Origin of the sequence: Sphingomonas sp. AX6 (assembly GCF_902506605.1) — a bacterium.
Classification (GTDB): Bacteria; Pseudomonadota; Alphaproteobacteria; order Sphingomonadales; family Sphingomonadaceae; genus Sphingomonas.
Map to the genome: position 1 here is coordinate 1 of NZ_LR733979.1, position 55717 is coordinate 55717.

Annotated in this window: 58 protein-coding genes and 1 tRNA gene (1 of these 59 cut by a window edge); 34 read left to right on the top strand and 25 right to left on the bottom strand. The window is 64.8% G+C overall.

Annotated elements, in window-relative coordinates:
- Positions 1-1163, bottom strand: a 1163-nt coding sequence (gene hemW, locus ENHY17A_RS00005; protein WP_159709193.1) for a radical SAM family heme chaperone HemW, incomplete at its 3' end; no start/stop codon positions are given.
- A gap of 36 nt (positions 1164-1199) precedes the next feature.
- Here hemW and ENHY17A_RS00010 point away from each other — a divergent pair.
- Positions 1200-1748, top strand: a complete 549-nt coding sequence (locus ENHY17A_RS00010) for a CAP domain-containing protein (protein WP_236547661.1) — start codon at positions 1200-1202, stop codon at positions 1746-1748.
- 18 nt (positions 1749-1766) lie between these two features.
- Here the strand turns inward: ENHY17A_RS00010 and ENHY17A_RS00015 are convergent, their stop codons facing one another.
- Genes ENHY17A_RS00015 through rph form a run of 3 tightly spaced genes read right to left on the bottom strand, consistent with a single transcriptional unit; the run spans position 1767 to position 3717 of the window.
- A complete protein-coding gene (locus ENHY17A_RS00015; protein ID WP_159709195.1) occupies positions 1767-2330 on the bottom strand; it encodes a DUF1993 domain-containing protein in 564 nt (187 codons plus the stop codon).
- 29 nt (positions 2331-2359) lie between these two features.
- A complete protein-coding gene (gene rdgB, locus ENHY17A_RS00020) occupies positions 2360-3004 on the bottom strand; it encodes an RdgB/HAM1 family non-canonical purine NTP pyrophosphatase (protein ID WP_159709196.1) in 645 nt (214 codons plus the stop codon).
- The gene (gene rph / locus ENHY17A_RS00025; RefSeq protein ID WP_159709197.1) at positions 3001-3717 is read right to left on the bottom strand and encodes a ribonuclease PH; all 717 of its coding nucleotides are present in this window, start codon (positions 3715-3717) and stop codon (positions 3001-3003) included. The genes rdgB and rph overlap by 4 nt, the downstream gene beginning before the upstream one ends.
- Positions 3718-3797: 80 nt before the next feature.
- Between rph and ENHY17A_RS00030 the strand changes: the two genes are divergently transcribed.
- From ENHY17A_RS00030 to ENHY17A_RS00045, 4 genes are all read left to right on the top strand, one after another.
- Positions 3798-4304 carry a DUF6438 domain-containing protein gene (locus ENHY17A_RS00030; protein WP_159709198.1) on the top strand — a complete coding sequence of 169 codons (507 nt, stop codon included), beginning with the start codon at positions 3798-3800 and terminating at the stop codon, positions 4302-4304.
- A 32-nt stretch (positions 4305-4336) separates the two neighbouring features.
- Positions 4337-5377 carry a heat-inducible transcriptional repressor HrcA gene (hrcA, locus tag ENHY17A_RS00035; protein WP_159709199.1) on the top strand — a complete coding sequence of 347 codons (1041 nt, stop codon included), beginning with the start codon at positions 4337-4339 and terminating at the stop codon, positions 5375-5377.
- A gap of 27 nt (positions 5378-5404) precedes the next feature.
- Positions 5405-5971 carry a nucleotide exchange factor GrpE gene (grpE, locus tag ENHY17A_RS00040; protein WP_159709200.1) on the top strand — a complete coding sequence of 189 codons (567 nt, stop codon included), beginning with the start codon at positions 5405-5407 and terminating at the stop codon, positions 5969-5971.
- Positions 5972-6301: 330 nt separating this feature from the next.
- Positions 6302-9049: a [protein-PII] uridylyltransferase gene (locus tag ENHY17A_RS00045; protein ID WP_159709201.1), complete on the top strand. Its 2748-nt coding sequence runs from the start codon at positions 6302-6304 to the stop codon at positions 9047-9049.
- Positions 9050-9052: 3 nt separating this feature from the next.
- Here ENHY17A_RS00045 and ENHY17A_RS00050 read toward each other — a convergent pair whose 3' ends face one another.
- Entirely contained in the window at positions 9053-10843 is a 1791-nt protein-coding gene (locus ENHY17A_RS00050) for a cation:proton antiporter (RefSeq protein ID WP_159709202.1), read from the bottom strand.
- A gap of 63 nt (positions 10844-10906) precedes the next feature.
- Here ENHY17A_RS00050 and ENHY17A_RS00055 point away from each other — a divergent pair, with 63 nt between their 5' ends.
- The gene (locus tag ENHY17A_RS00055) at positions 10907-11290 is read left to right on the top strand and encodes a VOC family protein (RefSeq protein ID WP_159709203.1); all 384 of its coding nucleotides are present in this window, start codon (positions 10907-10909) and stop codon (positions 11288-11290) included.
- A 78-nt stretch (positions 11291-11368) separates the two neighbouring features.
- Here ENHY17A_RS00055 and infC read toward each other — a convergent pair whose 3' ends face one another.
- From infC to thrS, 3 genes are all read right to left on the bottom strand, one after another.
- The gene (gene infC, locus ENHY17A_RS00060; RefSeq protein ID WP_159709204.1) at positions 11369-11902 is read right to left on the bottom strand and encodes a translation initiation factor IF-3; all 534 of its coding nucleotides are present in this window, start codon (positions 11900-11902) and stop codon (positions 11369-11371) included.
- Between the two features lie 99 nt (positions 11903-12001).
- A complete protein-coding gene (locus ENHY17A_RS00065) occupies positions 12002-12328 on the bottom strand; it encodes a YnfA family protein (RefSeq protein ID WP_159709205.1) in 327 nt (108 codons plus the stop codon).
- On the bottom strand, positions 12325-14331 hold the full coding sequence (thrS, locus tag ENHY17A_RS00070; protein ID WP_159709206.1) for a threonine--tRNA ligase: 2007 nt from the start codon (positions 14329-14331) through the stop codon (positions 12325-12327). Before thrS ends, ENHY17A_RS00065 begins: the two co-directional genes overlap by 4 nt.
- Before the next feature lie 99 nt (positions 14332-14430).
- On the opposite strand from thrS, the gene ENHY17A_RS00075 reads away from it, so the two are divergent.
- Positions 14431-15132 carry a ZIP family metal transporter gene (locus tag ENHY17A_RS00075; protein WP_159709207.1) on the top strand — a complete coding sequence of 234 codons (702 nt, stop codon included), beginning with the start codon at positions 14431-14433 and terminating at the stop codon, positions 15130-15132.
- On the opposite strand, the gene ENHY17A_RS00080 is transcribed toward ENHY17A_RS00075, so the two are convergent.
- The gene (locus ENHY17A_RS00080) at positions 15129-15953 is read right to left on the bottom strand and encodes an LD-carboxypeptidase (RefSeq protein ID WP_159709208.1); all 825 of its coding nucleotides are present in this window, start codon (positions 15951-15953) and stop codon (positions 15129-15131) included. The two genes, ENHY17A_RS00075 and ENHY17A_RS00080, sit on opposite strands and share 4 nt — an antisense overlap.
- Positions 15954-16097: 144 nt before the next feature.
- Here ENHY17A_RS00080 and ENHY17A_RS00085 point away from each other — a divergent pair, with 144 nt between their 5' ends.
- The 5 genes from ENHY17A_RS00085 to ENHY17A_RS00105 all read left to right on the top strand — a co-directional run bounded on the left by ENHY17A_RS00085 (position 16098) and on the right by ENHY17A_RS00105 (position 19674).
- On the top strand, positions 16098-17492 hold the full coding sequence (locus ENHY17A_RS00085) for a glutamate ligase domain-containing protein (protein ID WP_159709209.1): 1395 nt from the start codon (positions 16098-16100) through the stop codon (positions 17490-17492).
- Positions 17493-17553: 61 nt separating this feature from the next.
- Positions 17554-17964, top strand: a complete 411-nt coding sequence (locus ENHY17A_RS00090) for a hypothetical protein (RefSeq protein ID WP_159709210.1) — start codon at positions 17554-17556, stop codon at positions 17962-17964.
- A complete protein-coding gene (locus ENHY17A_RS00095) occupies positions 17961-18161 on the top strand; it encodes a helix-turn-helix transcriptional regulator (protein WP_159709211.1) in 201 nt (66 codons plus the stop codon). Before ENHY17A_RS00090 ends, ENHY17A_RS00095 begins: the two co-directional genes overlap by 4 nt.
- Positions 18162-18208: 47 nt before the next feature.
- Complete coding sequence (locus tag ENHY17A_RS00100) at positions 18209-18940, top strand: alpha/beta hydrolase (RefSeq protein ID WP_159709212.1); 732 nt, start codon at positions 18209-18211, stop codon at positions 18938-18940.
- Complete coding sequence (locus tag ENHY17A_RS00105) at positions 18937-19674, top strand: tetratricopeptide repeat protein (protein ID WP_159709213.1); 738 nt, start codon at positions 18937-18939, stop codon at positions 19672-19674. Before ENHY17A_RS00100 ends, ENHY17A_RS00105 begins: the two co-directional genes overlap by 4 nt.
- 111 nt (positions 19675-19785) lie before the next feature.
- Here ENHY17A_RS00105 and ENHY17A_RS00110 read toward each other — a convergent pair whose 3' ends face one another.
- Positions 19786-20505: an SIMPL domain-containing protein gene (locus tag ENHY17A_RS00110; RefSeq protein ID WP_236547662.1), complete on the bottom strand. Its 720-nt coding sequence runs from the start codon at positions 20503-20505 to the stop codon at positions 19786-19788.
- Positions 20506-20595: 90 nt separating this feature from the next.
- On the opposite strand from ENHY17A_RS00110, the gene ENHY17A_RS00115 reads away from it, so the two are divergent.
- Genes ENHY17A_RS00115 through ENHY17A_RS00130 form a run of 4 tightly spaced genes read left to right on the top strand, consistent with a single transcriptional unit; the run spans position 20596 to position 22657 of the window.
- Positions 20596-21051: a VOC family protein gene (locus tag ENHY17A_RS00115; protein ID WP_159709215.1), complete on the top strand. Its 456-nt coding sequence runs from the start codon at positions 20596-20598 to the stop codon at positions 21049-21051.
- Between the two features lies 1 nt (position 21052).
- Positions 21053-21787: a hydroxyacylglutathione hydrolase gene (gene gloB, locus ENHY17A_RS00120; protein ID WP_159709216.1), complete on the top strand. Its 735-nt coding sequence runs from the start codon at positions 21053-21055 to the stop codon at positions 21785-21787.
- Positions 21788-21843: 56 nt separating this feature from the next.
- A complete protein-coding gene (locus ENHY17A_RS00125; protein ID WP_159709217.1) occupies positions 21844-22263 on the top strand; it encodes a hypothetical protein in 420 nt (139 codons plus the stop codon).
- Entirely contained in the window at positions 22250-22657 is a 408-nt protein-coding gene (locus ENHY17A_RS00130; protein ID WP_159709218.1) for a DUF6491 family protein, read from the top strand. Before ENHY17A_RS00125 ends, ENHY17A_RS00130 begins: the two co-directional genes overlap by 14 nt.
- A 12-nt stretch (positions 22658-22669) precedes the next feature.
- Here the strand turns inward: ENHY17A_RS00130 and hslU are convergent, their stop codons facing one another.
- From hslU to ENHY17A_RS00155, 5 genes are all read right to left on the bottom strand, one after another.
- Positions 22670-23962: an ATP-dependent protease ATPase subunit HslU gene (gene hslU, locus ENHY17A_RS00135; RefSeq protein ID WP_159709219.1), complete on the bottom strand. Its 1293-nt coding sequence runs from the start codon at positions 23960-23962 to the stop codon at positions 22670-22672.
- Between the two features lie 64 nt (positions 23963-24026).
- Positions 24027-25133, bottom strand: a complete 1107-nt coding sequence (locus ENHY17A_RS00140; protein WP_159709220.1) for an FAD-dependent oxidoreductase — start codon at positions 25131-25133, stop codon at positions 24027-24029.
- A gap of 160 nt (positions 25134-25293) precedes the next feature.
- On the bottom strand, positions 25294-25848 hold the full coding sequence (gene hslV, locus ENHY17A_RS00145) for an ATP-dependent protease subunit HslV (RefSeq protein WP_159709221.1): 555 nt from the start codon (positions 25846-25848) through the stop codon (positions 25294-25296).
- 169 nt (positions 25849-26017) lie between these two features.
- Positions 26018-26431, bottom strand: a complete 414-nt coding sequence (locus ENHY17A_RS00150; protein WP_159709222.1) for a holin family protein — start codon at positions 26429-26431, stop codon at positions 26018-26020.
- A 68-nt stretch (positions 26432-26499) separates the two neighbouring features.
- On the bottom strand, positions 26500-27042 hold the full coding sequence (locus tag ENHY17A_RS00155; protein WP_159709223.1) for a glycoside hydrolase family 108 protein: 543 nt from the start codon (positions 27040-27042) through the stop codon (positions 26500-26502).
- A gap of 289 nt (positions 27043-27331) precedes the next feature.
- Here ENHY17A_RS00155 and ENHY17A_RS00160 point away from each other — a divergent pair, with 289 nt between their 5' ends.
- Genes ENHY17A_RS00160 through ENHY17A_RS00170 form a run of 3 tightly spaced genes read left to right on the top strand, consistent with a single transcriptional unit; the run spans position 27332 to position 30368 of the window.
- Positions 27332-28429 carry an App1 family protein gene (locus ENHY17A_RS00160; protein WP_159709224.1) on the top strand — a complete coding sequence of 366 codons (1098 nt, stop codon included), beginning with the start codon at positions 27332-27334 and terminating at the stop codon, positions 28427-28429.
- On the top strand, positions 28426-29052 hold the full coding sequence (locus ENHY17A_RS00165; RefSeq protein ID WP_159709225.1) for a glutathione S-transferase: 627 nt from the start codon (positions 28426-28428) through the stop codon (positions 29050-29052). Before ENHY17A_RS00160 ends, ENHY17A_RS00165 begins: the two co-directional genes overlap by 4 nt.
- 38 nt (positions 29053-29090) lie before the next feature.
- On the top strand, positions 29091-30368 hold the full coding sequence (locus tag ENHY17A_RS00170) for an FG-GAP repeat domain-containing protein (protein WP_159709226.1): 1278 nt from the start codon (positions 29091-29093) through the stop codon (positions 30366-30368).
- Between the two features lie 65 nt (positions 30369-30433).
- Here ENHY17A_RS00170 and ENHY17A_RS00175 read toward each other — a convergent pair whose 3' ends face one another.
- Positions 30434-31930 carry a tetratricopeptide repeat protein gene (locus ENHY17A_RS00175; protein WP_236547663.1) on the bottom strand — a complete coding sequence of 499 codons (1497 nt, stop codon included), beginning with the start codon at positions 31928-31930 and terminating at the stop codon, positions 30434-30436.
- Between the two features lie 505 nt (positions 31931-32435).
- Positions 32436-32512 (bottom strand) — tRNA-Pro (locus ENHY17A_RS00180).
- A 199-nt stretch (positions 32513-32711) separates the two neighbouring features.
- Here ENHY17A_RS00180 and yajC point away from each other — a divergent pair.
- Genes yajC through ENHY17A_RS00200 form a run of 4 tightly spaced genes read left to right on the top strand, consistent with a single transcriptional unit; the run spans position 32712 to position 36018 of the window.
- Positions 32712-33053 (top strand): preprotein translocase subunit YajC, encoded by a 342-nt coding sequence (gene yajC, locus ENHY17A_RS00185; protein WP_159709227.1) that lies wholly within the window; start codon positions 32712-32714, stop codon positions 33051-33053.
- Positions 33053-34648: a protein translocase subunit SecD gene (gene secD / locus ENHY17A_RS00190; protein ID WP_159709228.1), complete on the top strand. Its 1596-nt coding sequence runs from the start codon at positions 33053-33055 to the stop codon at positions 34646-34648. The genes yajC and secD overlap by 1 nt, the downstream gene beginning before the upstream one ends.
- 10 nt (positions 34649-34658) lie before the next feature.
- Positions 34659-35630, top strand: coding sequence for a protein translocase subunit SecF (gene secF / locus ENHY17A_RS00195; protein WP_159709229.1), 972 nt, complete (start codon positions 34659-34661; stop codon positions 35628-35630).
- A gap of 13 nt (positions 35631-35643) precedes the next feature.
- Positions 35644-36018 carry an Mth938-like domain-containing protein gene (locus ENHY17A_RS00200; RefSeq protein ID WP_159709230.1) on the top strand — a complete coding sequence of 125 codons (375 nt, stop codon included), beginning with the start codon at positions 35644-35646 and terminating at the stop codon, positions 36016-36018.
- Between the two features lie 24 nt (positions 36019-36042).
- Here the strand turns inward: ENHY17A_RS00200 and ENHY17A_RS00205 are convergent, their stop codons facing one another.
- Positions 36043-37209, bottom strand: coding sequence for a glycosyltransferase (locus ENHY17A_RS00205; protein ID WP_159709231.1), 1167 nt, complete (start codon positions 37207-37209; stop codon positions 36043-36045).
- Positions 37210-37496: 287 nt separating this feature from the next.
- Positions 37497-39569 carry a malate synthase G gene (locus tag ENHY17A_RS00210; RefSeq protein WP_159709232.1) on the bottom strand — a complete coding sequence of 691 codons (2073 nt, stop codon included), beginning with the start codon at positions 39567-39569 and terminating at the stop codon, positions 37497-37499.
- A 187-nt stretch (positions 39570-39756) separates the two neighbouring features.
- Here ENHY17A_RS00210 and hppD point away from each other — a divergent pair, with 187 nt between their 5' ends.
- The 3 genes from hppD (at position 39757) to ENHY17A_RS00225 (ending at position 42658) form a co-directional block, all read left to right on the top strand.
- On the top strand, positions 39757-40815 hold the full coding sequence (hppD, locus tag ENHY17A_RS00215; protein WP_159713922.1) for a 4-hydroxyphenylpyruvate dioxygenase: 1059 nt from the start codon (positions 39757-39759) through the stop codon (positions 40813-40815).
- Positions 40816-40997: 182 nt separating this feature from the next.
- Complete coding sequence (gene hmgA, locus ENHY17A_RS00220) at positions 40998-42287, top strand: homogentisate 1,2-dioxygenase (protein ID WP_159709233.1); 1290 nt, start codon at positions 40998-41000, stop codon at positions 42285-42287.
- Complete coding sequence (locus ENHY17A_RS00225) at positions 42284-42658, top strand: Rieske (2Fe-2S) protein (RefSeq protein ID WP_201296318.1); 375 nt, start codon at positions 42284-42286, stop codon at positions 42656-42658. The genes hmgA and ENHY17A_RS00225 overlap by 4 nt, the downstream gene beginning before the upstream one ends.
- Here the strand turns inward: ENHY17A_RS00225 and ENHY17A_RS00230 are convergent.
- Positions 42648-43214 (bottom strand): MgtC/SapB family protein, encoded by a 567-nt coding sequence (locus ENHY17A_RS00230; RefSeq protein WP_236547664.1) that lies wholly within the window; start codon positions 43212-43214, stop codon positions 42648-42650. The genes ENHY17A_RS00225 and ENHY17A_RS00230 overlap by 11 nt on opposite strands.
- 71 nt (positions 43215-43285) lie before the next feature.
- Here ENHY17A_RS00230 and ENHY17A_RS00235 point away from each other — a divergent pair, with 71 nt between their 5' ends.
- Genes ENHY17A_RS00235 through ENHY17A_RS00245 form a run of 3 tightly spaced genes read left to right on the top strand, consistent with a single transcriptional unit; the run spans position 43286 to position 45931 of the window.
- Positions 43286-44380, top strand: a complete 1095-nt coding sequence (locus ENHY17A_RS00235; protein ID WP_159709234.1) for a helix-turn-helix transcriptional regulator — start codon at positions 43286-43288, stop codon at positions 44378-44380.
- A 37-nt stretch (positions 44381-44417) separates the two neighbouring features.
- Complete coding sequence (locus ENHY17A_RS00240) at positions 44418-45179, top strand: NUDIX hydrolase (RefSeq protein ID WP_159709235.1); 762 nt, start codon at positions 44418-44420, stop codon at positions 45177-45179.
- Entirely contained in the window at positions 45176-45931 is a 756-nt protein-coding gene (locus tag ENHY17A_RS00245) for an extensin-like domain-containing protein (protein WP_236547665.1), read from the top strand. Before ENHY17A_RS00240 ends, ENHY17A_RS00245 begins: the two co-directional genes overlap by 4 nt.
- Before the next feature lie 120 nt (positions 45932-46051).
- Here ENHY17A_RS00245 and ENHY17A_RS00250 read toward each other — a convergent pair whose 3' ends face one another.
- Positions 46052-46603, bottom strand: a complete 552-nt coding sequence (locus ENHY17A_RS00250; RefSeq protein WP_159709236.1) for a hypothetical protein — start codon at positions 46601-46603, stop codon at positions 46052-46054.
- Positions 46604-46927: 324 nt separating this feature from the next.
- Here ENHY17A_RS00250 and ENHY17A_RS00255 point away from each other — a divergent pair, with 324 nt between their 5' ends.
- Together ENHY17A_RS00255 and ENHY17A_RS00260 are read left to right on the top strand one after the other, a co-directional pair.
- Entirely contained in the window at positions 46928-47593 is a 666-nt protein-coding gene (locus ENHY17A_RS00255; protein WP_159709237.1) for a hypothetical protein, read from the top strand.
- Positions 47594-47604: 11 nt separating this feature from the next.
- A complete protein-coding gene (locus ENHY17A_RS00260) occupies positions 47605-48264 on the top strand; it encodes a DUF938 domain-containing protein (RefSeq protein WP_159713930.1) in 660 nt (219 codons plus the stop codon).
- A gap of 21 nt (positions 48265-48285) precedes the next feature.
- Here the strand turns inward: ENHY17A_RS00260 and ENHY17A_RS00265 are convergent, their stop codons facing one another.
- Together ENHY17A_RS00265 and ENHY17A_RS00270 are read right to left on the bottom strand one after the other, a co-directional pair.
- Positions 48286-50028, bottom strand: a complete 1743-nt coding sequence (locus ENHY17A_RS00265; protein ID WP_159709238.1) for a DUF885 domain-containing protein — start codon at positions 50026-50028, stop codon at positions 48286-48288.
- Between the two features lie 46 nt (positions 50029-50074).
- Complete coding sequence (locus ENHY17A_RS00270; RefSeq protein WP_236547667.1) at positions 50075-50968, bottom strand: DMT family transporter; 894 nt, start codon at positions 50966-50968, stop codon at positions 50075-50077.
- 106 nt (positions 50969-51074) lie between these two features.
- On the opposite strand from ENHY17A_RS00270, the gene ENHY17A_RS00275 reads away from it, so the two are divergent.
- The 3 genes from ENHY17A_RS00275 to ENHY17A_RS00285 all read left to right on the top strand — a co-directional run bounded on the left by ENHY17A_RS00275 (position 51075) and on the right by ENHY17A_RS00285 (position 53536).
- Positions 51075-52607 (top strand): aminoacyl--tRNA ligase-related protein, encoded by a 1533-nt coding sequence (locus ENHY17A_RS00275; RefSeq protein WP_159709239.1) that lies wholly within the window; start codon positions 51075-51077, stop codon positions 52605-52607.
- A 91-nt stretch (positions 52608-52698) separates the two neighbouring features.
- Positions 52699-53043: a DUF6152 family protein gene (locus tag ENHY17A_RS00280; protein ID WP_159709240.1), complete on the top strand. Its 345-nt coding sequence runs from the start codon at positions 52699-52701 to the stop codon at positions 53041-53043.
- A gap of 7 nt (positions 53044-53050) precedes the next feature.
- Entirely contained in the window at positions 53051-53536 is a 486-nt protein-coding gene (locus tag ENHY17A_RS00285) for a DUF6644 family protein (protein WP_159709241.1), read from the top strand.
- 40 nt (positions 53537-53576) lie between these two features.
- Here the strand turns inward: ENHY17A_RS00285 and ENHY17A_RS00290 are convergent, their stop codons facing one another.
- Complete coding sequence (locus ENHY17A_RS00290) at positions 53577-54641, bottom strand: NAD(P)-dependent alcohol dehydrogenase (RefSeq protein WP_159709242.1); 1065 nt, start codon at positions 54639-54641, stop codon at positions 53577-53579.
- Between the two features lie 114 nt (positions 54642-54755).
- Positions 54756-55717, bottom strand: partial view of a glycerol-3-phosphate dehydrogenase gene (gene glpD, locus ENHY17A_RS00295; RefSeq protein WP_159709243.1) — the 3' portion only. It continues 499 nt past the right edge of the window; the window shows 962 of its 1461 coding nt (coding positions 500-1461); its start codon lies beyond the right edge, outside the window — the gene reads right to left on this strand; the stop codon is at positions 54756-54758.

Sequence of the window (55717 nt, forward strand, 5' to 3'; positions counted from 1 at the left end):
TCACCCCGTACCAGCGCGCGCAATATCGCCTCCAGCACCGGCATCCCGCGTTCGGTGATCGCAAGGCGTGATCCGTCGCGCACCGCCAGGCCCTCGCGCTCCAGCATCGCTAGCTGGCCGTGGTCAATCAGCGCCTCGATCTCCGCGTCGCCCAATTCCGCCACGCGAGCGAGGTCGAGTCCCTCGTCCAGCCGCAACCCCATCACCAGCGCCTCGGTCGCGCGATTGCGCGGCGACAATGGCTGGTCGATCTGTGCGCCATGACCGTTGCGCGTCACCGCGTTCAACCAGTTTTCGGGCTTCTTGTGCCGCGCCGTCTCATGCGCCGTGCGCCGTCCGTGCGCGCCGGGTCCGATTCCGGCATAGTCCTGATACCGCCAATAGGTCAGGTTGTGGCGGCTTTCCGCGCCCGGCCGGGCGTGGTTCGACACCTCGTAAGCGGGCAATCCCGCCGACGCCGCCACCGCGCGAGTATGTTCGTAGAGTTCGGCCGCGATATTTTCATCGGGGAGCGTCAATTCGCCCTTTGCCGCCAGTGTCGCAAAGCGCGTTCCGGGCTCGATGGTGAGCTGATAGAGCGACAGATGTTCGGTCCCGAAGCGCAGCGCGCGGGCGAGCTCTGCGTCCCATTCGGCAAGGTTCTGGCCGGGACGCGCATAGATCAGGTCGAACGACACGCGCTCGAATGCGGCCTGCGCGGTGTCGAGCGCGGCCAGCCCCTCGTCCACGTCATGCGCGCGGCCCAGAAAGGCGAGCGCATCGTTATCGAGCGCCTGCAACCCCAGTGAAACGCGGTTGACGCCCGCCTTCGCGATGTCGCCGAAGCGCGCGGCCTCGACCGAGGACGGATTGGCCTCCAGCGTGATCTCGCATCCTTCGCTCAGGCCCCATCGCGCATCCGCCGCCTCGATCAGTGCTGCGACCGTCGCGGGCGGCATCAGCGACGGCGTTCCGCCACCAAAGAAGATCGAGGTGACTTCGCGCCCCGGTAGCAGATCGGCTTCGTAGTGGAGGTCGGCCAGCATCGCGCTGCGCCACGCATCCTGGTCCACGCTCTCGCGGACATGGCTGTTGAAATCGCAATAGGGGCATTTGGACACGCAGAACGGCCAGTGGATATAGAGTGCCAGCGGCGTTCGTGCGGTGTTCATCGCGCGCGCCATAGGGCAGGGGCGGTGTCCATGCAAAAGCGAGCGTCCATGTTGCTGTGTCTGTTGCTGGCGGCGTGCGGGCAGCAAAGCGCGTCGCCCCCGCCGCGCATTGTAGAGGAGCGACCCTTTGCGGGCACCGCGCCGCGCGGCGAGCCGCGGCTGAAGCGCAATATGCTGACGATGCACAATGCGACCCGGGCTGAGGTGCGCCAGCCGGTGCTGACGTGGAGCGATGCGCTTGCCACCGATGCGCTGGCCTATGCGCGCGAACTGGCGCGTACCGGGCGCTTCGAACACGCACCGCAGCCACGCGGCAACCCCAATCAAGGCGAGAATCTATGGATGGGGACGCGCGGTGCATACCGCTATCACGAGATGGCCGGGCACTGGATCGACGAGAAGCGCGTCTTCGTGAACCGCCCGATGCCCAACGCCAGCACCACCGGCGATTACCGCGATGTCGGCCATTATACCCAGATCATATGGTCGGGCACCCGCGAAGTGGGCTGCGCGATGGCGAGCAACCGGCGGGACGACTTTCTGGTGTGCCGTTACCTCCCGACTGGGAATGTCGTCGGCCAGCGGGCGTTGCCGTAACGCGGTCACTGCCGCCGATCAGGCCCCCGGCATTGTGCCCGGTCGCACATAAGGCAGCATGTGTGCGACATAATCGGTTTTGCCGAGTTCGGTGCCGCCTGCACGCAGAATCGCATAGGCGGTCATCACGTGGAAATAGAATTGGGGCAGCGCCCAATCGCGGGCAAATTGTTCGGTGGTCAGATCGAAGGTGATGCCGGCAGGTAACGCGTGCGCGATCGCGGTTTCGGGTTCGATATCGAGCGCCGTCGCCGACAGCGCGTTGAGCAGGTCGATCGTCTCGGCAATCCTCGCCTGCGCGTCTGCGATCGATCCGGGATGGTCGCCCGCGTTCCGCCCTTCTTCCAGCAAGATGTTCGACGATTCGGGAAACGCTTCTCCCTTCAGGCGGAACACCGCTTCTTGCGCCTGCCTGCACGCGAAACGGATCTGCGTCGCCAGCGGGAACATGTCGGGTGCGAGCCGCGCCGAAAGCAGGGCTTCGGCGTCATCCGGGCGTTGCGCCTGCGCCTTTTCCAGCCAGGCGGAGAGCCGCCCAAGCATCTGGATATAGGTCGGGACGAGCAGGCGCGTGAACGACATGCCATGACCCGTTTTGTCGGAAGCCGACATCACAGCACCGCGTCCACCAGCTGCGCGAACGCGTCCGCCCGGTGGCTGATCGCGTGCTTCGCCGCCGGGTTCATCTCGCCGAAGGTCGTTTCGCTGTCGAGCGGCAGGAACATCGCGTCATAGCCGAAGCCGCGGTCGCCGCGTGGGGGCCACACGAGCGTGCCGTCGACACGGCCCTCGAATGTCTCGGTATGGCCGTCGGGCCAGGCGAGCGACAGCGCGCAGACGAAGTGCGCGTCGCGCGACACGTCGGGGCCGAGCGCGGTCAGGCGATCCTCGACCAGTCGCATCGCCACCGCGAAATCCTTCGATTCGCCGGCCCAGCGCGCCGAGAAAATGCCCGGTTCGCCGTTCAGCGCCTCGACCGCCAGACCGCTATCGTCGGCAAGCGCAGGGAGGCCGGACAGGTCGGCGGCCTGCATCGCCTTTAGCTCAGCATTGGCGACGAAGGTGGTGCCGGTTTCCTCAGGCTCGGGCAGGTCGAGTTCGGCGGCCGAGACGGGTTCGATGCCGTAGGGGCCGAGCAGGTCGCGGATTTCGCGGACCTTGCCCGGATTGTGGCTGGCGATGACCAGCTTGCCCGGCACGAGCTTGCGGATCGCCTGGGGGGCGTCGCCGCCAATGCCTTCGTCGGGGCCGCTCATTTGCCTGCGGCCTTTGCCTGCGCGGCGAAGATGCGGTCGCAACCGATGCGAGCGAGGCGGAGCAGGCGGAGCAGTTCCTCCTCGTCATAGCACGCGCCCTCTGCGGTCGCCTGAAGCTCGGCGATCTTGCCGCCTTCGATCAGGACGAAATTGGCGTCGGCGTCGGCATTTGAATCCTCTGGGTAATCGAGGTCGAGGACGGGCGTGCCGTTATAGATGCCACAGGAGACGGCGGCGACCTTGCCCAGGATCGGGTCCGTCGTCAGCTTTCCCTCTGCCATCAGCTTGTCGACCGCCAGGCGCAGTGCGACCCACGCGCCGGAAATCGCGGCAGTGCGGGTGCCGCCATCGGCCTGGATCACGTCGCAATCGAGCGTGATCTGGCGCTCGCCGAGCAGTTTGAGGTCGGTGACGGCGCGCAAAGACCGCCCGATCAACCGCTGGATTTCTTGGGTGCGCCCCGACTGCTTGCCCTTAGCAGCTTCGCGGTTGCCGCGGGTATGGGTAGCGCGCGGCAACATGCCGTATTCGGCGGTAACCCAGCCTTCGCCCTTACCGCGCAACCAGGGCGGCAGGCGTTCTTCGACGCTGGCGGTGACCAGTACCTTGGTATCGCCGAATCCGATCAGCACCGATCCTTCGGCGTGGCGCGTGAAGGCGGGTTGGATCGTGATTTCACGCATTTCGTCGGGGGCGCGGCCGGATGGGCGCATATTTTCGTCTCCTGGTTCGTTGTCCCGCCGATAGACCGCCGGGCGGCTGTGCGCCAGTCCGGCCCGAGGGAAGGAATTTCATGCCGTACCGTTTTGCCGTCGCCCTGGCCGCCCTGTCGGCGACCGCGTGCACCATGACCGATGCCGCGCCGGATGGGGCGCCGATCGCGATCGAACGCGAATCGATCACCTATTCCACCGAACCGTGTTTCGGGACATGCCCGGTTTATAGCGTCACGGTTATGCCGGAAGGCGAGGGCGTGTTCGAGGGTAAGCAGCATGTCGCGACGACTGGCACCCAGTCGTTCCGCATTGCCCCCGCAACCTATCGTCGCTTCGCCGAGCATCTGGCGGCGGTGCGGCCGCGCGAGGGCGACCGCAACATCAGTCATGGTGAGCCCGATTGCGGCAATGCGCCGACCGACATGCCCAGCATCACCGTGCGCTGGGCGAGCAACACCGGCGCAGCAGACCAGAATTTGCGGCTGTATCTTGGATGCCGCAGCGCCGAGGCGGATCGGGTGGCGGGTGTGCTGAAGTCCGCGCCGGAAATGCTGCCGATCGCTGCCTACATCGGAAAGCGTTGAGCAATGAGACAGGGCTCCCTAAATTCAGCCCGATGAGCCAACCGATCACCGAGATGACCGACCGGGCACGCGACGTGTTCCGGGTGGTGGTCGAATCCTATCTGGATACCGGCGTGCCCGTGGGCTCGCGCACGATATCGAAGGTGGCGGGCGTCAACCTGTCCCCGGCCTCGATCCGCAATGTGATGCAGGATCTGGAGGAACTGGGGTTGCTCGCCGCACCCCATACCAGTGCGGGGCGGATGCCGACCGAGACGGGTCTGCGGCTGTTCGTCGATGGCATGATGCATTCGATGGAGCCGACCGCGGAGGAACGCGCGGCGATTTCCGCAGGCGCGGGCGAACATGGCCCGGTGGAGGCGGCGATTGCCAACACCACCGCGGCACTGTCCGGTCTTTCGGCCTGTGCCGGGCTGGTGCTGGTGGCGAAGCGCGAGCCGGTGTTGAAGCAGGTCGGCTTCGTCGCGCTGCCGGACGACAAGGCGATTGCGGTGCTGGTCGGGGCGGACGGATCGGTCGAGAATCGCGTCGTCGATCTGCCGCTGGGGATGACTCCGTCTGCGCTCAACGAAGCCGCCAATTATCTGTCCGCGACGCTGGCGGGTCAGACGCTGAGCACCGCGCGTGCGCGGATCGAGGCTGAAATCCGGCGCGAGCGGGCCGAACTCGATTCGGCAGCGCACACGCTGGTCGAACGCGGGTTGGCGGTGTGGTCGGCGGATGGCGACGACCGCCCGGTGTTGATCGTGCGCGGTCAGGCGCGGCTGGTCGATGCCACCGCGACCGAGGATCTCGAACGCGTGCGCCAGTTGCTCGACGAGCTGGAGGGCAAGGAGGAGATCGCCCGGCTGCTCGACAGCGCCAAGGACGGCGACGCGACGCGGATCTTCATCGGATCGGAGAACAAGTTGTTCGCGCTGTCCGGGTCTTCGGTGATCGCAAAACCGGTGCGCGCGCTCGACGGGCGAGTGGTCGGCGTAGTCGGCGTGATCGGCCCGACACGGTTGAACTATGCGCGCGTCGTGCCCATGGTTGATTTCACCGCAGCGACGCTCGCGCGTCTGCTGGTTTGACATTTTCATGCACAAGAACAGGGCAACATGACCGACGAAACGAAGAACGGCGCAGGCGAAGCGCCGCTGGATACCGACCTGCGCGAGGAAACCGCAGCCGAGGCCCCCGAACTGGCCGAGCATGACCGGCTGGCCGAGCTGGAGGCGAAGCTGGCCGAGGCCGATGCGGCCTTGCTCTATTCCAAGGCAGAGACGCAAAATGTCCGCCGTCGGGCGGAGAAGGAAGCGCAGGACGCACGCGCCTATGCCGCGACCGGGTTCGCACGCGACATCCTGTCGGTCGCCGACAATCTGAGCCGTGCATTGTCGGTGATCCCGCAGGAACTGCGCGACGACGACAAGATGAAGGGGCTGGTCACCGGTCTGGAAGCCACTGGGCGTGAGATCGAAAGCGTGTTTGCGCGCCACAATATCAAGAAGATCGAGACGGCGGGCGAGACGCTCAACCCCAATTGGCATCAGGCGATGTTCGAGGTGCCGACCAAGGATGTCGCGCCGGGGACGGTCGTTCAGGAAATTCAGGCCGGTTACATGATCGGCGACCGGTTGTTGCGGCCTGCATTGGTAGGCGTGGCAAAGGCTGCCGACGCGTAAGTCGAAATCCTCCCCCAGCGGGGAGGTGGCAGCACGAAGTGCTGACGGAGGGGGGTTGCCACGAAGCGCAACGCGTGTGGCCTACCCCTCGACCATGCTTCGCATGGTCCACCTCCTCCGGGTGGGGAGAATTTTGAAGTTTACCTCTCTCGTCACCCCGGACTTGTTCCGGGGTCCACCGCGCTGCAAGTGCAACACCTGACACCTCAACGAAGCGCAAGTGGCTTAGTGGACCCCGGAACAAGTCCGGGGTGACGGTGCGGGTGGGTTGGGACGCATCCAAAAAACGCTTGCTGGCCACCCGCGCCCCAACCCCCTATCTCTCCTCCCATGCCAGCCCGCATGGATTCCCTGCCCAACCGCCGCGCGATCATCGATCGTCGGGTGCTTGCCGATGAATTGGCAAAGCTAGAGCCCGATCCCGGCCAGCCCTTGCGTCAGGCGGGGACCAAGCTGCTGCGCGCGGCGATGGACGCCGGTCGCGCCGAAATCGAGCGGCGGTTCATGGAGCATCCGACGCGCGGGCTCGAAATGGCGGCGTCGGGCGCGTTCCTGACCGACCAGATCTTGCGACTGTTATGGGATTTTACCGTCCAGCGGCTTTACCCGAACAACAATCCGACCAGCGCGGAGCGGATGACGCTGATTGCGGTCGGTGGGTACGGGCGCGGCGAGATGGCACCGTTTTCGGACATCGACATCGGTTTCCTGACGCCGTGGAAACAGACGAGCTGGTCCGAGCAGGTCATCGAATCGATGCTCTATGCGCTGTGGGACATGGGGTTGAAGGTCGGGCATTCGTCGCGGTCGTTGGACGAGATGGTGCGCCAGGCAAAGGCCGATGGCACGATCCGCACGGCACTGGTCGAGGCGCGGTTCGTGTGGGGTGACATGGGCCTGTACGACGAGGCCGCGGCGCGCTTCAAATTGGAGGTGCAGGCCGATACCGCGCGTGCCTTCATCGCCACCAAGCTTGCCGAGCGCGACAATCGCCATCGTAAGATGGGCGACAGCCGCTATGTCGTCGAACCCAATGTGAAGGAAGGGAAGGGGGGCTTGCGCGACCTCCATACGCTCTTCTGGATCGGCAAATATGCCTATGAGGTCAGGCGCGCCGCGGAGCTGGTCGACAAGGGGGTGTTGTCCGCCCATGAATATCGCCAGTTCAACCGGGCGGAAAACTTTCTCTGGGCGGTGCGCTGTCACCTCCACCTGATCGCGGGGCGGGCGGAGGAGCGGCTGACTTTCGACTTCCAGCGCGAGATCGCCGACCGGATGCGTTATTCGGACCGGCCGGGGAAATCGGCGGTCGAGCGCTTCATGCAATTCTACTTTTTGCAGGCCAAGCGCGTCGGTGACCTGACCGGCGTGTTCCTGGCGCATCTCGACGAGAAATTCGCCGCGCGCGGGCGTCGGTTCGGTCTGCCGATGCTGCGCCGAGCGCCGCGCAAGCTCAAAGGGTTCATTCTCGACCGCGGGCGGCTGGCGCTGCCCGGCGACGATTTTTTCCAGCGCGATCCGGTGCGATTGATCGAGCTGTTCCAGTTGGCCGATCTGCATGGGCTGGAGATTCATCCGCTTGCGATGCGGGGCGCGGCGCGTGATGCCAAGCTGATCGACGAGTGGCGCGACGATGCGCGCGCCAATGCGCTGTTCCTCGACGTGCTGACGTCCCCGCGCGATCCGGAAACCGTGCTGCGCTGGATGAACGAGGCAGGGGTATTTGGCCGGTTCGTGCCCGATTTCGGCCGCGTCGTGGCGCAGATGCAGTTCGACATGTATCACCACTACACCGTCGACGAACACACGATCCGCGCGATCGGGTTGCTGAGCGAGATCGAGCGGGGCGGGCTGAAGGAGGACCATCCGCTCTCCTCCACCATCATCGGCCAGATCGCCTCCCGCCGGGTTCTCTACGTTGCGGTCCTGCTCCACGACATCGCCAAGGGACGTGGCGGGGATCATTCGGTGCTGGGCGCAGGCGTCGCCGAGCGGCTGTGCCCGCGGCTGGGGCTGAGCGCGGCGGAGACCGAGACGGTGGCGTGGCTGGTCCGCTGGCACCTGCTGATGTCGGCCACCGCGTTCAAACGCGACCTGTCGGATTTCAAGACGATCCTCGATTTCGCCAACCATGTGCAGTCGGTGCAGCGGCTGCGCCTCCTGCTGGTACTGACTGTGGTCGATATCCGCGCGGTGGGGCCGGGGGTGTGGAACGGGTGGAAACGGCAATTGCTGTCCACCCTGTTCGATTCGGCCGAGGAAGTGCTGCGGCTGGGCCACAAGCAAAAGGGCCGCAGCGAACGGATCGCTGCCAAGCAGGATATGCTCGCCGAGACCTTGGGCTGGGATGCGGACACGCGCGCGAAGTTCGTGCGGCGGCTGGCCGAACCATACTGGATTGCCGAGCCGATCGATGTGCTGGAGGCCAATGTGCGCCAGATGATCGCGGCAGGTGACGAACAATTGTCGATCAGCGCCCAGGTCTATCCCGATCAGGATGCGACGCTGGTGACGGTCTATGCCGCCGATCATCCAGGGCTTTTCTACCGGATTGCGGGCGCGATCCACGCGGCGGGCGGGAACATCATCGACGCACGCATCCACACGACGCGCGACGGACGCGCACTCGACAATTTCCTGGTGCAAGATCCCTTCGGCCAGCCCTTTGACGAACCCGCGCGGCTGGCTCGACTGGAGGGCGCGATCACAGAGGCGCTGTCCAACCGTGCCAAGATGACCGAGAAGCTGCGGCGCAAACCGCTGGCGCGCGCACGGGCCGATGCCTTCTCGATCCAGCCCGCAGCGCTGATCGACAACAAGGCGTCGAATCGCTTCACGGTGATCGAGGTGAATGCCCGCGACCGCCCGGCGCTGCTCTATGATCTGGCCAACGCACTGTTTCAGTCCAAGGTGACGATTCATTCGGCGCATGTCGCGACGTACGGCGAGCGGGCGGTCGATACGTTTTACGTCACCGACCTGCTGGGCGAGAAGATCGATAATGCCGGGCGGTTGAAAAGCGTCGAGCGGCGACTGGTCGAGGCGGCGGGTGAGGGGGAAGCGGTGCAGGCTGCCTGACGATCAAGCGGGTGTGCGTTCGGGTTCGGGTGGCAGAAAGCTGATGACCTCATCCTCTTCATTGACCATCGGTTTGCTGTCCGACCGGAAGAATTCCAGCCCGCCGCCCTTGCGTTTGACCGCGATCGGCTCGCCCCCGCGCGGCAGGCGATCGCGATAATCGCTGAACGAGAATTGCTCGGTCAGCCGGGTTCGTCCGAACGTCCAGCCTTGTGCCGCCAGTTTTTGCAGCTCGTCGACGGTACGTTCGCTTTCGAGCAGGACGTGCGCGCGGGGCCGCACCGCATCGCGGCCCTTGGTCGCGGCGGTCTGCGTTAGTTTCTCAAAGCCCATTTCAGGGCCAAGATCGGCGCAGACCAAGGCGTTGTACGCATCATTCTCACTGGTCGCGAGCAATTGCTGGAAATCGCCGAAGTCGAGCGTGTCACGTGTGACTTCGTCAAGGATGTCGCCGCGATAGACGGTCAAGTCCCGCTTGCGCGCACCGCGCAGCGCAAAAGCCGAGCTGTCGGCGACCGTCACCTGATAGCCGAGCTGGCGAAGATAGTCGCCAAAGGCGATCGACCAGTCGTTGGCGCCGACGATCAGCACGCCTTCGCCCTTGCCCAGATCGATGCCCAGCCATCGCGCGACCCAGGCGGCGGAAAATCCATGCGCAAAGATGGTCGCTGCGACGACGGCAAAGCTCAAGGGCACGAGTGCGGCTGCTTCGGGAAAGCCTTCGTCGCCCAGCCGGATCGCGAACAGGCCCAGGATCGCCACCGCGACGATGCCGCGCGGCGCAATCCAGGCGATGAACACCCGCTCGCGCCAGGGCATCGAGGAAAAGAGCAAGCTGACGAATACGGTCAGCGGGCGCACCACGAACAGCAGCAGGATCAGGAAGATCACGAAGCGCGCCTGGAACGCTTGTATCGTCTCCCAATCGAGGGTTGCCGACAAAATGACGAACACGCCCGAGACGAGCAGGACGGTCAGATCCTCTTTGAACCGGTGCAGCACCCTGCTGGTGTGAATATGGCGATTGGCCATCACCACGCCCATGATCGTCACCGTAATCAGCCCGGTTTCATGCTTGACCAGATCGGCGATCACGAACCCGGCGATCACCGTCACCAGCAGCACGGGCGCTTTTAGAAATTCGGGGACGTACCCGCGCGGGAACAGCCAGGTGATGGCAAATCCCAGTATCAGGCCGAGCAACGCCGCGATCCCCGATGCGGCGGCGACGCCCAGCGTGATCGCGCCGACATCGACCGTCTCGCCCTTGAACGAGATATAGGCGAACACCCCGATCGCGAGCAGCGCGCCGATCGGATCGTTGACGATCCCCTCCCATTTCAGCGTATCCGATACGCGTTTGGGCACGCGCAACGTGCGCAGCATCGGCCCGATCACCGTCGGCCCGGTGACCACCAGCACCCCGCCCAGCAGCAACGAAATGTCCCAGGAAAGCCCGGCGCCGTAATGCGCGGCAAGCGTGCCCAGTGCCCAGCCGATCGGCACGCCCAGCATGACCAGTCGGAACACCGGCCACCCGGCATGTTTCAAATCGCGGAAATTAAGGCTCAATCCGCCTTCGAACAGGATGACGGCGACGGCGAGTTTGATGATCGGTTCCTGAAGCACGCCCAGGTCGCGGTCGGGGACGATAATGCCGGTGACCGGCCCGGCCAATATACCCGCGACCAGCATCAGCGCGATTGCGGGACGCCCTGTGCGCCACGCCAGCCACTGCGCACCGATCCCGATGACGCCGATCAGCGCCAGCTTGACCAATAATGAATCGATCATTTCGGTGTCGGTCCCCTTCGATCCGCGTTATTCTCGCTCATCGCGCTCGATGGAGAATCCCCAATGGCAGTGCTCGGCATAGGCGGTCTGTTCTTTCGCGCCAAGGATCCCGACGGTTTGTCGGCCTGGTATCGAGAACATCTGGAAATCGGTGCGGGTTGCAACGCCGAAGGCACTGGCGATCCCAGCGAGTGGTTCTGGAAAGTTCAGGGCGGGCCGCTTGTGTTCGCACCATTCAAGGCGGACAGCGATTATTTCGCGGCGGACAAGGCATTCATGCTCAACCTGCGCGTCACCGATCTCGACGGGATGCTCGAACAGTTGAACGCATCGGGCATCGCGATCGAGACGCGCGACGAATGGGACTCGCCCGAAACCGGACGCTTCGCGCGCATCCATGATCCCGAGGGCAACGCGATCGAACTATGGGAAGAGCCGCAGCCATAATGCGGCTGATCGCCTTCGGTGTCGGCGACAATCGAAACGGGGCGGCGGCGATAAATCGCGGCACCGCCCCAGTAACCCTTATTTTGGCGACAGCACCATCAGCATCTGGCGGCCTTCCATGCGGGGATAGGCTTCGACCTTGGCGTCTTCGGTGCAATCCTCGGCAACGCGCTGAAGCAGAGCCATGCCGAGCTGGCCGTGGCTGAGTTCGCGACCGCGGAAGCGCAGGGTGATCTTCACCTTATCGCCCTCGCCGATGAATTTGTGGACGTTGCGCATCTTCACGTCGTAATCATGATCGTCGATGTTCGGACGCATCTTGATCTCTTTGATTTCCTGCGTCTTCTGCGTCTTGCGCGCGAGGTTCGCCTTTTTCTGCGCCTCGTACTTGAACTTGCCGACGTCCAGGAATTTCGCGACGGGCGGATCGGCGTTCGGCGATACCTCGACCAAGTCCAGACCGACGGCAGCAGCCTGCTCCATCGCTTCGCGCGTGAACAGCACGCCCAGATTCTCGCCTTCGTGATCGATCACGCGGACTTTGGGCGACTGGATGAATTCATTGTAGCGCGGGCCGTTCATCGGCGGCGGCGTGTTACCACGCCGGGTCATGGGAGGACGTATCTTGGAATCTCCTGTCGTCAGTTATGGTGCCTATATAGTGGCGATGCGGGGAATTTGAAAGCGGGCTGATCGACGCGGAATACTGCGTCAGCGCGGTTGTGCCAGGATGACAATGCATCCCGCGAGCGCCAGCCCGACCCCGATGACATCCCAGCGCGTCGGCGCGACCTGATCGACCAGCATCAGCCAGCCAAGCGATGCGGCGATGTAGATGCCGCCATAGGCCGCATAGGCGCGGCCTGCGGCGTCCGCCGGGCTGAGTGTCAGCAGCCAGGCGAACAGGGTTAGGGCGGCGATACCGGGGATGATCCACCAGACCGGCTTGCCCGATCGCACCACCGCCCAGAAGGCGAAACAGCCCGCAATCTCCGCCACCGCGGCGGCAGCGTAGATTGCGAGCGTTTGCGGCGTCATGCGGTCCTGAGGTCGGGCGGGGTCGCGTCGTCGCGGAGCATCGCGATCGCCGCATCGAGGGTGATGACTTCCTGGCCCTGGCTGCCCAGGCGACGGATGGCGACGGTGCCTTCGTCTGCTTCGCGCTTGCCGACCACCAGCAGATACGGGACCTTTGCCAGCGAGTGTTCGCGCACCTTGTAGTTGATCTTCTCGTTGCGCAGATCGGCCTCGACGCGGATGCCCGCCGCCTTCAGCTTTTCGACCGCTTCATTGGCATAGCCATCGGCGTCGGAAACGATCGTCGCGACCACCGCCTGTACCGGCGCGAGCCAGACGGGCAGTTTGCCGGCGAAATGTTCGATCAGGATGCCGATGAAGCGTTCGTAACTGCCGAAGATCGCACGGTGGAGCATGATCGGGCGGTGACGTTCGCCATCTTCGCCGACATAGGACGCGTCGAGCCGATCGGGCAGCACGCGGTCGGACTGGATCGTGCCGACCTGCCAAGTTCGGCCGATCGCATCGGTTAAATGCCATTCCAGCTTGGGCGCGTAGAAGGCGCCTTCGCCGGGGAGTTCTTCCCAGCCATATTGCTCGGTTGCCAGGCCCGCCGCGACCACTGCGTCGCGAAGTTCGTTTTCGGAAAGGTCCCACATCTCTTCGCTGCCAAACCGCTTTTCGGGGCGGAGCGCGAGTTTGATCGCATAGGTGAAGCCGAAATCCTTGTAGATGCGGTCGGCGAGTTCGCAGAAGGCACGGACTTCGGCGACGATCTGGTCTTCGCGGCAGAAGATGTGCGCGTCATCCTGGGTGAACTGGCGCACGCGCATCAGGCCGTGGAGCGCGCCGTGCGGTTCGTTGCGGTGGCAGCAGCCATTTTCGTAAAGGCGCAAAGGCAGGTCGCGGTACGACTTGATTCCCTGACGAAAGATCAGGACGTGCGCGGGGCAGTTCATCGGCTTCAGCGCCATCCAGTCGGCATCGTCGCTGACGATCGGGCCTTCGTCCTCGGTGTTCGGCACCTCGTCGGGGATGACGAACATGTTCTCGCGATACTTGCCCCAGTGCCCGGATTGCTCCCACTGGCGGGCGTCCATGACCTGCGGCGTCTTGACCTCGCGGTAGCCCGCGCCGTCGATTGCGCGGCGCATATAGGCCTCCAGCTCGCGCCAGATGATGTAGCCATTGGGGTGCCAGAACACCGACCCGTGCGCTTCGGCCTGAAGATGGAACAGGTCCATTTCCTGACCCAGCTTGCGGTGGTCGCGTTTGCCCGCTTCCTCCAGCTTGTGGAGATGCGCATCGAGCTGCTTCTTGTTGAGCCAGCCGGTGCCGTAGATGCGGCTGAGCATCGCGTTCTTCTGGTCGCCGCGCCAATATGCGCCGGAAACGCGCGTGAGCTTGAACGCCTGCGGGTCGAGCTTGCCCGTCGAGGCGAGGTGCGGCCCGCGGCACATGTCGAGCCATGCGTCCTCGCCGCTGCCCGAACGATAGACGGTCAGTTCCTCGCCCTCGGGCAGTTCTTCGGCCCATTCGGCCTTGAACGTCTCGCCCTGCGCGTTCCAGCGCGCGATCAGGTCGGCGCGGCTCCACACTTCGCGGACGAGGCGTTCGTCGCGGGCGATGATGGCACGCATCTCGGCCTCGATCGCGGGTAGGTCTTCCTCGGTGAACGGGCGGTCCTTCGGCGCGAAGTCGTAGTAGAAGCCGTCGTCGGTTGCGGGGCCGAAAGTGATCTGGGTGCCCGGGAACAGATTCTGCACCGCCTCTGCCAGAATATGCGCGAAATCGTGGCGCGCGAGTTCCAGCGCGTCGGCCTCGTCGCGCGACGTCACCAGCGCCAGTTGCGCGTCGCCCTCGAACGCCCGCCCGATGTCGCGCAATTCCCCGTCGACGCGCGCGGCAAGCGCCGCCTTTGCAAGTCCCGGCCCGATCGCGGCGGCGATGTCCGCGGGGGTAGTCCCCGGCGCTACTTCGCGGACGGAGCCGTCGGGTAGCGTGATGCGGAACATCTGGGACATGGGGAGTTTAGCCTTTTCGATTGGTTTGAGCGACAATCGCTTATGCCGCACCGCGCCCTATAGGCAAGGCGGGGGTGCGCGCAAAGAGGAGCCGCGCGGATGATGACGCTGGTGGTCGTGGTGCTGGTGGTCTCGGGCGCGCTGCTGATCGGTGCGCTGTGGGGGATTTACGGATCGCTGTCGAAACCGGTCGAGGGGTTCCTGATCGCGCTGGCGGGCGGGGCATTGCTGTTGTCGCTGGTCACCGAACTGATCCAGCCAGGGGTCGAGCGCACCGGCATCTGGCTTACGCTGGGCGGGGTCGCGGGTGGAGCGATCGTCTTCACGCTGATCGACCAGTGGATAGAGCGGCGGTTCGGCGACCGGTCGGGGGGCGGGTTGCTCGCCGCGGTCACGCTGGACGGTATCCCCGAGAATTTGGCGCTGGGCGTCGCGCTGATCGGGGCGGGAGCGCCCGAAGTCGCGGCGCTGGCAGGATCGATTTTCCTCTCCAACCTGCCCGAGGCGGCGGGCGGCGCAAAGGAAATGGCAAAGGGCGGGCGGTCGAAGCGTGCCGTGCTGGGCATATGGGCGGCGACCGCCGCGATCCTGTCGGCGGCGGCGATCATCGGCAATTTCGCGCTGGAGGGTGCCCCGCGGGCAACAATCGCGGTGATCCAGTGTTTCGCGGCCGGCGCCGTGGTCGCAAGCCTGGCGACCGAGGTGTTTCCCAAGGCCTATCGCGAGGAGCACAACTGGGCGGGGCTGGCGACCGCGCTGGGGCTGATGCTGGCATTGTTGCTGGGGGAACTCGCCCCTTAAGCTACGCCGAACGGCACCACGTAATTCTCGGAGATATGCCCGATCTTGGCCGGGCCGAGATAGGGCACGCCCATGTCGCCGCACCAGCGGATGATCATGCCCTCCAGCGTCTCTCCGAACGGCACGTCGTTGTCGGGAATGTCGTTGAAGGTGCCCAGGCGGACGCCTGCCACGCCCTTTAGCTGGGTGGCGTTGGCAAGTTGGAACAGCATCCGATCGATCGAATAAAGCGGTTCGGATACATCCTCGATCATCAGCACATGGTCGGTCAGGTCGGGCAGCCAGGGCGTGCCGATCATGATCGTCAGGATCGACAGGTTGAAGGCTACCGCGGGCACGCCGCCTGCGGTGGAGGGTTCGAGCGAACGGCGATCGTCGTTGATCAGCCAGTTGAGCGCGCGTGCGGCGCTGGCGCCCGCGTCCTTGCGTCCGATCTCGGTCGGCATCGGGCCGTGCGCCGGGCGTCCGATGCGGCGGGCGTAAAGCGCGCCGAGCATGAACCCCATGTCGGAATAGCCGACATATTTCTTGGCCTTGGCCGACGAGTTGAGTTGCCCCATCACTGCGTCGAGGATGCGGTTCGACCCGTAACCGCCGCGCGCGAACCAGATCGCGTCGAAGCCCGAATCATTGGCGAATTCCAGGAATGCGCCCGCGCGCACTCCGTCGTCGCCCGCGAAATGGCCGTCCTCTGCGAAACATTGCGGGTGGAACACGATCTCGACCGAAGGATCGATGACCGCGGCCAACGCCTGCACGCGCGGGGCGACGCTTTCGTCGATCGACCTGCCGGGGGCGACTACTCCGATCCGTTTTGCCATTCCGTTCCAGACTCCCCGAGACCGTTTGCTTCGAGCGAAGTCGAGTAGCGTTTCCCGGACCAAGCGTTTCTCGACTGCGCTCGAGACAAACGGGTGGGAGGCGCTCGACTTGCTTTGCCCTGCACCCGCCGATAGCGCGCTCGCATGGAAACGGGCAAATCCTTCTTCTTCGTCGGCATCGGCGGTTCCGGCATGATGCCGCTGGCGATGATCCTGGCCGGGCGCGGCGCTACCGTCGCGGGGTCGGACCGCAGCCTCGATTCGGGCCGCTTGCCTGCGAAGTTCGAGGATCTCGCCGCACGCGGCATCGCGCTACACCCGCAGGACGGCAGCGGCATCGTGTCGGCAGACCAGATCGTGGTCGCGTCCGCCGCGGTCGAGGCGACGGTGCCCGACATGTTGGCGGCGGAAACCGTCGGCGCGCAGCGGATGACGCGGGCGGAATTGCTCGCCTCGCTGTTCAATGCGTCGGTCAGCCGGATTGGGGTGGCGGGGACCAGCGGCAAATCGACCGTGACCGGCATGATTGGCTGGATTTTCCATGCGCTCGGTCGCGATCCGACGGTGATGAACGGCGCTGTGATGAAGAATTTCGCGAGCGCAGAGGCGCCGTTCGCGAGCGCGCTGGTGGGCGAAGGCGCGGCGTTCGTGTCCGAGGTGGACGAGAGCGACGGGTCGATCGCGCTCTACACGCCAGAGGTCGCGGTGCTCAACAATGTCAGCCTCGACCACAAGTCGCTGGAGGAATTGCGCGCGCTGTTCGGCGATTTCGCGGCCAAGGCGCGGGTGACGGTGGTCAATGTCGGCGATTCGGAAGCCGAAGCGCTGGCCGACACGATGGACCGCGCGAAGCTGATGACGGTGGCGATCGACGCCTCCGCCGATCTGCGTGCCGAGAATCTTACCCCGGAGCGTTACGCGATTTCTTTCGACCTTGTGTCGCGCGGCGAGCGGTTGCGGGTGCGGCTTGGCGTGCCGGGGCGGCATAATGTCGAGAATGCGCTGGCGGCGATCGGCGCGGCGATCGCGGCGGGCGTGCCGCGCGAGGAGGCGGCGACGGCGATCGAAGGGTTCAAGGGGCTAAAGCGTCGCTTCGAATGGGTGGGAGAGGCGAACGGCGTCGCGGTGATCGACGATTTCGGCCACAACCCGGAAAAGATCGCGGCCACACTCGACACGCTCCACGCCAATCCGGGGCGGTTGCTGCTGATGTTCCAGCCGCATGGTTACGGCCCGCTGAAAGTGATGCGCCGCGAACTAGTCGATATGTTCGCCGAAAAGCTGGGCGAGGACGATGTGCTGGTCCTGCCCGATCCCGTCTATCAGGGCGGCACCACGTCGCGCGAAGTGACTAGCGCGGATATCGTCGCCGACGTGCAGGCCGCGGGACGCGACGCCCGCCACATCCCGGCACGCGATGACGCAGCCGCGGCGCTGATCGCGATGGCGGGGCCTGGCGACCGCATCGTCCTGATGGGTGCCCGCGACGACACGCTGTCGCTGCTGGCGCAAGAGATGGTGACAGACTTGTCAGGGTAGCTTGACATGGAAAGCGACCTTGACGTAAAGCTACCTTTACTGATTCGAAAGGGAGCCTGTCATGAATCGAACGCCCGCCGCACAGCGTTACCTGCGCCGCTTCACTGTCGTTACCGCCGCCTATGTCCTGCTGATCGCCGCCAATGTCGGGGTCAGTTGGGCCTTCGATCCCTCCCAGACGATACTCGGGCTGATGGCGATCGTGGCCGCTCTGCCGATCGTCGGGATGCTGATCGTGCTTGGCATCTATTTGCGCGAGGAAAGCGACGAATTCGTTCGCGACCGTATCGTGTTGTCGATGCTGATCGGCCTTGGCGTGCTGTTGTCGCTGTCGAGCATTCTCGGGATGTTGCAGTTCGAAGGGCTGGTTGGCGAGTTGCCCGTTTTCCTGGCCTTTCCGATCTGGTGCGGCGCGTGGGGGATCGCCCAGTCCCTGCTAGCATTGCGCGACAAGCGTGCGGATGCGGCATGAAGAACCGGCTCAAAATACTACGTGCCGAACGCGACTGGAGCCAGCAGGATCTGGCCGAGCGGCTCGAAGTGTCGCGCCAGAGCGTCAACGCCATCGAAACGGGGCGATATGATCCGTCATTACCGCTGGCGTTCAAGATCGCCGACGTGTTCGGCCAGCCGATCGAGGCGATCTTCATCAACCCGGCGAGCGACTGAAGCCAGCGCCCTTTCAACAAGGGGCCGCCCTGCGTAGAAGCGCGGCCATGCACTATCACAAACGCGCCGACCGCCCCCGCATCGCCTATCACCTGACCGAGGGACGTGGTCCTACGGTCGTGTTCCTGCCCGGCTATGCGTCCGACATGAGTGGGTCCAAGGCGCTGGCGGTCGAGGCGTGGGCGCGGACGAACGGGCGCGCAGCGCTGCGGTTCGACTATGCCGGGTGCGGTGAGAGCGACGGCGCGTTCGAGGATCAGGGGCTGGCCGACTGGCGCGACGATGCGCTGGCGATGATCGATCTGGTTGGCGGGCCGGTGGTGCTGGTCGGATCGTCGATGGGCGGGTGGATCATGCTGCTGGCGGCGCTCGCGCGGTCAGCTCAAGTCGTCGGGATGGTCGGCATCGCGCCTGCGCCCGATTTCACCGACTGGGGGTTCAACGACGCGCAAAAGATGGCGTTGCTGTCGGACGGGCGGATCGAGGAGCATTCCGACTATTCCGACCAGCCGACGGTCACGACGCGGACCTTCTGGCAATCGGGCGAGGCCAACCGGCTGATGCATGGTCCCATCGCGCTGTCGGGGCCGACGCGGCTGGTGCAGGGGCAGCGCGATCCCGACGTGCCGTGGGAACGCACGGTTCGCCTCGCAGGAAACATCGCGGGCGATGATGTTCAGACCTGGCTCATCAAGGATGGCGATCATCGCCTGTCTCGCCCACAGGACATCGCGATGATCCTGCGTGCGATCGAGGATGTTTCCGGAGAAGTCGAATGATGGCCGCCCTGATGTTGCTCGCACAAGCCGCGCCCGCGCCTGTGCCTGCGGATCCCCAGCGTTACCGCGCGTGCGCCGCGGTTGCCGAAACGGATAGCGCGAAGGGTGTCGCGGCGGCGGATGCGTGGGCGAAGGAAGGCGGCGGGTTTCTGGCCGATCGCTGCAAGGGGTTGGCGCTGGCGACTGGCGCGCAATGGGCGCAGGCCGCGGCGATCTTCGAATTTGCGGCGCAGGGTGCGCAGGCAGCGCGGCATTCGGTGGCCTATCCGGCCTGGGCGCAGGCGGGCAATGCATGGCTGGCGGCGGGGCAACCGACGCGGGCGAAGGCGGCGCTCGACAATGCGATCGACCCCGGTTTCCTGCGGAACCTGCAACTGGGTCAGGCGCATATCGACCGCGCACGGGCCTTTGTCGGCATGGGCGAGCTGCCGTCGGCGCGTGCCGACCTCGACATTGCGGTGCGCGAGGCACCCGAAGACCCGCTCGGCTGGCTGTTATCGGCGACGCTGGCGCGGCGGATGGGCGATCTGGAGCGCGCACGCGACGATATCGTCGAGGCGGCGGAGCGCGATCCCGAAAATCCGGCGGTGCAGTTGGAGGTTGGCAACATCGCTGCCGGATTGGGCGAGGATGTTGGTGCGCGGGGGGCTTGGGCTCGGGTGATCGAGCTTGCACCGGAGAGCCCGCAGGCGGCTTCGGCGAAGGCGGCGCTGGCGGCGAATCCCGCCCAGTAATCAATCGTCATCCCTGCGAAAGCAGGGATATCAGGCCGCGTGCCAACCGCTGGATATCCCTGCTTTCGCAGGGATGACGGGTCGTCGTGAAGGTATTGGAGCGGACGCGGCCTACTTCAGATAAAAATCGACCGTCGTCACCACCCGCACTTTCTTGAACGGCGTGTCTGCAACGCCATAACCACCCTGTTCGCCATCGCGCGCTTCGATCGAGAAATAGCCCTGAGTCGCGCTCTTGATGCCGCCGACGCCCGCCCCGCTGTCGCTGGCGAATTGCTCGGCGGCTGCGCGCGCATCCTTGGTGGCGGCGGCGACCATTGCCGGTTTGATGTCGTTCAATTTGGTGAAGCTGTAGACGATCCCCGACCCTTCTTGCAGGACCACGCCCTGACGCACGAGGTCGAATTGCCGAGCCACCGCCTGGCGCGCGCGCGCAATGTCGGTGGTGCGCAGTTGCAGCCGCTGGTTAATCGTCACGGTCTGGACGCCGTTGTTGTAGAATTGATTGACGCTGGCACCCGCCGGGCTGAGCGCGTCCTCGGGGAAGCCGACCGATTGGAAGAAAGTACGGATCGCCTGGGTGTCGCGGTCGATGTCGGCCTGCACCGCGGCGAGATCGAGGCCTTGCGACGAATAGTTGAGCGTCCACACTGCGAGGTCGGCGGTTACATTCTGCTCCGCCAGCCCGCGCACCGTCACTGACCGGTCAGCATGTTTCGCGCGGACCAGGCCGTTGCCGAGAAGATAGCCGCCAACGATCAGCCCCAAAGCGACGATCGCCGCCGCGATTCCCAACCCCAGCGTCGATTTGTCGGAAATTCGGCTTTCCACGCGCGTCCCCCTTCCCAATATAGACACCGACTCATCTGCCATGCGCTCGATGAACCGTTGCTTGCATACGACGAAACGAAAGGCTTTGCCATGAAATATCTCCACACCATGATCCGCGTCGCCGACCCGGAAGCGACCGTCGCATTCTTCGAATTGCTGGGGCTCAAGGAAGTACGCCGGATGGACAGCGAGGCGGGGCGTTTCACGCTGATCTTCCTGGCGACGCCGAGCGAGTTGAAGGGCGAAGGAGCGCGCGCGGATGCCGAGGTCGAACTGACCTACAACTGGCCCGCAGAGGATGGAAGCGCGGCGGAAGTCTATACCGGCGGGCGCAATTTTGGGCATCTCGCCTACCGCGTCGACAATATCTACGACACCTGCCAGCGGCTGATGGACGCCGGGGTGACGATCAATCGCCCGCCTCGCGACGGGCATATGGCGTTCGTGAAGACGCCCGACGATATCTCGATCGAACTGCTCCAGCTGGACGGCGCCCTGGTGCCTGCCGAGCCGTGGAAGTCGATGCCCAACACGGGGACATGGTGAGGTGAGCGCGCTCCAGATCGTCCGCATCCCGGCGCTTAGCGACAATTATATCTGGCTGGTCCATGATCCCGACAGCGGAGAGACGATGGTGGTCGATCCTGCGGAGGCCGCGCCCGTGCTGGCCGAGGCCGACAAGCGCGGATGGCGGATCGGGGCGATCTGGAACACCCACTGGCATCCCGATCACACCGGAGGGAACGCGGCGATCAAGGAAGCGCACGGTGCAACCGTGATCGCGCCTGCGGCCGAAGCGGCGCGTATTCCGACCGCCGATCGACTGGTGGCCGAGGGTGACATGGTGTCGCTGGGTTCGCATGAAGCGGTGGTGATGGAAGTACCTGCGCATACCGCCGGGCACATTGCCTATCACTTCGCCGACGATGCCCTCGCGTTCGTCGGCGACACGCTGTTTGCGATGGGTTGCGGGCGGCTATTCGAAGGAACGGCGGATCAGATGTTCGCGAACATGCAGCGGTTCGCGGCGATGCCGGACGAAACCGTCATCTACTGCGCGCACGAATATACCCAGTCGAACGGGCGGTTCGCACGCGTTGCCGAGCCCGATAATACGGCGATCCGCGACCGGATGGCAAAGGTGGATGCGGCGCGCGCAGGCGGCGAGGCGACAGTGCCGACCACGATTGCGCTGGAGCGCGCCACCAACCCGTTCCTGCGCATTGAAAGCGCTGAAAAGCTGGCCGAACTTCGCGCGGCGAAGGATGGTTTTTCCGGGTAAGGCAGTGTAGCATCGTCTTTCATTCGCAGGGGGCGAGCCATCCGAAGGAGGTCGCCATGATACGTTCGATTGTTGCCGTTGCCGCCACTGCCATGCTCTCGGCATGCGCTATGTCGCCCGCCGACCAGGCACGACAGGACGCGGCTGCCTCGCGTGAAGAAGCGCGATTGGCAGAGGCGCTGGAGGGGTTCGAGCCGACGGGCCGCACCAGTAGCTGCGTGCCGCGGTTCGACGTACGCCAGACCAAACTGTATGACGGCGCGATCCTGTTCGAACGGTCGCGCAACCATGTCTATCGCAGCGATGTCGGGCCGGGTTGCGGCCGGAGTCAGGATGATATTCTGGTGTTCAAGAGCGTCAATGGTTCCGCTTATTGCTCAGGCGATATCGTTCAGTTGCGGGCGCGGACGGGTGGATTTTTCTCGGGGACATGCAGTCTGGGCGAGTTTACCGAGCTGAAGCGTGACCCGCGCTAGGGGAGTTTCGCTCGGCGCAGCGATGCTGCTCACCGCGTGCGCTACGACACCTGAACGAAGGGCCGAAGCCGAGGCTGCGCAGGCTGCCGAACTGGCTGAGGCGCTCGACGGATATTCGCCGGGCGCGCCCCAGGACTGTATGCCGATCGATCGAACCAACGGCCCGCAGATCATCGGCGGCGGGGTGGTCTTGTACCGCGAAAGCGGGCGGCGGACTTGGCTTGCGCGGACCGAAGACGAATGTCCGTGGCTGCGCCGCGACGGCATCCTGGTGACCGAACGGTTCGGCAACCAGATGTGCCGCACCGACCGGTTTCGGTTGATCGATCGCGGCAGCAGCATCCCGTCGGGCCATTGCCGCTTTGGCAGCTTCACGCCCTATGACAAAAACTGAGCCGCTGCGCCCTTACAGCACGTAGCGGCTAAGGTCTGTGTTCCGCGCGATTTCGCTGAGCTGGCTTTCGACATAAGCAGCGTCCACCGTCAGCGTTTCTCCACTGCGATCCTCGGCGTCGAAGCTGACTTCCTCGAGCAACTTTTCCATCACCGTCTGAAGGCGCCGTGCGCCAATATTCTCGACTTCCGCATTCACTTCGGCGGCAATGCGGGCGATCGCCTTGATCCCGTCGTCGGTGAAATTGATGGTCACGCCTTCGGTCTCGATCAGCGCCTTGTACTGTTGCGGCAGTGACGCCTTGGTGTCCGACAGGATGGCGATGAAGTCCTCCTCGGTCAGCGCTTTCAGCTCGACGCGGATCGGCAGGCGACCCTGGAGTTCGGGGAGCAGGTCGCTGGGCTTGGCGACGTGGAACGCGCCGCTGGCGATGAACAGGATGTGGTCGGTCTTCATCGGCCCGTATTTGGTCGAAACCGTGGTGCCCTCGATCAGCGGCAGCAGGTCGCGCTGGACGCCTTCGCGGCTGACCGATCCGCCGCGCACATCGCTGACCGCGATCTTGTCGATCTCGTCTAGGAAGACGATGCCGTTGGCCTCTGCATCCGCAAGCGCCGAGCGGCTGACCTCGTCCTGGTCGAGGCGCTTGTCGGCTTCCTCCTCGACCAATTTCGCCCAGGCGGCATGGACGTTGAGCTTACGGCGCTGGAGGCGGGGGCCGCCCAGACCTTTCATCATCTCGCTCAGATTGATCATCTGCGCGCCCGCACCGGGCAGTTCGAATGGCATCGAGGGTGCGGCCTCCAGCTCGATTTCGATTTCGGTATTGTCGAGATGACCGTCGTTCAGGCGCTGGCGGAATGCCTCGCGCGTCGCCTGGCTGGCGTCCTTGCCGGTCAGCGCGTCGAGCAGGCGCGTCATCGCCGCGGCCTCGGCCTTGTCCTTTACCGCGACGCGGCGGCGTTCCTTCTCCAGCCGCACCGCTTCCTCGACCAGGTCGCGGGCGATCTGTTCGACGTCGCGGCCGACATAGCCGACTTCGGTGAACTTGGTCGCCTCGATCTTGATGAAGGGCGCGTCGGCCAGCTTCGCCAAACGGCGGCTGATCTCTGTCTTGCCGCACCCCGTGGGGCCGATCATCAGGATGTTCTTCGGAGAAACCTCATCACGCAAGTCGGGTGAGAGTTTCTGGCGGCGCCAGCGGTTGCGCATCGCGACCGCGACGGCGCGCTTGGCTTCCTTCTGACCGATGATATGCGCGTCGAGAGCGGCGACGATCGCCTTGGGCGTGAGGGCTTCGTTCATGATGGGAGATGAGGTCCGTCTGTTCTGATTCGTTGCGCACAAGATGGCCCCGCAATGGCGCGGTTCAAGCCGGGCAGGTCCAGTTCGCGGCGACGCGGGCATGGCTGCGGACGATGCCGTCGATGTCGGATGCTTGCGGGGTCGCGTCCCACTCGCCGCGTTCCCAGGTGCCGCCGAGGACGATGCCATCGGCGCGCGGGAACATATAGCCTTCGCTGACGCCGTACGCGTAATCGATTTCGGGCTGGGGAAGCAGCACGGCAAGCTGGCCACGGACGGGCGTAAGTTCGGTGTCGCCGAACAGGTGATGGCTGCCCAGGCCGGTGCAATTGAAGATCGTCGTCTCGGGCAAGGCGACCAGATCTGTGGGACTCGCGAAATCGCGTACGACGATGCGTCCGCCTGCGCGCTGGAAATCGGCGATCATCCGGGAAAGGTAACGCCCGGTCTCCACATACATGGTGTCGAACCGGCGCATCACGCCATCGCCGAACGGATGCTGGCCCTGGGCGAATTGAGCAAGCGCGGGCTGATAGGCGAGCAGCCAGGCATCGTCGCCGTCGGTGCGAATCGGGCCGGTCTGCCACGTCGGCACCCAGTGGATGCCGTAATCGTCGCCGATCATGATCTGGAACCGCCGCCAGCTATAGTCCATCGCCGCGCGATACTGCCGCTGCCATTCGGGGGTCACCCGATCCTCGTCATAATGACCGGTCGGCACGATCTGGCCGCCCGCGATGTTCGACGTGGTGTGCGGCGGCAGCGCCTTTGCGTAGAGGGTGACCGCGAAACCCGCTTCCTGCGCTAGCCGGGCGGTGGCGAGGCCGACCGCACCCGCGCCGATGACCGCGACGGGTCCGGTCATGCCGGGCAGGCCGAGATTGGTGGCAAGGCGGCTGGTCCCCCAACTGAGCGTGATCCCAGCGCCGCCATGGCCGTAATTGTGGATCAGGCGTTTGGTGCCGAGCGCTTCGGCGCGGACGACGAAGCCCGAGGCGCGACAGGGACGCAGGCCCGCGACGGTGCGGATGACGCGATTGGCGGCGACGTTGACGCGCGGCGGGCAGGGGGTGCCGCGCGGCGGGGCGGCAAGGGTTGTGGCGCAACCGGGGAGGAGAAGGCCGGTCGCGGCGAGCGGCGCGGTGCGCAGCAGGGTGCGGCGTTCTAGCATTGGGCAGCCGCTCTCCATCCACACATCGTCACCCCGGACTTGTTCCGGGGTCCACCATGCCGCCTACGCAATGATCGAATCTGAGACCCTGCGCCTGCCGCCCGGTGGACCCCGGAACAGGTTCGGGGTGACGGATGGTAGAGCGCGGGCAGTGGTAAAGTCAGGCGGCACTCTCCAGCGTTTCGACGGTGAGATTCTCGTTCGTATAGACGCAGACGTCGGCGGCAATCTTCATCGCCTTGCGACAAATCGTCTCGGCATCGGCCTCATACTCTACCAGCGCGCGAGCCGCTGCTAGCGCATAATTGCCGCCCGATCCGATCGCGGCAATGCCGTTGTCGGGTTCCAGCACGTCGCCATTGCCGGTGACGACCAGCGTCACATTCTTGTCCGCGACGATCAGCATCGCTTCCAGATTGCGGAGATATTTGTCGGTGCGCCAGTCCTTGGCAAGTTCGACGCAGGCGCGCAGCAATTGGCCCTGATGGCGTTCCAGCTTCGATTCCAGCCGCTCGAAAAGGGTGAAGGCATCGGCGGTCGCGCCGGCGAACCCGGTAATGACTTCACCGCCGGCCAGCGGACGGACCTTCTTTGCATTGGGCTTCATCACGGTCTGGCCCATCGACACCTGGCCATCGCCTGCGATGACGACGCGGCCATTGCGGCGGACGGAAAGGATGGTGGTGCCGTGCCACACGGGAGGTTTCTCGCTCATCACGCGCATATGGGGGCTGGGCGGGGGCAGAGGCAAGGTCGGTTACAGTCTTCGCCAGCCTCTCCTCCTCGTCATCCCCGCGAAGGCGGGGATCCATATTCCTGACGCGAGCGATTCAATCGACAGCGCATGGGTTATGGATTCCCGCCTTCGCGGGAATGACGGGCGCCTATTTCTCCACACCCTTCACCTTCCCCCACGTCCGCGCGGCGGTGTAGCCGAGATAGCCGGTGCCGAAGAGCGCGTAGAGTTCTTCCGGTAACCCGCGCAGATAGGCGGTCATGGTGCGGGCGATGGCGTCGGCGAGGCCGGGCTGGACCGCGCCGATCAGGCCCATCGGGATCGACCACAGCACCAGCGCATACATGACGTAGAGGAAACTGGGCCGCGCGCGGCTGGTCCAGGGGTCGGCCGAATTGGCCTCCGCTACGATCGCGGTCAGTTGGGTGCGGGTGGCCTCCATCTCCTGGCTGCCCTCGAGTTTCAGCAGCTCGAGCTTGGCGGCGTCGCGCGCCTTGGGGTCGGGAATGATCTTGTCGATCAGACTAGCGAGCGGGCCGATCAGGCCGTTGAGGATGCTCATTGCATGATGTCCTTTCCTGAACAAGTTGACAAAGTTGACAGTCTCGCGGGTTTTTGGACGAGGCGCGTTCAGCCGATCCGGTGGGCGAGCCAGCCGTAGAGAAAGGCTTCGTTGGCGGGACGTTGTTCGGCGAGGCGGAGATAGCGTTCGCCCTGAAGCGCATCGACTGCCTTAACCAATACGGTTTCTCCGCTCGCACTGCGGGTCGCAAGGAAATCATCGAGCGCGGACAGCGTGACTGGACCGATCGCGCCATCGACAAGCATGTCGGGATAGTCGCTTGCGCCGCGGTTGAGCGCGTTCAACGCGCGCTGGAGAAAGGTCGCCGCAACCGCCGGGCCCATATTGACGCCGGTATCGAACAACTCCGCGGCAAGCGCTGGTGCGCGCTGAGCGATACGATCGAAGGCGGGCCGTAACCAATAGAGACGGCGATAGATGCCGACTGCTTCGCTGCGCGGCAGATCGCGCATGTCGCCCGCATGGCCATGTTGCCGCGCGACCGCCAGAGTGATCCCCCAGTTGGTCGGTCCGCCGCGGTCGGCGGGGTGGTTTACGTAACCGCCCTCGCGGTCGATGACCTCGTCGATGAGACGATCGATGGCTGGCATGTGCTGCTCCCCATAAAAGGACGAGCTAACCAGATGGGTTCCATGTAGGAAAGTAAAAAGAACGTACAGCGAACGAGATGATGTGAGTTCTGAATGCTTTCCCGATGTCACCCCGGCCGCAATGCCGGGGTCAACCGGGCGGCGAGCGTGAGATTATATTGGGAGGCGAACGGCAAGCGGCTTGGTGGACCCCGGCACTGCGGCCGGGGTGACGGTTTGGATGTAGCGGAAAGGTGGATACTCGAAGCCCAACATGCTTTTAGAAACATCTGCGTCCCGAGGAGCCGAATTGACCGCCACCCCTGCCCCCCGTCGCCTGCACCGCATCGTCGCCGCGCTCGATCGTTGGGGTGAGCGGGCGGTGCATCGAATCTCCGGCCCTGCGGGATATGACGGCAAGGTGCGGATGCTGGCCTATGCCGGGTATCGCAACGCCACGCGGTTGCGGGTCAAGGGGCGGATCGTGCGCTATCAGGAGCCGCTGGACGCCGCGACGAAGTGGGCGCGATTCCGGGCGATGGTCGCGATCTATAACAGCCGCGAATTGCCGGGGATCGCGGTGCGGCTGGTCGGCTATGGTCATGATGTGACGGTGCCGACCGATGACGAAGGCTATTTCGATTTCGATCTGGCCATCGACGCTGCGTTGCCACCGCATACCGAATGGGAAGCGGCGACGCTGACGACGCCCGAGCGCGAGATGCAGAGGCCGTCGATCGAGGTGCCCGTGCTCGCGCCGGGCGACGATCATCCGTTCGGTGTGATTTCCGACATCGACGATACAGTGATCGAGACGGGGGCGACCAATTTCGTCAAGAACTGGCGGCGAGTTCTGATCGAACAGCCCGGCGACCGGATGGCGGTGCCGGGGGCATCGACACTCTACCGGACTATTGCGGGCGATCACGCGGCTCCGCGGCGACCGTTCTTCTATGTCTCGTCCTCGCCATGGAATCTCTACGGCTTCCTGACCGAGTTCATGGAATTGAACCACATTCCGCACGGGCCGATGTTTCTGAAGGATTACGGGATCGACCGGACCAAGTTCATCTCGACCGGGCACGCCGCGCACAAGCTGGCAGCGATCGAGGGCGTGCTCGCATTCTATCCCGATTTCCGGTTCGTGCTGATCGGCGACAATGGGCAGGCGGATGTCGCGATTTATTCGCAGGCGGTGGCGGACTTTCCGGGGCGCGTCGCGGCGGTGTTCATTCGCGATGTGGATGGGACTTGCCGGACCGGGCCGGAAGGCGCGCTGATTGCCGGGATCGAGGCGGCGGGGGTGCCGACCTATTGCGGAACGGGGCTCGGCGACGCAGTGGCTGCATTCTCGGCGCTGGGCATGGACGATCCGCAAGAAGCAGCGGGCGCGGTGGCGGCGTCGTGAACGGCTTGCCCATCCTCTACAGCTTTCGCCGCTGCCCCTATGCGATGCGCGCGCGGATGGCGGTGCTCGCGAGCGGTGTCGCGGTCGAATTGCGCGAGGTCGTGTTGCGCGCCAAGCCTGATGCGATGCTGGCAGCCTCGCCCAAGGGAACCGTGCCAGTGCTGGTGCTGGCTGACGGTCGGGTGGTCGACGAGAGTCTGGAGATCATGCGCTGGGCGTTGGCCGTTTGCGACCCGCTCGATTGGCTGGGGGGCGACGATGCGGCGCTGATCGCTGATTGCGACGCGACGTTCAAACATCATCTCGACCGCTATAAATATCCCGAGCGGCATGGGAGCGATCCGGATGAGCACCGCGCGGCGGGCGTCGCATGGCTGAGCGGGCTGGAAGCGCGGCTGGCCCATGCGGCGAACCTGTGCGGGGATGCGGTGGGGCTGGCGGACATCGCGATCTTTCCGTTCGTTCGTCAATTCGCCGCGACCGACCGTGCATGGTTCGATACACAGGCGCTGCCGCGGGTTCGGGCATGGCTGGCCGCGCATGTCGGCTCGCCGTTGTTCGACCGTGCAATGCTGCGGGTTCCGCGATGGCAAGCGGGGGATGCGCCGGTGCGGCTGGGCTGAGCTTTGCGATTCCGGCGCTACGCGGTTACGCTTCCCCCATGATCAGACGATCGGCAGTTCGTTCCGCGACGATCGGCGCGGCATTGATGATGGGTGTCGCGGGGTGTGGCGTCGAAGCGCAGGAAACCGCGACACCGACGCTGCTGCGCGACGTGACCGCGACGCATGTGCCATCCGCGCCGATGCTCCACGCGCTCGACATCGCGCTGGCCGATGTCGAAGGCGACGGCGATCTCGATGCGGTGCTGGCGGTCGAGGGGGAGGCGAATCGGCTCTACCTCAATGACGGGCGCGGGCGGTTCAGCTGGAAGCAGGGTGCGTTCGGTACCGTCAAGCGCGACACCGAGCATGTCCGCACCGCCGATTTCAACCGCGACGGCCATGCCGATTTCGTGTTCGTGACCGAGGACGACCGCGTGCACCAACTCTATCTGGGGCGCGGCGACGGCAGCTTCATCGATGCAAGCGACCGGATCATGGTACGGGGCGAAGCGAACGGACTAGCGGTCGGCGACGTCAATGGCGACGGGCTGGCGGATATCGTCATCGGCACGTCGGGGGCGAAAGGCGATGATGGCGACGGGCAGAATTCCCTGCTGCTGAACGATCCCGCGCGTCCCGGCCATTTCATCGACGCGACGAAGACCCACCTGCTCGAATGGCGCGACGATACGCAGGGGTTGGCGCTGGCCGATGTCGATGGTGACGGCGACCCCGATCTGGTAATCGGCAACGAGGTGCCCAGGAACCGGCTGCTGCTGAACGACGGCAGCGGCAAGTTCGCCGAAGGATCGGAACGGTTGCAACTGGTCACCGATCTCCACACCCGCGAAGCGCATGTGTTCGATGCGAACGGAGACGGGCGCGCCGACATTTTGTTCTTCAACCTGACCAGCAATGCGGGCGAGTATGAGATGGACCCGCAGAACCGGTTGCTGATCCAGGATGCGGAGGGGCGCTTCGTCGACGAGACCGAACGGCAACTGCCGAAGAACGGATTTTCGAGCTGGGGCGGGACGGTGATGGACGTGAACGGTGACGGCGCGTCCGACCTGGTCGTCGGCGCGATTGAGGTGCCGGGGTTCGAGCCGCTGCAATTGCGGGCGTATCTGAACGACGGTCAGGGCGTGTTTCGCGACGCGACCGCCCAAGTCGTGCCGACGATCGCTACGGGTCGCCACTGGTCGATGGCGGTCGGCGATGTGAATGGCGACGGCATCGACGATGTGTTCGTCGGTGGATGGGGCACGCAGCTTCGGCTGTTGCTGGGGACGCGAAAGGCGGCTCGACCGGCATCCGGCGCACCGAACCAGTGACGTCTTCGACCGCACGAAAATGACCTGTTCGCGCCGTGAATCGTGCGGGCTGATCGGTATCGGGTTCAGCGCGGTGGACGGTCCTTCGGACGCAGCCTGACGAGCAGGCGCTGAATCTCTGCGTCCCGCGGCCAACGCGCCCCAATGCGCCGCGTCAGGTTCACCGAATACCAGGTCTCGCCCAGATTGACCGCTTCGCGCATCAGCGGCAGCAGTGCTTCGCGGTCCCCCATGGCGGAGGCGAAGAAGGCGGGGGTGATGCGGGTCTGGCGCGCACCGTTAGCGAATTCCTGGCGCGCATGATCGATCAGCACGCGGTGCGCGGTGGCAGGATCGCGCGCGACTGCGGCGTCGAGCCGGTCGGCAACCGCGAGCATCTGCTTCTCGCCGCGAAGCCGCGCGGTCTCACGATATTCGCGCGCATAGCTTGCGATGTCCCCGCCCGAAATATGCGCCCAGGCTAGACAATTGCGGATCGTCGCGTCGTCGGGCCGACGGGCGGCAAGATCGGTCAGTCGCTCGATCGCCAGCGCATCGCGCCCGGCCTGCCAGTCGGCGCAAGCGCGCTCCACCTCGATCGTCGGCGTTCCGGGTAGCAGCACGCGCGCGCGATCATAGGCGCTGGTCGCATCGGCATAATCGCCCAGATCGGCCAGCATATTGGCGTACCAGAAATGAGTCAGCCCATCCTGCGGATCGAGCGCGAGTGCGCGTCGGAATGCGGTTTCCGATTCCTGTGCCTTGTCATGCCACCAATAGAGGATGAACGCTTGCGCGCGGTGGGCGCTGGCCAGATCCGGGTCGAGCGATAGGGCGCGATCGATCGATTCCTGAGCGTTGCCATACGCTTGCGCCTCGGTCGCATCGCTATATTCGCGGCTGATGAGCCAAGCTTCGGCCAGCCCGACATGGGCTGGCGCGAAATCCGGCGCGCGGGCGATAACGCGCCGATACAAGGCGATCGACTGGCGCAGCGACGTCGCGGTGCGTTGCGCCCAAAAGTCGCGCGCGGCGGCGTAATCGGCAGCGGCAACCGGATCATCGGGCAGGGTTACGCGCGCCGCGACTCGTTCGGCCGCGGGCAATGCGGAGCGCGATTGGCCGATGACGATGGCACCCAATCCGACCATTGGAATTAGCGCCAGCCAGGCCAGGCGCCGCGTGCCACGCACCGGTGGCCGCGCGTCGGGCGAGGCATCGGATGGCGCTGTCGGATTGGGCGGTGCAAACGGCGCGGCTGGCGTAGAGAGGTCTGGTTCGGCGTCCGGCATTTGGCCCGATGGATCGACATCGCCGAACGGCACAGCCCAATGCGCCAGTTCATGTTCGAACGCGAACACCGATCCTTGCATGCCGCCGGGCATCCGGTGGACGGGCATGTCGCGGTCGCGCGCCCAGCGCATCACGGTGGTCCGGTCGCGTCGGAAGTAATTGGCGATCGCCTTCCACCCGTCGAGTCGCTTTTCCGGGGTGACGTCTGGCATCGACAGCGATTCTTCCGTTTCGACGGGCACGCCCCAGCCTTCCGCACCTGGTGCCGACGCCGGCTTTGAAAAGCTCACGCCCCCGGTGATGAACGATTGAGCGTTCCGAACCGATCATATGCAACATTATGCAACAATTTGCGACATCGCCTTTTGCCCCGAGCCAGCGCACATAAGCGCCATCGCGGATGCCCCGGCAACGGGGACAGCCGACACAGAAACAATGCTTCGACGGGGGGCTGCAAAGGAGGGGGTGATCGGATCGCCCAGGTCGGGAAGCGGCGGCGTTCGCCCGACCATCCGCCCGAACGCAACCCGCTGTCGCCACGGTCCCAACCCCGTGTGCGCCGATGAAGCTCGATCTTGTCGGATGGCGAAAGCCGCTGACAACCCGGTGCCCGATCAAACCCTTATGCGACCCGGGGGGATGCGGGCACCGGGAACCTTGCTTCAGCGCACGGCTCGCGTTCGGGCACGATGCCATCCCAAACCATAATCCTTAAGAGCAACGTCGTCGTCTCATCGCACGGCGTCGATCGCGCATCGGCTCGGCCGATCGCTTGGGTCGATGCGTTGATGAAATTGGTCGGGACGACAGGATTCGAACCTGCGACCCCCACACCCCCAGTGTGATGCGCTACCAGGCTGCGCTACGTCCCGACCGAGCGCGTGCCTCTAGGCGGTCGGGGGCGTTCTGGCAAGACGGTGTTCGCAGGCCTGCGCAACGCCGATGCGTCGGCGATGCGTGCGGGGTTCGCGTCATATCCTTGCTCGCGGGTCGCGTGCGTGATAGCGCGCGGCGCTTGTGCGGCGGCTCCTGTCTCCGCGAGACCCTTTCACGAAACGCAAACGGGACATCATGTTCATCAGCCCTGCATTCGCACAGACCGCCGACGGCGCGGCCCAGGGGGGCGCTGCCGGCGCTTTCCTATCCTTCGCGCCGTTGCTGCTGATCTTCGTCGCATTCTACTTTCTGCTGATTCGCCCGCAGCAGCGCCGGATGAAGACGCTGCAAAAGTCGATCGAAGCCGTGAAAAAGGGCGATCAAGTCGTCACCGCGGGCGGCCTGCTGGGCAAGGTGACCAAGGTCGAGGACAAGTTCGTCGAGCTGGAACTGGGCCAGGGCGTCAAGGTCCGCGCGGTCAAGGCGACGCTGGCCGAAATCGTGCCGCTCGGCTCCGGTAAGCCGGCGAACGACTGATGCTCGATTTTCCGCGCTGGAAAGTGTGGGCGACGTGGATCACGATCGTGGTCCTGTGCCTGTGCGCTGTCCCGAGCTTCCTGCCCGGTAACCTCCGCGACCAGCTTCCTGGCTGGGCGAAGCCGACGGTCAATCTCGGCCTCGACCTGGCGGGGGGCAGCTATATCCTGCTCGAAGCGCAGCCCGAGGATGTCCGCACCACCCGGCTGGAAGCGATGCGCGACAGCGTCGAACAGGCGATGCGCACGGGTCCGCGTATCCAGATCGGCGACATTTCGACGCGTGACGGCCGCCTGACCTTCATGGTGCGCGACGCGAGCCAGGTCGATGCGGTGCGCGAGCGGCTGTTGCCGATGACGCAAGGGGCGGGGCTGACCGGCCAGCGCGACTGGAACATCGAGGTTGTCGATTCGTCGCGCTTCGTGGTCACGCAAACCGAAGCGGGGCTGACCCAGGCGCTCGATCAGGCGATGGTCGATGCGACTGAAGTCGTCCGCCGGCGTATCGACGAACTGGGCACGCGCGAGCCGACGATCATCCGTCAGGGATCGAACCGCATCGTCGTGCAGGTGCCGGGTCTGGCCGATCCCGAACAGTTGAAGGATCTGCTCGGCCGGACCGCGGTGCTCGAATTCAAGCTGGTCGATTTCGACGCCGATCCGGCCGAGATCGCCGCGGGGCGCGCGCCGATCGGCAGCGAAATCCTGCCCTATCCGGGCAATCCCGGCGGCGTGCCGGTGATCGCTGTCACCCGATCGACGATCATTTCGGGCGACCAATTGTCCGACGCGCGTCAGGAATATGACCAGCAGACCGGGCTTCCGGTTGTCACGATTCAGTTCGATGCCGAAGGTGGTCGCCGCTTCGCGCGGGTGACGCAGGAAAATGCCGGCCGTCCGTTTGCGATCATCGTCGACGATCAGGTGATTTCCGCGCCCAACATCAACGAACCGATCCTGGGCGGCAGCGCGCAGATTTCGGGCGGCTTCACGGTCGAAAGCGCCAACGAACTGGCGATCGCGCTGCGGTCGGGCAAGCTGCCCGTCGCGCTGACCGTGATCGAGGAATCGACGATCAGCCCCGAACTGGGTGCCGATTCGATCGAAAGCGGCGTGATCGCAGGGATCGTCGGCACGCTGGCGGTGCTGATCCTGATGCTCTTCGCCTATCTGCGCTTTGGCGTTTATGCGAATCTGGCGCTGGTCATCAACGTCATCATGATCATCGGCGTCATGGCGATCTTCAACGCGACGTTGACGCTACCCGGTATTGCGGGCTTCGTGCTGACGATCGGTGCGGCGGTCGACGCCAACGTGCTGATCAACGAGCGTATTCGCGAGGAACAGCGAAAGGGCCGAACGATCAACACTGCGATCGAATTCGGTTACAAGGAAGCGAGCCGCGCGATTTTCGATGCGAACATCACCAACGTCATTGCGGCGGCGATCATGTTCATCTTTGGCGCGGGGCCGGTGCGCGGCTTTGCCGTGGTTCTGACCATCGGCATCGTCACGTCCGTGTTCACCGCGGTTACCTTTACCCGCCTGATGGTGGCGGGTTGGCTCAAGACCCGGCCCAAAGAGCTGGTGATCTGAGGATATAGACATGCGTCCCATGAAGCTCGTTCCCGACAACACCAACATCGACTGGATGGCGTGGCGTCGCATTGCCACGGTGGTATCGGTCCTGATGGTGATCGCGTCGATCGTCCTGCTGGGCGTTCGCGGCCTGAACTTCGGCATCGATTTCGTCGGTGGCCAGGTGGTGCGCGTGACGTTCGACCAGCCGGTTCAAATCGACGAATTGCGCGACCGGGTGGACACGCTGGGCATCGGCGAATCGACGATCCAGCAGTTCGGCAGCCCGCAGGACATCGCCATCCGCCTGCCCGTGCCGGACGGTGGCGAATCGGCGGCCAGTGAAAGCGCGAGCGCGGTGCGCGCGTTGATCGAAACCAACTATCCCGGCGCTCAGGTCGGGTCGGTCGAGGCGGTATCCGGCAAGGTGTCGGGCGAGCTGTTCCAGAAGGGCGCGCTGGCGCTGTTCTTCGCGATGATCGCGATCTCGATCTATATCTGGTTCCGCTTCGAATGGCAGTTCGGGGTCGGCGCGTTGCTGGCGCTGGCACAGGATATCCTGGTCACGCTGGGCTTCTTTGCCGCGACGCAGCTCGAGTTCAACCTGAACACCATCGCGGCTTTGCTGACGATCATCGGCTATTCGCTGAACGACAAGATCGTCATCTTCGACCGGGTGCGGGAGAATTTGCGCAAATATCGCAAGATGGAGATTATTCCGCTCCTCAACCTGTCGATCAACGAGACGCTGGCGCGCACCGTGATGACGTCTCTGACGCTGGTGCTGGCGCTGACCGCGCTGGTGATTTTGGGGCCGGACGTGATCTTCGGTTTCTCGCTCGCCATGCTGCTGGGCATCGCGATCGGCACCTATTCGTCGATGTTCGTCGGCAACGGCATTCTGATCCAGTTTAAGGTCGGGCCGGGCACGTTCGCCAAGACCGAAGGTGCGGCAGCCGCGGGTGCCGAACGGGTGCGGCCGCGCGACGCCGAAGTCTGAGGAAGCGGGCGGCGTGAAGATCGAACGCGACGGGCGCGCCGAGGGACCGGTAATTTCCGGAATCATCGCGCGCGGGTTTCGCGTCGATGACGGCGTGTATGAAGGGCTGTTGATCTCGCCAAGCCGGGCCGATGCGTGGAGTCCGCCGCCGATCGAGGCGCTGGGCGCGGACGACGTCGCGCCGTTGCTGGCGGAGGTGCCCTTGCCCGAGTTTATCCTGCTCGGCACCGGATCGCGCCTGGTGCGCCCGCCGCAATCCTTCATCACGGCGCTGGAAGCCAAAGGCGTCGGTGTAGAGGTGATGGACAGCCGCGCGGCGGCGCGCGCATGGGGTGTGCTGCGGGCAGAGTTGCGGGCGATTGCCGGGGCGCTTTACCCACTCAATTGACGGCGCGGTACCAGCCCGCGTCGTTTACGTCCCCGCCAGTCGCAAAAGATGCGCATAGAGCTGATCGCAATTGGCCTCCCATGAATAGGCAGCGACCGTGGCAGCGGTATCCGCCGGGGCCGGGGGATGGGCGAGCAGATCGCTGAGCGCGTGCGCGAACGCGTCGGCATCCCGCGCGACGATCCGGCCGGCGGCTGGGGTAGTGACGAGTTCGCGCGCGCCGCCTGCATCGGGGATCACGACTGGCGTCCCGCTGGCGAGTGCCTCGACCCAGGCATTGGCAAGGCCTTCGCTGGAAGAAGCGAGCGCCATGGCGTCGGCGGCGTTCATGAGTTGAGGGAGCTCGCGGTGCGGCACGCTGCCGAGCAGGCGGATGCGATCGGTAGCACCGCTGGCGGCGACGCGCGCATCAAGCGCGGCGCGTTCCGGGCCATCGCCCGCGATCATGAGCGATACGCCGGGCAGGCGTGCGACAGCGTCGATGACGATGGCGTGGCCCTTTCGGGGGATCAGCGCGCCGGTGGAGACTACCAGCGGTCCGGCGATCCCGAGCGCTTCCTTGGCCGATGCCCGGTCGCGGACGGCAAACAGCGTGCGGTCGATTCCGGTACGGTGGACGGCGATCTTGCCGCGGTCCACGCCCAGCGCAGCAATGTCGTCGGCCAGTGCTTCCGAGACCGCGAGGATGCCGTCGGCGCTGTTGGCGGCGTTGCGCACCTGCGCTTTAGTCGCGGGACTGCGGCCCCAATGATGGATGTCGGCACCGCGCGCCTTGATCGATACAGGGATGCCATAGCGCCTGCCGAGCGCGATTGCGGCGGGGCCGTCGGGGAAGAAGAATTCGGCGTCGATCACGTCGAAAGGCTGCATGGCGTGGAGCGGGTCGATGATGCGTGCGGCGGCGCGGGCGAGTGATGCGGCGTGGAAACGCCCGCCGGTGCCGGGCAAGGTGGTGAAGCGGGGCCGGTGGACCGCGGCGCCTTTCCAGCGTTCGTGCTTCGGGAGCGCGGCGAAGGCGCGGTAATTGCGGTGGTTCGACAGGGGCCAGGGGGGAATGCCCACCCCGGCGACGACCGTCAGATCGACGCTTTCATGTCCGGCCAGTCCGCGGGTTTGTTGTTCGACGAACACGCCGAAATTGGGGCGTGTCGCGTCGGGATAGAGGGTGGAGAGGGTCAGGACGCGGAGCATTTGCGCGGTCGTTAGCACGGTGTCGGTTAAGGAGTGGCTTGCGGGAGCGTCGTTTGTGCCTGTGTGAGGTGATCGTGCGAATTGCGCTCACTCATCCGTGCTCCCGCGAAGGCGGGAGCCCAGTGTGGCGAGAGTTGTGCTTTGTTACCCTGGGTTCCCGCCTGCGCGGGAACACGAGCTAGCAACATTCTCCGTTCGTTTCGAGCGAAGTCGAGAAACGTGAACCAACCGCTCGTAACACGTTTCTCGACTTCGCTCGAAACGAACGGGTGAGGGAGTGGGCTTGTTTAGCCCCGCGCCTTCGCCTCCGCCCGGAACCGGTGGAGCAGGGGTTCGGTATAGCCGCTGGGTTGGGCGACGCCCTCGAACACCAGCGCGCGGGCGGCCTGGAAGGCGAGGTTGGTGTCTTCGTTGCCCGCCATCGGTTGATACGCCGGATCGCCCGCATTCTGCGCATCGACCTTGGCGGCCATGCGGCGGAGTGCGGCGTCGGCTTCGGCTTCGGTGGCGACGCCGTGGAGCAGCCAGTTGGCCATGTGCTGTGACGAAATACGCAGGGTTGCGCGGTCCTCCATCAATCCCACGTCATGAATGTCGGGCACTTTGGAGCAGCCAACGCCCTGGTCGATCCAGCGGACGACATAGCCGAGGATGCCTTGCGCGTTGTTGTCGAGTTCCTGCGCGATATCGTCCGGCTGCCAGTTGTGCCCTTTCGCGACCGGGACGGTGAGGAGCGCGGAAAGCGGCGCGACCTCCTCGCTCGCGCGCTCCGCTTGGCGCGCGAAGACGTCGACGCTGTGATAATGCGTTGCGTGCAGCGTCGCGGCGGTGGGGGAGGGCACCCAGGCGGTATTCGCGCCGCTCATCGGGTGGCCGATCTTTTGCTCCATCATGTCGGCCATGCGGTCGGGCGCGGCCCACATGCCCTTGCCGATCTGGGCCTTGCCCGACAGGCCACAGACAAGCCCGATCTGGACGTTGCGGTCCTCATAGGCCTTGATCCAGTCGGATGTTTTCATCTCTCCTTTTCGGATCATCGGACCGGCGTGCATTGCGGTATGCATCTCGTCGCCGGTGCGGTCGAGAAAGCCGGTGTTGATGAACACGATCCGGTGCCGGACGGCATGGATGCAGGCGGCGAGATTGGCGGAGGTGCGGCGTTCCTCGTCCATCACCCCGACCTTGATCGTGTGACGTGTCAGGCCGAGCAAATCCTCAACCGCATCGAACAACCGGTCGGTGAAGGCGCATTCGTCCGGCCCGTGCATCTTCGGTTTGACGATGTAGATGCTGCCTGCCCTGCTGTTGGCGCGCGCGCCGTTCACATCGTGGAGCGCGATCAGGCTGGTGACGATCGCGTCGAGAATGCCTTCGGGGGCTTCGCTGCCGTCGGCAAGACGGACCGCCGGGGTAGTCATCAGGTGGCCGACATTGCGGACGAACAGCAGCGCGCGACCGGGAAGAAAGATTTCGCTGCCGTCGGGCGCGGTGTAGCGGCGGTCGGGGTCTAGGGTGCGGGTGAGGGTTGCGCCGCCCTTGGCGAAGCTGGCGGTCAGGTCGCCGCGCATCAGGCCGAGCCAGTTGGTGTAGGCCGCGACCTTGTCCTCCGCATCGACTGCCGCGACCGAATCCTCAAGGTCGCAGATGGTGGTGATCGCGGATTCGAGGATGACGTCGGCAATGCCTGCGGGATCGTCGCGCCCGATCGGGTGGTCGCGGTCGAAGATGACTTCGATGTGCAGGCCGTTGTGGCGGAACAGCCGGGCGTTGGCGCTGTCGCCGAGATATTGGGCGGGGTCGCGCAGGGCGATCGCGTCGGGGTCGGTCAGGTCGGACCATGATCCTGATTCGAGCGGGATGGCGCGGTCGAGAAAATCCTTCGCCCACGCGACGACGCGCTGGCCGCGTTGCTTGTCGTAACTGCCGGGCGGGGGCAGGTCGCCCATCGCATCGGTGCCGTAGAGCGCGTCGTACAGGCTGCCCCAGCGGGCGTTCGCCGCGTTCAGAAGGAAACGGGCATTGAGGATCGGGACAACGAGCTGCGGCCCGGCGGTGGTGGCGACCTCGGGATCGACATTCGACGGATCGACCGTGAAGGGCGCGGGTTCGGGGACAAGATAGCCGATCTCGCGCAGAAACGCCTCGTCTACCGGATTGCCCGCTTTGTAACGGGCGTCGATGGCGGCTTGCAACGCTTCGCGGTGGGCGAGCAGGGCGCGGTTTTCTGGGGTGAAGGAGGCGAAGATGTCGGCCACACCCTGCCAGAAGGTCGTGGGATCGACGTCAGTGCCGGGCAGCGCGCGTTCTTCCAGAAATTCGGCGAGTTCGTCGGCGATGTCGAGGCCTGCGCGTAGATTCATCCACCTGTGCTCCGTTGTCATGCGCGGTCGGCGCGCGTCGTGATCGGGGCCTGGGGAGGCGCGTGCCCTAACTCGCGAAAATGTGCGGCGAGCGCAAGGGGGGAGGATCGCATTGGTTGACTCGGCACCGTCGAAACGTCAAACTGGTATCAATTGTTACCAATTAGGAGCTGCCGCCGTGGAGCATATGGACGTCAACCCGATGGGCCTGGACGGGTTCGAATTCTGCGAATTCACCTCTGCCGATGCCGACAGGATGGCCGCGCAGTTGGAACAGATGGGCTTTGTCGCAGCCTCGACGCATCCGACGCGCGATGTCGTCCGCTACAAACAGGGGCGGATCAATATCCTGCTCAACCGCATGACCGACGGCCACGCCGCTCAGTTTCGCAGCGATCACGGGCCGTCGGCATCGGGCATGGCGTTCCGGGTTGCCGACGCGAAGGCGGCGTTCGATGCGGCGATCGCGCGCGGGGCGAAGGCGGCAGACGCCTCGACCGGCGCACTGGGCGACGGCTATGCGCTCGAGGGGATCGGCGGGTCGATGCTGTATCTGGTCGACCGCCATGGCGCCGTGGGTAGCCTGTACGACGACTGGAACGCAGTGCCCGGCGCCGAGCAGGCGGAGGCTGAAAATTCGGTGGGGCTCGACCTGCTCGATCACCTGACCCACAATGTTCGGCGTGGCCAGATGCGGGTGTGGAGCGAATTCTACAACTCGATCTTCGGGTTCGAAGAACAGAAATATTTCGACATCAAGGGCAAGGCGACGGGGCTGTTTTCGCAGGCCATGATCGCCCCCGACAAGGCGATCCGCATTCCGCTGAACGAAAGCCAGGACGACCAGAGCCAGATCGAGGAATATATCCGCGAATATAAGGGCGAGGGCATCCAGCATCTCGCCTTCACCACCGACGATATCTACGAAACGGTCGAGAAACTGCGTGCGCGGGGCGTCAATCTTCAGGACACGATCGAGACCTATTACGAGCTGATCGACAAGCGCGTGCCGGGGCATGGCGAGGATGTCGAGCGGCTGAAGAAAAACCGCATTCTGATCGACGGCGATACCGGCGACGAAGGTATTTTGCTTCAGATATTCACCGAGAATATGTTTGGGCCGATCTTTTTCGAGATCATCCAGCGCAAGGGGAATGAAGGCTTTGGGGCCGGGAATTTCCAGGCGTTGTATGAAAGCATCGAGCTGGATCAGATTCGTCGCGGCGTCATAACGGTCGACGCGTAAGCGTCGGCCGAATGTCGGCGCGTAGGCGCCGAGACGCGACCGGCCAGCGCGGCAAGCCGCCGCATAAGGCGCGGCTTTGCCGCGTCTGACGCGGGGGCGGATTGATAACGAGCGGCGTTCCCGCCACTTTGGGCTCCCGCCGTCGCGGGAGCACGGAGCGTGCCGGGCAAGGTGAGCAAGCGATGACCAACTACATCCCCGGCTTCGGCAATCACGTCTCCACGGAAGCGGTGCCCGGCGCGCTGCCCATCGGGCGCAATTCGCCGCAGAAAGCGCCATTCGGCCTCTATGCCGAGCAGCTCTCCGGCAGCGCCTTCACCGCGCCGCGGCACGAGAACCGCCGGTCCTGGCTCTACCGCCTGCGCCCGACCGCGCAGCATGGTGCGTTCAAGCCCTATGGTGGCGGCACGCTGATCCGAAGCGCCCCATTCGACGAAGCACCGCCGAGCCCCAACCGACTGCGCTGGGACCCGCTGTCGATGCCGACCGAGCCCACCGACTGGGTGGACGGGCTCACCACCTATGGCGGTACGGGCAACGTCGCCGAACAGAGCGGCATCGGCATCCATGTCTATGCTGCGACATGCGACATGGACCGCGCCTTCTTCTCCGCCGATGGCGAATTGCTGATCGTCCCCGAACAGGGCGCGCTTGCGATCGACACCGAATTGGGGCGGATCGAGGTTGCGCCGCTACAGATTGCGCTGATCCCGCGCGGGGTGCGGTTCCGGGTGCGGCTGAAAGACGGTGCGGCACGCGGTTATGTCTGCGAGAATTATGGCGCGCCGTTTCGGCTGCCCGATCTGGGGCCGATCGGGTCGAACGGCCTGGCCAATCCGCGCGATTTCGAGGTGCCGGTGGCGTGGTTCGAGGACCGCGATACCCCTTGCGAGGTGGTGCAGAAATTCCAGGGCGGGCTGTGGACCACCACGATCGACCATTCGCCGTTCGATGTGGTCGCGTGGCACGGCAATCTCGCACCCTGCCGCTACGACCTGACGCGCTTCAACACGATCAACAGCGTCAGTTTCGACCATCCCGACCCGTCGATCTTCACCGTGTTGACATCACCCAGCGACACGCCCGGCACCGCCAATTGCGACTTCGCGATCTTCCCGCCGCGCTGGATGGTCGCCGAGAATACGTTTCGCCCTCCCTGGTTTCACCGCAACGTGATGAGCGAGTTCATGGGACTGATCAAAGGCGAGTATGACGCCAAGGAAGGCGGCGGATTCGTCCCTGGCGGCGCGAGCCTGCACAACCAGATGAACGGCCATGGCCCCGACCAGGCGAGTTACGACAAGGCGGTTGCCGCCGATCTGAAACCGGTCAAGATCGATGGTACGATGGCGTTCATGTTCGAGACGCGGCACGTGATCCGTCCCACGCGCTGGGCAAGCGAGAGCCCGACGATGCAGCTTGATTATGATGACGTATGGACGGGCTTTGCAAAGGCAAAGCTTCCCGAGTGAGTGACGCGCCGCCCGTGACGACGCGGCTGTTCGCGACGCCGCCGGGTATCGCGCTCGGGGCGCTGGACCAGATCGCCGACGGCAAGGCGCGCAATTTCGTGATCCAGATGCGCGCCGGGCGCTTTCACGGCTTCGTCGTGCGGCGCGGGGCGGCGGTGTTCGGCTATGTCGATCGCTGTCCGCATGCGGGCGTGCCGTTGACCCAGACGCTCGACGACTATCTGACCCCCGACGGATCGCTGATCGCGTGCAACTGGCACGGCGCGCTGTTCGAGATCGAAGACGGGCGCTGCGTCGGCGGGCCATGCGTCGGACAATCGCTGACGCCATGGCCCGTCGCGGTGGAGGGCGGCGCGATCGTCACCGGGTGAGGCCTTCGCCGTCCTTATCGCGCGCCTTGCGCTTTTCGGCATCACCATGCGGAATGCCAGGTATGAGACTCTTGGCGATGCGACCGAAGGTGACGAGCAACAAGCCGAACAGCATCGCCAATCCCACGACGACATATTGACCTGCACCGCACGCTATACCGATTGCTGTTGCCAGCCACAGATTGGCGGCGGTGGTTAGATTGTGGACGTCGCCGCCTTTGACGAAAATCAATCCCGCGGCGATGAATCCGATCGCCTGAGCAAGACCTTGGATGACGCGCAACGGATCGGGCTGTGCGCCCTCCGATCGTAGCTCAGTAAACATCAGAAGCGCAGAGACGGTCAGAACCGCCGAACTCAGCGCGACGATGCCGTTGGTGCGGATCCCCGCCGGATGCCCGCGACGTTCGCGGTCGAACCCCAGAATGGCCCCCGCCAATGTGGCAAGTCCGAGCCGAAGTGAGATTTCGGTCGCGTCAAGCGCCAGCAATGCCTCTCCCATACCAACGAAACGCGCGAATTTAGGTTTCGCTCCCGTCACGAAACGGGTGAGCAACTTTGCCGCCTGGATTGCGCCCGCGAAGGTCGTGGGTTAACCACTGTCAAAGTTCGAAGAACGGGGAAACGATGGGGGATGGACCGGCTGAGCGCGCAGGCGTGCCGCTTGCCGTTTTCAGCATGGAGGCCGATGCGACTGCTCCGGGCGAGCAGCTGGCGATATGGCGCGCAGCGACCGCGCCGTTGTTCGACAGCAGCCCGGTAGGCGGCGAACAGGAGGCGTTCGTTGCGTTGATCCGATCCTATTCGATCGGGCCGTTGCTATTCGGCCGAACGTCTAGCGTGGCCCTGCATTTCGTTCGCGATCACGCGGTTGTCGCACGCAGTGGCGTCGATCATTTGCTCGTGCAACTCTATGTCGCGGGCGGGTATCGCGGTACGACATCGACGGGGCCGATCCTGGTCGAGCCGGGCGATATCAGCGTGCTCGATCTGGCCGAGACGTTCGAGACCGTGGCGACCGGTGCGTTCGACAATCTGAACCTGATCGTGCCGAGGGCGATGCTGGCGCAGGCCGGAATCGATGTGGAGACGCTGCATGGAATGGTGTTTCCACGCGACCATGCGTTGACGCAATTCCTGGGCAATCACTTCGTCGCGCTCGACGGCCTGGCCGATACCATGACGGTCGCCGATGGCGAGGCCGCCGCCGACGTCGCCTTTTCGTTGTTGGCGGCCAGCCTGCGTCATGCGCCGGAGCGAACCGAGCGGATCGCGATCGATCCGATGGTCGGCAGGGCGCGGCGCTTCATCGAACTTCATCTGGCAGACCTCAATCTGAACGCTGAGCGGATCGCCAGCGATTGTGCGATGTCACGGGCGTCGCTGTATCGCCTGTTCGAGCCGATGGGCGGGGTCGCGGCCTATATCCGGTTGCTGCGGATGCGACGCGCGCTGTTCGAACTATCGCGAATCGACGGGGTGGATGCGCGCGTGGCTGCCATTGCGCTGCGCTGTGGGTATGAGAATGCGACGAGCTTTACCCGTGCGTTTCAGGCGAGTTTCGGGGTGCCTCCGACCGCGGTTCGCCTGTCGGCACAACGCCGCTGGCCACCCGCGCAAGGGTGTCGCGATGGGGCGGAACACCCGCTGAGCGACTGGATCCGCAACCTGCTGGTTCGTCACGCGCAAGGCGGGGAGATCGACGCGGAGATGATCGACTGATTGTCGTCGCGCCGCGATACGTTACATGCCGGGGCACATGACCGAACCGCTCCCCGTTCCGATTCCCGCCGCGACCGTCATCGTCATGCGCGACCGCGCTGGCGCGTCGCCGCAATTGCTGATGGTCGAGCGCGCCGCGGCGATGCGCTTCGCGGGCGGGGCGCTTGTGTTTCCGGGCGGTCGGATCGATGCGGGCGACCGGGTGGCAGCGGCGACCCTTGCCGGAGACGCAGACGATCTGGCGGGGCGGGTCGCGGCGGTGCGCGAGACGATCGAGGAAGCGGGGGTTGCGGTCGGCGTTGCGGGGCTGGGTTCGCCGACCGATCTGGCGACGGTGCGTGACCGGCTGGATGCGGGGGCAGCAATTCTGGACGCGCTGGACGATGTCGGCGCGACATTGGCACCCGAGCGCCTCGTGCCGTGGGCGCGGTGGTGCCCGCATCACAAATTGGTGCGGGTGTTCGATACGCGCTTCTATCTCGCGCGCTGGGACGAGGATCATGCCCCGCCAGTCGTCGATGGGACAGAAAACACACGCACATTCTGGGCAAGTGCGGCCGAGGTGCTGGCGAGCGCCGATCGTGGCGAGGCGCGGCTGATCTTTCCCACCCGGCGCAATCTGGAACGGCTGGCGCGCTTCGGCAGTTTCGATGGGGCCATGACCCACGCCCGCGCCCACCCCGTCCGCAAGATCGTCCCCTGGATCGAGGTGCGGGGCGGCACCGATCACCTCTGCATCCCCGACGATCTGGGCTATCCGGTCACCGCAGTCCCGATGGAAGACGCCGACCGCGCATGACGGGGCGTGGCAGGAAGCGATCGCGGAGCATCAAGGCGTTTCGGCGAACGCTGCGCTGGCTAGTCGCGCTGGTGGTGATCGCGGGCGCGGGCTTGTTCCTCTATTCGTTCGCGCGCGACCATCCCGAAGACCTTCCCTGGACCCAACTCGATCTGGCGCAGCCGGTGGGGATGTTCACGCGGGGCAAGTTGAACGGACTGAGCGAGGATTTCGCGCAGTGCCGCGGACTGCTGGAGCGGGCGGGCGTGGAATATGACGCGCTCGATCCGGTGTCGTCCGGCGAGCAGTGCGGATATGACAATGCGGTGCGCTTTGCCGAGGGCGGGGCGCGTAACATCGGTTTTTCACCTGCCGGGGTGGGGGTGTCCTGCCCGGTCGCGGCGTCGCTCGCCATGTGGGAATGGAATGTCGTCCAGCCTGCCGCGCAAGCACATTTCGGCAGCCCGGTCGCACGGATCGAGCATTTCGGCAGCTATAGCTGTCGGCGGATGTACGGCCGCGATGAAGGGGCGTGGAGCGAACATGCGAGTGCTAACGCGTTCGACGTGGCGGGCTTCGTGCTGGAAAATGGCGAGCGGATTACGCTGGTTCGCGATTGGGGAGATGCCGAAAAAGGCGCGTTCCTGCGCGATGTCCGCGACGGGGCGTGCGACCTGTTCACCACGGTCCTGTCACCCGATTACAATGCGGCGCACGCGGATCATTTTCATTTCGACCATGCCAGGCGGGGCATGGGCGGGGCGTGTCGATAAGGCATTGCGTCCCCGACCCGTTCGTTTCGAGCGAAGTCGAGAAACGCACGCGCACCCCTAGTTCACGTTTCTCGACTTCGCTCGAAACAAACGGTGGAAGGGGGGGACTGCTTTTCTCGATCAATGCGCCATTGGTTGCGCATCGACCTTTTCGACCCAGGCCGGGTAGAAAGCGGGTTGGCGTGATGACCAGCCGGAGGCAGTCGCCGCCGCCTCCGAAATCGATTGCAGCAATTTGCGGCGCAGGTCGGGATGAAGATGCGGCATCGCCGCCGCCGCACAGAAGGCGGCGGGCAGGAAGGGACGGACTTCGGCACCGACCAGCCGCTCGTACAGAAAGCGGTAGGCGGAAAAGCTGGTCAGGCGACCCTGGCCCAGATCGAAGGCGGACACCGTGATGAGCGGCGCCATGAACGGCTCGATCGCGTCGAGCGCACTGTCGTCGGGGATCGTCGCGCGCAGATCGGGCAGCCGGTCATAGATGCGCGCCTGTGCCCGGATGCTCGCGGCCTCCACCACGTCACGCGACCAGCGGGCCAGCGCGTCATCGCGGTCGAGCCCGATATCGAGCGCCCGGCGGATATAACGCTGGGTCGATGACGGAAAGCTGGCGAATTCCTTCATTTCCGACAGCGTCATCGCGCCTTCGGCCGGTTTCATGCGACTGCCCATCGACTTCACTCCCACCCCCGTGGTTGACGGAAAACAGTATCGCGCAGGATGGTTAACAACTCGCTGAACGAACCGTCTTCGTGCGTTCACAAGGAATCATGAAAGCTTGTGCGTTGCAACAAAGCTTGCGACGAGATGGGTGGGGTTTCGCGAATATGTCGCGAATCTGCGACATTTACGCAACAATCCATCGGACGCGTTGCTTGGCAACCCCAGCGGCTTCCGTTCGTTTGGAACCGTAACGAATGCCGTTCGCCGCCTGACGACTTGACCCGCCGGGTGGCCGCCCACAGCTTGAAGGGCATAGAGATTGAGGAATTTGTGATGCGTATCCTGTCGATCACCAGCGCGTGCATCGCGCTAAGCGCGTTGCCCGCCGCCGCGCAGACTAGCAATCCCATTCAGACGATCGACTTGCCGCCATCGGTGTCGGTCGCCAGCGATCCGTTCGCGCGGGTCGAGGGCGAAGCGGAGGTCGAGGGGGTCGAGACCAATATCACGATCGTCGATGACGCCGCGCCCGTCGAGGCTGCGGACGCTGCACCGCGAGTGACGCGCGCGCTGGTAGCTGGTGCGGAAGCGGTGGGGGATACCGGCACTGCGGTTGCAGGCGATGTCGCGACCGCCGCCGCGCCGGATGCCGACGCCGCCGCTCCTGCGGCGGAGGCCGAGGAAAGTGCTGTCGGACGCGTCGATGCGATCATGGAAGTGCTGCTCGGTCCGTCGGAGGAGGAGCAGCGCGCGGTCGCGGCCAAGCTCTATGCCGAGCAGGCAGAGCGCCACCGGCTGGAAATGCAGCGCGCCGAGACGCTCAATCGCGAGGCCCGCGAACGGGTGGAAGCGGAAAACACCCGCCGCCTGGCGGAGTATCGCGCCGAGGTGGAGCGGATCAATGCCGACCATGCCGAGCGCGAACAGGCGCGGATGGCCGATTGGCAAGCGCGCGTCGTCGCGTGCGAAGCGGGCGATCGATCGGCTTGCGGCCAGTGACGGGCGTGACCGTGAACGGGCTTGCGCGCCGGCCTGAAACCCCACAGCCCGAAACGGCAGCCAGTTGGGAAACAGACAGCGATGCGCGGCGACGTTCGCCCGCCGTGGCCCGCAATCGCGCGCCGATCGCGGCGGTCCTGCCCGACCTGCTGCCCGCCAGCGGCTGCGTGTTGGAAATCGCAAGCGGCACGGGCGAGCATGTCGCGCATTTCGCCGAGGTCTTCCCCGCGCTCGATTGGCAACCAAGCGACCCCGAACCGTCGTCGCTCGCGTCGATCGCGTCCTGGACGTCGGGGCTGAACAATGTCTCCACCCCGGTTGCGATCGACGCGACCGAGCCGGGTTGGCCCGTCGAGCGCGCCGACGCGATCTATTGCGCCAACATGGTCCACATCGCGCCGTGGGAGGCGACGCTGGGACTAATGGCGGGAGCCAGCGCGGTGCTGGCGAGCGGTGCGCCGCTGATCTTGTACGGCCCCTATTTGCGCGGCGACGTGGCGACCGCGTCGTCCAATCTCGATTTCGACGGATCGCTAAAATCACGCGATGCGCGCTGGGGTTTGCGCAGCGTCGAGGATGTGTGCGCGGCAGCGGAAGTACGCGGGCTGGCGTTCGAGCGGTTGATCGAGATGCCCGCGAACAATCTGATTCTGGTGTTTCGGAAGGCGTGACCCTCCCTTCCAGAGAGAAATTTACTCGGCCTCACCCCAAGGGCTGACCCCGCCTTCCGCGATGAATCGGTCGATGCGCTGTGTCAGCACGGGCAGCGGCACCGAACCCAGCGATAAGACCGTGTCGTGGAATGCGCGGATGGCGAACTTCGCGCCCAGCGCCTTTTCGGCGCGCGCGCGTTCGCGCTGGATCGCGAGCTGGCCGATATAATAGCTGAGCGCCTGACCCGGCCAGCCGATGTAGCGGTCAATCTCGGTCGTCACCTCATGGTCCGACAGCGCGGTATTATCGCGCATGAAGGCAAGCGCACGGTCGCGGCTCCACCCTTTGGTATGGATGCCGGTATCGACCACCAGCCGGGCGGCGCGCCACATCTGGTAGCTGAGCATCCCGAACAGCTCATAGGGCGTGGTGTACATCCCCATTTCCTCGCCCAGCGCCTCTGCATAGAGGCCCCAGCCTTCGCCGAATGCGGAGATATAGGTGTAGCGTCGCCATTCGGGAAGCGCGTCGTTTTCCGCCGATAGCGTCGCCTGCCAGTGATGCCCCGGATCGGCCTCGTGCAACGTCAGCGCAGGCAGCGAATAGAGCGGGCGCGAAGGCAGGTCATAGGTGTTGACGAGATACCCGCCCGCGCCGCCGCGGCCGGCGGTGTAGAAGGGCGCGATGTCGTCGGGCACCGGTTTGATCGACACGCGCGACCGCGGCATCCGCCCGAACCAGCGCGATGCGACGTTATCGAATTTCTGCGAATGCCAGGCGGCTTCTTTCAGGAGCTGCTCTGGCGTCGTCGCATAGAATTGCGGATCGGTCTTCAGGAAGGTCAGGAAGGCGGCGAGGTCACCCGAGAACCCGGCCTCTGCCTTCACGATTTCCATCCGCGCGCGGATCCGGGCGACTTCGCTCAGTCCAAGCTGGTGGATCTGGTCCGCGGTCATGTCGGTGGTGGTGAAGACGCGGATGCGTGAGGCGTAATATTCGGCGCCGTCTTCATATCCGGTCGCGGCCAGCCCATCGCGCATGCCGGGGAAATAGGTGCCGCGCAAATAGGTCAGCAGTTTCTTGTGCGCGGGGATCACGGTCTGCGTGATCCGTGCGCGCGCCTGATCCTGAAGCTGGTTGCGGGTCGCCTCCGGCATCGAAGCGGGGAGGGTGGCGAAGGGCTGCCAATAGACCGTCCGCGTCGGGTCGGTGGCATTGGCGATTGCCTCCACAGAGGCGTCACGCCCCTGCATGACGATTTTGGGCGGTGTGAAGCCACGCGCCAGGCCCAGGTCCATATTGGCGATCTGTTGGTCGAAATGGGTGCCGATGTCGCCCAGCATCGACAGATAGGCGCGGTAATCCTTTTCGCCGCCGGCGAAGTCGCCGCGTGCCGAAAATTGCAGGTTCGACCAGAAGGCGCTGTCGCTGTTCAGCGGCTTTTGCCATTCGAGCGCACGCTGGTCGTCGATCAGCGCTTCGATCTGCTGGCGATACACGCCGTAATTGACCGCATCCTCGGTCGAGAGGGTTGTCGGGTCGATGCCGTCCAATTGCTTCAGCGTCGCTTCCCATTTGGCGAGGCGGCGGGCCTGGGCCGTGGCGGATACGTCGGGGATATTGTCGCGCACCGTGCCGGGCGCGCGACCGCCGATGCCTTCGGATTGCCGCCATGTCCATTCGGCGTCGGCAATGGCGCGGAACTGCGTATCGGCGGCGGTCTGGGCAGTGGCGGGAAGCGCGAAGACGAGCGCGGCGAGCGGCAGGGTGCGGATTAGCATGGGTGCTTGGTCGCAAGCCGGGCGGGATTGTGCAAGCGGGTTGGGGCTATTCCCCGATGGTTGGGGTCGATGCCCTTCGCAACCGATGCTCGCGCCACACGATATACAGGCCGCTGGCGATGATGATCGGTGCGCCGATCCAGGTCCAGTCGCCGGGCAGCACCCCGAACAACAGCCAGCCATAAAGCGTTGCCCAGACGAGCCCCGAATAATCCATCGGCACCACGCTCGAAACCGGGGCGAAACGCAATGCGGCGGTCAGCGCGATCTGGCCCATGCCGCCCACCACGCCGATCCCGATCAACAGCGCCCACACCCAGATGCCATGCGCCTGCGCGTCGACGATATAAAAAGGCACGATCAGCGGCACCGACAGCAGCGAGAAATAGAACACCGTCGTCCCGGCGCTTTCGCTCCGGGTAAGCTGTCTCAGCAGGATCGAAACCGATGCGACCATGAAGGCTGCGAACAACCCGACGGCAGCGCCGACCAATGGGAAATGCCCGCCGCCAGGCTGTGCGACGATCACCACGCCGACAAATCCCGCGATCACCGCGCCCCAGCGATGCCAGCCGGTCGCCTCTTTCAGCCACAGCGAGCCGAGGATGGTTGCGAAGATCGGCACGGTGAAGGCCAGCGTCTGTGCTTCCGCCAGCGGTAACAGAAGGATCGCGCCGAAATTGGCGACCATCCCGATCAGACCGACCCCGGTACGGATCGCATGGCTTTTGAAGCGGCTGGTTTTCAGCGTCGCCAGCCCATCGCCCAGCGCAACGAAGGCGACGACGATCGGGATCGCGGCCAACTGGCGAAAGAACATGATTTCGGCAAGGCCGGCACCGCCTGCCTCTGCCAGTTTGATCAGGGCGGCCATCGACGCGAGGCAGAAGATCGCGAACAGGCGCAGGCCGATGCCGGTGAAGAGGCGGTCTGTGGACACCAACGCGCGCTAGGCGGTGGGGCGGGGCGTGGCAATGGGCCGACGGGTTCGTCGTCCCATCCACGAAAGATTGACGCGCGCGCGTCCCGCGCTATCGCTTCGGCCCATGATCAAGCACGCTCTTACCGTCAAACGCGCCGACGATTTCGCGGCCTGGTATCAACAGGTTATTTCAGAGGCCGATCTGGCCGAGGAATCGGGCGTGCGCGGATGCATGGTGATCCGGCCTTGGGGTTACGGCATCTGGGAACGCATCCAGCGGTTGCTCGACGACCGGATCAAGGCGACGGGGCATGAGAATTGCTATTTTCCGCTGTTCATCCCGCTTTCCTATTTCGAAAAGGAAGCCGAGCATGTCGACGGGTTTGCCAAGGAAATGGCGGTCGTCACGCATCACCGGCTAATCCAGAAGGATGGCAAGCTGGTGCCCGATCCCGCCGCCAAGCTGGAAGAGCCTTTGGTCGTGCGGCCGACGTCGGAAACCGTCATCGGCGCGGCGTTTTCGCGCTGGATCAATTCGTGGCGCGACCTGCCCGTGCTCATCAACCAATGGGCCAATGTCGTGCGCTGGGAAATGCGGACGCGGATGTTCCTGCGGACGAGCGAATTCCTGTGGCAGGAAGGCCATACTGCGCACGCCAGCGAGGCGGAGGCGCGCGAAGAGACGCTGAAGATGCTGGAAGTCTATCGCAGCTTTTCGGAAGAGTGCCTGGGCGTCCCCGTCGTCGCGGGCGAAAAGCCCGAGCATGAGCGGTTTCCGGGCGCGGTCGCGACCTATTCGATCGAGGCGATGATGCAGGACGGCAAGGCACTGCAAGCCGGTACGTCGCATTTCCTGGGCACGACCTTTTCGTCGGCGCAGAATATCCGGTTCCAGAACAAGGACGGCCAGCTCGAACTCGCGCAGACGACAAGCTGGGGCGTCTCCACCCGGATGATCGGCGGGGTCATCATGGTGCATGGCGACGATGACGGCTTGCGCGTGCCGCCGCGGATCGCGCCGTGGCAAGTGGTGATCGTGCCGATGCTGCGCGACGTGCCCGAGGATGCGGCGCTGATCGCCTATTGCAACGAACTCCACGCGCAGATCGCGCGCACGTCAGCGCTGGGCGAACCGGTGCGCGTGCTGCTCGACCGTCGCCCGGCCAAGGCCGCGACCAAGCGCTGGGGCTGGGTCAAAAAGGGTGCACCGGTTATCGTCGAGGTCGGGGGACGCGACATGGCGGGCGGTCAGGTCACGGTCATCCGCCGCGACCGGCTGTACCGCGAGGACGGGAAGCTCGACAGCGTCGGACAGGGGCGTGATGATTTCGTCGGCGGCGTCGGCGCGCTGCTCGATGAAATTCAGGGCGTACTCCACGCCGACGCCAAGGCGCGACTGGACGCCGGGATCACGCGCGGCGTAACCGAATTCGATTCGTTGAAGACGCATTTTGAGAGTGGCGGGAAGTATCCGGGCTGGGTCGAGGTGCAATGGGCCAAGCCGAGCGGCGATGCGCTGGACAAGGTGGTCGCGCGGTTGAAGGAACTGAAGCTGACGGTGCGCAACGTACCCGGCGATGCGGCGGCGGTGGATGGCGCGTGCATCTTTACCGGCGAACCCGCGGTCGAGCGGATATTGGTCGCGCGGGCCTATTAAAACTCCTCCCTCGATGGGGAGGAATTCAGCGGCATTTGAACTCCACCCTCATTCATGCGTATCTTCTCTGATCCAAACCGGGAGAGATATCATGCGCCGCATCGCCCTGTTCGCCGCCGCCGTCGCGATTTCCGCGCCCGCGCTCGCGCACCATGGCTGGTCGTCCTATGATGAGACCAAACCGATTACGCTGACCGGGTCGTTGACGTCGGTGACCTGGGGCAACCCACACGGCACCGCGACCACGCGCTGGCAAGGCAAGCAATGGGACGTGATTCTGGCGCCTGTAAGCCGGATGACCGCGCGCGGGCTGACCGAGGCCGAGATCGCGCCGGGTCAACGGATTGCCATTACCGGCTATGCGCGGCGCGACGGTGCAGCGGAAATGCGGATCGAACGGGTAATGGTCGGCGACAAGACGGTCGAGTTGCGCTGACGCTTTCGTGGACGGTTTGATCCTTTCGATTGCCGAGTGGCTCGATGCGGTTGGTATCGGGCCATGGGCGCGCGAAGGGGCGCTGACCTATCCGATCGCCAACACGTTGCACCTGTTGGGCCTGGTCATGCTGGTCGGCGGGATCGGCGTGGTGGACCTGCGCGTGCTGGGGCTGTGGAAGCGATTGCCGCTGGAGGCGCTGTCGCGCGCGCTGACGCCGGTTGCGGTGGTGGGCTTCGGCATCATGGTGCCAACTGGGGTGGTGCTGTTCGCGGCCGATGGCCCGGCGCTAGCGATGTCCGACGTTTTCGAACGCAAGCTGGTGCTAATCGTCATCGCGCTGGCCAATGCCGCCGCATTCCGCGCGTTGTTCGACAAGCGGCTGGGCTATTGGGCCGGGGTTGCGCCGCCTGCCGCGCGGATCATGGCGGCGCTGTCGCTTTTGCTGTGGCTGACGATCGGCACGCTGGGCCGCTTCATCGCGTATATTTAGAAGGGCTGCGCGCCGGGGTACGACGCGCGGCCCTCCCTGATTACGCGGCCTTCAGCGAGTCCATGTCGATGACGAAGCGATATTTGACGTCGCTTTTCACCATCCGGTCCCAGGCGGTATTGATCTGATCGATGGCGATCGGCTCGATGTCCGACACGATGCCGTGCGCCTTGCAGAAATCGAGCATTTCCTGCGTCTCGCGGATGCCGCCGATCAGCGACCCCGCCAGACTGCGGCGTTTGAACACCAGATTGGCGACCTCGACCGGATCGTGCGGTGAATCGGGGACACCGACCAGTACCATCGTCCCGTCGCGCTTGAGCAGGTTGAGATAGAGGTTGAGGTCGTGCGGTGCCGCGACCGTGTTGAGGATGAAGTCGAAGCTGCCGGCGTGACCAGCCATCGCAGCGTCGTCCTTCGACACGATCAGGTCGGTCGCACCCAGTCGTTTCGCATCGTCACGCTTGCCGGGTGAGGTCGAGAAGACATGAACCTCGGCGCCCATCGCCGCCGCGATCTTGACGCCCATATGGCCGAGCCCGCCCAGTCCGACGACGCCGACTTTCTGGCCGGGGCCGACCTTCCAGTGCTTCAGGGGCGAATAGGTGGTGATGCCTGCGCACAGCAGCGGCGCGACCGCAGCGAGATCGGCTTCGTCATGGGTGATGCGCAGCACGAAGTCCTGCTTCACGACTATATGGTCCGCATAGCCGCCATAGGTATGGCCGCCCATCACGGGATCGGGACCGTTATAGGTGCCGACGAAGCCCGATCCTTCGCAATATTGTTCTTCGCCCTCGTTGCACGAAGGGCAGGTGCCGCAGCTGTCGACCATGCAGCCGACGCCGACGATATCGCCGACCGCGAAATTGGTGACGTCGCCGCCGACCGCGGTCACCCGCCCGACGATTTCGTGGCCCGGCACGCAGGGATAAAGAGTCCCGCCCCATTCGCTGCGCGCGGTGTGCACATCCGAATGACAGACTCCACAATGGAGGATGTCGATGGCGACGTCGTCGGCCTGAGGGTCACGGCGTTCGAAGGAAAAGGGCGCGAGCGCGGTATCAGCGCTCTGCGCGGCATAGGCGCGAGCCGGGGTGGGCATGAAAAGCTCCTCCATGACGATGATTGATTTGATTGAGTCCGCAATTTGGGTTTGCGGCGACGCAACATCAACCGGGCGTGGCGAAAATCGGCGGGACACAGCGCCTCTGATTCTTCAGGCCTGTGTCGGCTCCGCCAATAAGGCATTGATCCGCTCGCGTGCCGCGTCATCCACCGCCATGCCCAGCTTGGATCGCCGCCACAGAACATCATCCACGGTTCGCGCCCATTCGCGGTCCCGCATCCAGCGCAACTCGATCTCGGTCAGCCCGCCGCCCAGGTCCGTGCCCATCCCGGCAACGTTCGACACGCGGTCGAGCATGTCGAACAACTGCGTGCCGTAGGCGTGCGCCATCCGCTCCGCGCGCATCGCCCCCAGAAAGGGATAGCGGTCGCGAATGCGGGAGAGCAGGCTTTCGAAATCGGTCGCGTCGCCGCCGGGTAGCGGGCGGTTGCGGCTGCTGTCGGATAGGGGCAACCCCAAAACCTCGGCCAGCCGCCGCAGTGCATCTTCTCCCAGTGCGCGGGCGGTGGTGATCTTGCCGCCATAAACGGTCAGGACCGGCGCGCCGTCATCGTCGATGACCAGGCTGTAGTCGCGCGTCACCGTGCGCGCCTCGTCCGCGCCGTCATCGACCAGCGCACGCACGCCCGACCAGACATGGCGCACGTCGCTGCGTGCGACCTGCGTGAAGAAGGCGCGATTGGAAGCGGCGATCAGATAGGCGATTTCGTCCTCGCCGATGACCGCCTGTTCGGGGGTGTCGACCGGCACGTCGGTGGTGCCGATCGCGGTGTATCGATGGAGCCACGGGACGGCAAAGACGATGCGCCGGTCGGGCTGCTGAAGGATATAGGCGTGCTCGCCATCGTACAGCCGATCGACGACGATGTGACTGCCCTTGACCAGGCGTAGCCCCGGCCCAGGCTCGGCATCGAGCAGGGTCGCGACCCGTGGCACCCAGGGGCCGGCGGCATTGACGAGCGCGCGTGCCTCCACGCTACGCCCGTCGGAAAGCGTCGCGCGCCAGCCTTTGAGCGTGCGGGTGGCGGAGGTCAGCGCCGTCCGGGTGGCGA

Bases quoted from the DNA above. Each gene is read 5' to 3' on its own strand.
- ENHY17A_RS00010 (WP_236547661.1), top strand. From the start codon at position 1,200: ATGTTGCTGTGTCTGTTGCTGGCGGCGTGCGGGCAGCAAAGCGCGTCG.
- ENHY17A_RS00015 (WP_159709195.1), bottom strand. From the start codon at position 2,330: ATGTCGTTCACGCGCCTGCTCGTCCCGACCTATATCCAGATGCTTGGG.
- rdgB (WP_159709196.1), bottom strand. From the start codon at position 3,004: ATGAGCGGCCCCGACGAAGGCATTGGCGGCGACGCCCCCCAGGCGATC.
- rph (WP_159709197.1), bottom strand. From the start codon at position 3,717: ATGCGCCCATCCGGCCGCGCCCCCGACGAAATGCGTGAAATCACGATC.
- ENHY17A_RS00030 (WP_159709198.1), top strand. From the start codon at position 3,798: ATGCCGTACCGTTTTGCCGTCGCCCTGGCCGCCCTGTCGGCGACCGCG.
- hrcA (WP_159709199.1), top strand. From the start codon at position 4,337: ATGAGCCAACCGATCACCGAGATGACCGACCGGGCACGCGACGTGTTC.
- grpE (WP_159709200.1), top strand. From the start codon at position 5,405: ATGACCGACGAAACGAAGAACGGCGCAGGCGAAGCGCCGCTGGATACC.
- ENHY17A_RS00045 (WP_159709201.1), top strand. From the start codon at position 6,302: ATGCCAGCCCGCATGGATTCCCTGCCCAACCGCCGCGCGATCATCGAT.
- ENHY17A_RS00050 (WP_159709202.1), bottom strand. From the start codon at position 10,843: ATGATCGATTCATTATTGGTCAAGCTGGCGCTGATCGGCGTCATCGGG.
- ENHY17A_RS00055 (WP_159709203.1), top strand. From the start codon at position 10,907: ATGGCAGTGCTCGGCATAGGCGGTCTGTTCTTTCGCGCCAAGGATCCC.
- infC (WP_159709204.1), bottom strand. From the start codon at position 11,902: ATGACCCGGCGTGGTAACACGCCGCCGCCGATGAACGGCCCGCGCTAC.
- ENHY17A_RS00065 (WP_159709205.1), bottom strand. From the start codon at position 12,328: ATGACGCCGCAAACGCTCGCAATCTACGCTGCCGCCGCGGTGGCGGAG.
- thrS (WP_159709206.1), bottom strand. From the start codon at position 14,331: ATGTCCCAGATGTTCCGCATCACGCTACCCGACGGCTCCGTCCGCGAA.
- ENHY17A_RS00075 (WP_159709207.1), top strand. From the start codon at position 14,431: ATGATGACGCTGGTGGTCGTGGTGCTGGTGGTCTCGGGCGCGCTGCTG.
- ENHY17A_RS00080 (WP_159709208.1), bottom strand. From the start codon at position 15,953: ATGGCAAAACGGATCGGAGTAGTCGCCCCCGGCAGGTCGATCGACGAA.
- ENHY17A_RS00085 (WP_159709209.1), top strand. From the start codon at position 16,098: ATGGAAACGGGCAAATCCTTCTTCTTCGTCGGCATCGGCGGTTCCGGC.
- ENHY17A_RS00090 (WP_159709210.1), top strand. From the start codon at position 17,554: ATGAATCGAACGCCCGCCGCACAGCGTTACCTGCGCCGCTTCACTGTC.
- ENHY17A_RS00095 (WP_159709211.1), top strand. From the start codon at position 17,961: ATGAAGAACCGGCTCAAAATACTACGTGCCGAACGCGACTGGAGCCAG.
- ENHY17A_RS00100 (WP_159709212.1), top strand. From the start codon at position 18,209: ATGCACTATCACAAACGCGCCGACCGCCCCCGCATCGCCTATCACCTG.
- ENHY17A_RS00105 (WP_159709213.1), top strand. From the start codon at position 18,937: ATGATGGCCGCCCTGATGTTGCTCGCACAAGCCGCGCCCGCGCCTGTG.
- ENHY17A_RS00115 (WP_159709215.1), top strand. From the start codon at position 20,596: ATGAAATATCTCCACACCATGATCCGCGTCGCCGACCCGGAAGCGACC.
- ENHY17A_RS00125 (WP_159709217.1), top strand. From the start codon at position 21,844: ATGATACGTTCGATTGTTGCCGTTGCCGCCACTGCCATGCTCTCGGCA.
- hslU (WP_159709219.1), bottom strand. From the start codon at position 23,962: ATGAACGAAGCCCTCACGCCCAAGGCGATCGTCGCCGCTCTCGACGCG.
- ENHY17A_RS00140 (WP_159709220.1), bottom strand. From the start codon at position 25,133: ATGCTAGAACGCCGCACCCTGCTGCGCACCGCGCCGCTCGCCGCGACC.
- hslV (WP_159709221.1), bottom strand. From the start codon at position 25,848: ATGAGCGAGAAACCTCCCGTGTGGCACGGCACCACCATCCTTTCCGTC.
- ENHY17A_RS00150 (WP_159709222.1), bottom strand. From the start codon at position 26,431: ATGAGCATCCTCAACGGCCTGATCGGCCCGCTCGCTAGTCTGATCGAC.
- ENHY17A_RS00155 (WP_159709223.1), bottom strand. From the start codon at position 27,042: ATGCCAGCCATCGATCGTCTCATCGACGAGGTCATCGACCGCGAGGGC.
- ENHY17A_RS00170 (WP_159709226.1), top strand. From the start codon at position 29,091: ATGATCAGACGATCGGCAGTTCGTTCCGCGACGATCGGCGCGGCATTG.
- yajC (WP_159709227.1), top strand. From the start codon at position 32,712: ATGTTCATCAGCCCTGCATTCGCACAGACCGCCGACGGCGCGGCCCAG.
- secD (WP_159709228.1), top strand. From the start codon at position 33,053: ATGCTCGATTTTCCGCGCTGGAAAGTGTGGGCGACGTGGATCACGATC.
- secF (WP_159709229.1), top strand. From the start codon at position 34,659: ATGCGTCCCATGAAGCTCGTTCCCGACAACACCAACATCGACTGGATG.
- ENHY17A_RS00205 (WP_159709231.1), bottom strand. From the start codon at position 37,209: ATGCTCCGCGTCCTGACCCTCTCCACCCTCTATCCCGACGCGACACGC.
- ENHY17A_RS00210 (WP_159709232.1), bottom strand. From the start codon at position 39,569: ATGAATCTACGCGCAGGCCTCGACATCGCCGACGAACTCGCCGAATTT.
- hppD (WP_159713922.1), top strand. From the start codon at position 39,757: ATGGACGTCAACCCGATGGGCCTGGACGGGTTCGAATTCTGCGAATTC.
- hmgA (WP_159709233.1), top strand. From the start codon at position 40,998: ATGACCAACTACATCCCCGGCTTCGGCAATCACGTCTCCACGGAAGCG.
- ENHY17A_RS00235 (WP_159709234.1), top strand. From the start codon at position 43,286: ATGGGGGATGGACCGGCTGAGCGCGCAGGCGTGCCGCTTGCCGTTTTC.
- ENHY17A_RS00240 (WP_159709235.1), top strand. From the start codon at position 44,418: ATGACCGAACCGCTCCCCGTTCCGATTCCCGCCGCGACCGTCATCGTC.
- ENHY17A_RS00245 (WP_236547665.1), top strand. From the start codon at position 45,176: ATGACGGGGCGTGGCAGGAAGCGATCGCGGAGCATCAAGGCGTTTCGG.
- ENHY17A_RS00250 (WP_159709236.1), bottom strand. From the start codon at position 46,603: ATGGGCAGTCGCATGAAACCGGCCGAAGGCGCGATGACGCTGTCGGAA.
- ENHY17A_RS00255 (WP_159709237.1), top strand. From the start codon at position 46,928: ATGCGTATCCTGTCGATCACCAGCGCGTGCATCGCGCTAAGCGCGTTG.
- ENHY17A_RS00265 (WP_159709238.1), bottom strand. From the start codon at position 50,028: ATGCTAATCCGCACCCTGCCGCTCGCCGCGCTCGTCTTCGCGCTTCCC.
- ENHY17A_RS00275 (WP_159709239.1), top strand. From the start codon at position 51,075: ATGATCAAGCACGCTCTTACCGTCAAACGCGCCGACGATTTCGCGGCC.
- ENHY17A_RS00280 (WP_159709240.1), top strand. From the start codon at position 52,699: ATGCGCCGCATCGCCCTGTTCGCCGCCGCCGTCGCGATTTCCGCGCCC.
- ENHY17A_RS00290 (WP_159709242.1), bottom strand. From the start codon at position 54,641: ATGCCCACCCCGGCTCGCGCCTATGCCGCGCAGAGCGCTGATACCGCG.